Origin of the sequence: Cedecea colo, from assembly GCF_011808225.1 — a bacterium.
GTDB lineage: Bacteria > Pseudomonadota > Gammaproteobacteria > Enterobacterales > Enterobacteriaceae > Dryocola > Dryocola colo.
In genome coordinates this window covers 862840-919908 of sequence record NZ_SOYS01000001.1, presented here as the reverse complement: position 1 = coordinate 919908, position 57069 = coordinate 862840, and the positions used below count along the sequence as shown (strand labels likewise).

55 protein-coding genes, 1 other RNA gene, 2 pseudogenes and 1 other annotated feature (1 of these 59 only partly in view) are annotated in these 57069 nt (G+C 51.7%); of the genes and pseudogenes, 35 read left to right on the top strand and 23 right to left on the bottom strand.

All coding sequences use genetic code 11. The features are described from left to right. From rssA to E2L00_RS04155, 5 genes are all read left to right on the top strand, one after another. Positions 1–214 carry the 3' end of a patatin-like phospholipase RssA gene (rssA, locus tag E2L00_RS04175; protein WP_167607370.1) on the top strand. 695 nt of this gene lie to the left of the window's left edge, so 214 of the gene's 909 nt are visible here — the last part of the coding sequence; its start codon lies off the left edge, out of view; the stop codon is at positions 212–214. Between the two features lie 93 nt (positions 215–307). Next, a complete protein-coding gene (gene rssB / locus E2L00_RS04170) occupies positions 308–1321 on the top strand; it encodes a two-component system response regulator RssB (RefSeq protein ID WP_167607367.1) in 1014 nt (337 codons plus the stop codon). A 201-nt stretch (positions 1322–1522) separates the two neighbouring features. After that, on the top strand, positions 1523–2431 hold the full coding sequence (gene galU / locus E2L00_RS04165; RefSeq protein WP_167607364.1) for a UTP--glucose-1-phosphate uridylyltransferase GalU: 909 nt from the start codon (positions 1523–1525) through the stop codon (positions 2429–2431). 24 nt (positions 2432–2455) lie between these two features. Next, positions 2456–3796 carry a UDP-glucose dehydrogenase family protein gene (locus tag E2L00_RS04160; RefSeq protein ID WP_167607361.1) on the top strand — a complete coding sequence of 447 codons (1341 nt, stop codon included), beginning with the start codon at positions 2456–2458 and terminating at the stop codon, positions 3794–3796. A gap of 14 nt (positions 3797–3810) precedes the next feature. Then, positions 3811–4821: an NAD-dependent epimerase gene (locus tag E2L00_RS04155; RefSeq protein WP_167607359.1), complete on the top strand. Its 1011-nt coding sequence runs from the start codon at positions 3811–3813 to the stop codon at positions 4819–4821. A 97-nt stretch (positions 4822–4918) separates the two neighbouring features. Here E2L00_RS04155 and hns read toward each other — a convergent pair whose 3' ends face one another. After that, complete coding sequence (gene hns / locus E2L00_RS04150) at positions 4919–5329, bottom strand: histone-like nucleoid-structuring protein H-NS (RefSeq protein ID WP_121268858.1); 411 nt, start codon at positions 5327–5329, stop codon at positions 4919–4921. Positions 5330–5883: 554 nt separating this feature from the next. Here hns and tdk point away from each other — a divergent pair. Then, positions 5884–6489, top strand: coding sequence for a thymidine kinase (tdk, locus tag E2L00_RS04145; RefSeq protein ID WP_167607356.1), 606 nt, complete (start codon positions 5884–5886; stop codon positions 6487–6489). Between the two features lie 116 nt (positions 6490–6605). On the opposite strand, the pseudogene E2L00_RS21930 reads toward tdk, so the two are convergent. From E2L00_RS21930 to adhE, 3 genes and pseudogenes are all read right to left on the bottom strand, one after another. Then, positions 6606–6918 (bottom strand): annotated as a pseudogene (locus tag E2L00_RS21930) (IS4 family transposase); the annotation flags it as partial. Positions 6919–6932: 14 nt separating this feature from the next. Next, on the bottom strand, positions 6933–7274 hold the full coding sequence (locus E2L00_RS21925) for a hypothetical protein (RefSeq protein ID WP_420808827.1): 342 nt from the start codon (positions 7272–7274) through the stop codon (positions 6933–6935). Positions 7275–7716: 442 nt separating this feature from the next. Beyond that, on the bottom strand, positions 7717–10389 hold the full coding sequence (gene adhE, locus E2L00_RS04135; protein ID WP_167607354.1) for a bifunctional acetaldehyde-CoA/alcohol dehydrogenase: 2673 nt from the start codon (positions 10387–10389) through the stop codon (positions 7717–7719). Between the two features lie 476 nt (positions 10390–10865). Between adhE and E2L00_RS04130 the strand changes: the two genes are divergently transcribed. The 6 genes from E2L00_RS04130 (at position 10866) to oppF (ending at position 17904) form a co-directional block, all read left to right on the top strand. Continuing rightward, the gene (locus E2L00_RS04130) at positions 10866–11513 is read left to right on the top strand and encodes a YchE family NAAT transporter (protein WP_167607351.1); all 648 of its coding nucleotides are present in this window, start codon (positions 10866–10868) and stop codon (positions 11511–11513) included. 795 nt (positions 11514–12308) lie between these two features. Beyond that, positions 12309–13943, top strand: coding sequence for an oligopeptide ABC transporter substrate-binding protein OppA (gene oppA, locus E2L00_RS04125; RefSeq protein WP_167607349.1), 1635 nt, complete (start codon positions 12309–12311; stop codon positions 13941–13943). Positions 13944–14034: 91 nt separating this feature from the next. After that, positions 14035–14955: an oligopeptide ABC transporter permease OppB gene (oppB, locus tag E2L00_RS04120; protein ID WP_167607346.1), complete on the top strand. Its 921-nt coding sequence runs from the start codon at positions 14035–14037 to the stop codon at positions 14953–14955. A 14-nt stretch (positions 14956–14969) separates the two neighbouring features. Next, positions 14970–15878, top strand: a complete 909-nt coding sequence (gene oppC, locus E2L00_RS04115; protein WP_167607343.1) for an oligopeptide ABC transporter permease OppC — start codon at positions 14970–14972, stop codon at positions 15876–15878. 11 nt (positions 15879–15889) lie between these two features. After that, positions 15890–16903: an ABC transporter ATP-binding protein gene (oppD, locus tag E2L00_RS04110; RefSeq protein ID WP_167607340.1), complete on the top strand. Its 1014-nt coding sequence runs from the start codon at positions 15890–15892 to the stop codon at positions 16901–16903. Next, on the top strand, positions 16900–17904 hold the full coding sequence (gene oppF / locus E2L00_RS04105; RefSeq protein ID WP_167607337.1) for a murein tripeptide/oligopeptide ABC transporter ATP-binding protein OppF: 1005 nt from the start codon (positions 16900–16902) through the stop codon (positions 17902–17904). The genes oppD and oppF overlap by 4 nt, the downstream gene beginning before the upstream one ends. Positions 17905–18114: 210 nt before the next feature. On the opposite strand, the gene E2L00_RS04100 is transcribed toward oppF, so the two are convergent. Continuing rightward, on the bottom strand, positions 18115–18444 hold the full coding sequence (locus tag E2L00_RS04100) for an HI1450 family dsDNA-mimic protein (protein ID WP_034494996.1): 330 nt from the start codon (positions 18442–18444) through the stop codon (positions 18115–18117). Between the two features lie 37 nt (positions 18445–18481). Beyond that, entirely contained in the window at positions 18482–19942 is a 1461-nt protein-coding gene (gene cls / locus E2L00_RS04095; protein ID WP_167607335.1) for a cardiolipin synthase, read from the bottom strand. A 144-nt stretch (positions 19943–20086) separates the two neighbouring features. Between cls and E2L00_RS04090 the strand changes: the two genes are divergently transcribed. Further along, a complete protein-coding gene (locus E2L00_RS04090) occupies positions 20087–20266 on the top strand; it encodes a YciY family protein (protein ID WP_167607333.1) in 180 nt (59 codons plus the stop codon). Positions 20267–20322: 56 nt separating this feature from the next. On the opposite strand, the gene E2L00_RS04085 is transcribed toward E2L00_RS04090, so the two are convergent. Then, positions 20323–20619: a YciI family protein gene (locus E2L00_RS04085; RefSeq protein ID WP_167607330.1), complete on the bottom strand. Its 297-nt coding sequence runs from the start codon at positions 20617–20619 to the stop codon at positions 20323–20325. Between the two features lie 214 nt (positions 20620–20833). On the opposite strand from E2L00_RS04085, the gene tonB reads away from it, so the two are divergent. Further along, the gene (gene tonB / locus E2L00_RS04080; protein WP_167607327.1) at positions 20834–21562 is read left to right on the top strand and encodes a TonB system transport protein TonB; all 729 of its coding nucleotides are present in this window, start codon (positions 20834–20836) and stop codon (positions 21560–21562) included. Between the two features lie 28 nt (positions 21563–21590). Here tonB and yciA read toward each other — a convergent pair whose 3' ends face one another. The 3 genes from yciA to E2L00_RS04065 all read right to left on the bottom strand — a co-directional run bounded on the left by yciA (position 21591) and on the right by E2L00_RS04065 (position 23331). Beyond that, positions 21591–21986, bottom strand: coding sequence for an acyl-CoA thioester hydrolase YciA (yciA, locus tag E2L00_RS04075; RefSeq protein WP_167607325.1), 396 nt, complete (start codon positions 21984–21986; stop codon positions 21591–21593). Then, entirely contained in the window at positions 21983–22519 is a 537-nt protein-coding gene (locus tag E2L00_RS04070; RefSeq protein WP_167607322.1) for a septation protein A, read from the bottom strand. The genes yciA and E2L00_RS04070 overlap by 4 nt, the downstream gene beginning before the upstream one ends. Before the next feature lie 68 nt (positions 22520–22587). Further along, positions 22588–23331 carry a YciC family protein gene (locus E2L00_RS04065; RefSeq protein WP_167607319.1) on the bottom strand — a complete coding sequence of 248 codons (744 nt, stop codon included), beginning with the start codon at positions 23329–23331 and terminating at the stop codon, positions 22588–22590. Positions 23332–23715: 384 nt separating this feature from the next. Here E2L00_RS04065 and ompW point away from each other — a divergent pair, with 384 nt between their 5' ends. Then, the gene (gene ompW, locus E2L00_RS04060) at positions 23716–24348 is read left to right on the top strand and encodes an outer membrane protein OmpW (protein ID WP_167607316.1); all 633 of its coding nucleotides are present in this window, start codon (positions 23716–23718) and stop codon (positions 24346–24348) included. A gap of 42 nt (positions 24349–24390) precedes the next feature. On the opposite strand, the gene trpA is transcribed toward ompW, so the two are convergent. From trpA to E2L00_RS04035, 5 genes are read right to left on the bottom strand one after another with little or no spacing between them, the layout of a single operon-like run. Further along, the gene (trpA, locus tag E2L00_RS04055; RefSeq protein ID WP_167607313.1) at positions 24391–25197 is read right to left on the bottom strand and encodes a tryptophan synthase subunit alpha; all 807 of its coding nucleotides are present in this window, start codon (positions 25195–25197) and stop codon (positions 24391–24393) included. Continuing rightward, positions 25197–26390, bottom strand: coding sequence for a tryptophan synthase subunit beta (gene trpB, locus E2L00_RS04050; protein WP_167607579.1), 1194 nt, complete (start codon positions 26388–26390; stop codon positions 25197–25199). Before trpB ends, trpA begins: the two co-directional genes overlap by 1 nt. Before the next feature lie 8 nt (positions 26391–26398). After that, positions 26399–27760: a bifunctional indole-3-glycerol-phosphate synthase TrpC/phosphoribosylanthranilate isomerase TrpF gene (trpCF, locus tag E2L00_RS04045; RefSeq protein WP_167607310.1), complete on the bottom strand. Its 1362-nt coding sequence runs from the start codon at positions 27758–27760 to the stop codon at positions 26399–26401. A gap of 3 nt (positions 27761–27763) precedes the next feature. After that, the gene (gene trpD / locus E2L00_RS04040) at positions 27764–29359 is read right to left on the bottom strand and encodes a bifunctional anthranilate synthase glutamate amidotransferase component TrpG/anthranilate phosphoribosyltransferase TrpD (protein ID WP_167607307.1); all 1596 of its coding nucleotides are present in this window, start codon (positions 29357–29359) and stop codon (positions 27764–27766) included. Then, the gene (locus E2L00_RS04035) at positions 29359–30921 is read right to left on the bottom strand and encodes an anthranilate synthase component 1 (protein WP_167607304.1); all 1563 of its coding nucleotides are present in this window, start codon (positions 30919–30921) and stop codon (positions 29359–29361) included. Before E2L00_RS04035 ends, trpD begins: the two co-directional genes overlap by 1 nt. 24 nt (positions 30922–30945) lie before the next feature. Next, positions 30946–31042, bottom strand: a sequence feature (Trp leader region). A gap of 162 nt (positions 31043–31204) precedes the next feature. Here E2L00_RS04035 and rnm point away from each other — a divergent pair. The 6 genes from rnm to E2L00_RS04005 all read left to right on the top strand — a co-directional run bounded on the left by rnm (position 31205) and on the right by E2L00_RS04005 (position 35363). Then, positions 31205–32086 (top strand): RNase RNM, encoded by an 882-nt coding sequence (rnm, locus tag E2L00_RS04030; protein ID WP_167607301.1) that lies wholly within the window; start codon positions 31205–31207, stop codon positions 32084–32086. Then, positions 32083–32703 carry an L-threonylcarbamoyladenylate synthase gene (locus E2L00_RS04025; protein WP_167607298.1) on the top strand — a complete coding sequence of 207 codons (621 nt, stop codon included), beginning with the start codon at positions 32083–32085 and terminating at the stop codon, positions 32701–32703. The genes rnm and E2L00_RS04025 overlap by 4 nt, the downstream gene beginning before the upstream one ends. 377 nt (positions 32704–33080) lie before the next feature. Beyond that, positions 33081–33539 (top strand): STM2901 family protein, encoded by a 459-nt coding sequence (locus tag E2L00_RS04020; protein WP_167607295.1) that lies wholly within the window; start codon positions 33081–33083, stop codon positions 33537–33539. After that, positions 33533–33865 (top strand): DUF1493 family protein, encoded by a 333-nt coding sequence (locus tag E2L00_RS04015; RefSeq protein WP_167607292.1) that lies wholly within the window; start codon positions 33533–33535, stop codon positions 33863–33865. Before E2L00_RS04020 ends, E2L00_RS04015 begins: the two co-directional genes overlap by 7 nt. 56 nt (positions 33866–33921) lie before the next feature. Continuing rightward, positions 33922–34260: a Rap1a/Tai family immunity protein gene (locus tag E2L00_RS04010; protein WP_338031891.1), complete on the top strand. Its 339-nt coding sequence runs from the start codon at positions 33922–33924 to the stop codon at positions 34258–34260. A 452-nt stretch (positions 34261–34712) separates the two neighbouring features. Then, a complete protein-coding gene (locus E2L00_RS04005) occupies positions 34713–35363 on the top strand; it encodes a hypothetical protein (RefSeq protein ID WP_167607286.1) in 651 nt (216 codons plus the stop codon). 4 nt (positions 35364–35367) lie between these two features. Here the strand turns inward: E2L00_RS04005 and E2L00_RS04000 are convergent, their stop codons facing one another. Continuing rightward, positions 35368–35583 (bottom strand): hypothetical protein, encoded by a 216-nt coding sequence (locus E2L00_RS04000; RefSeq protein WP_167607283.1) that lies wholly within the window; start codon positions 35581–35583, stop codon positions 35368–35370. Between the two features lie 273 nt (positions 35584–35856). Between E2L00_RS04000 and E2L00_RS03995 the strand changes: the two genes are divergently transcribed. After that, the gene (locus E2L00_RS03995) at positions 35857–36252 is read left to right on the top strand and encodes a hypothetical protein (RefSeq protein ID WP_167607280.1); all 396 of its coding nucleotides are present in this window, start codon (positions 35857–35859) and stop codon (positions 36250–36252) included. A gap of 34 nt (positions 36253–36286) precedes the next feature. Here E2L00_RS03995 and E2L00_RS21530 read toward each other — a convergent pair whose 3' ends face one another. After that, a complete protein-coding gene (locus tag E2L00_RS21530) occupies positions 36287–36475 on the bottom strand; it encodes a hypothetical protein (protein ID WP_236127656.1) in 189 nt (62 codons plus the stop codon). A gap of 26 nt (positions 36476–36501) precedes the next feature. On the opposite strand from E2L00_RS21530, the pseudogene E2L00_RS21920 reads away from it, so the two are divergent. The 3 genes and pseudogenes from E2L00_RS21920 (at position 36502) to rluB (ending at position 39619) form a co-directional block, all read left to right on the top strand. Then, positions 36502–37641 (top strand): annotated as a pseudogene (locus E2L00_RS21920) (IS3 family transposase). Further along, complete coding sequence (locus tag E2L00_RS03975; RefSeq protein WP_236127655.1) at positions 37604–38527, top strand: hypothetical protein; 924 nt, start codon at positions 37604–37606, stop codon at positions 38525–38527. The pseudogene E2L00_RS21920 and the gene E2L00_RS03975 overlap by 38 nt, the downstream one beginning before the upstream one ends. A 210-nt stretch (positions 38528–38737) precedes the next feature. Beyond that, on the top strand, positions 38738–39619 hold the full coding sequence (rluB, locus tag E2L00_RS03970) for a 23S rRNA pseudouridine(2605) synthase RluB (RefSeq protein ID WP_167607277.1): 882 nt from the start codon (positions 38738–38740) through the stop codon (positions 39617–39619). Positions 39620–39855: 236 nt separating this feature from the next. On the opposite strand, the gene rprA is transcribed toward rluB, so the two are convergent. Beyond that, positions 39856–39962, bottom strand: an RNA gene (gene rprA / locus E2L00_RS03965) — antisense sRNA RprA. Between the two features lie 198 nt (positions 39963–40160). After that, complete coding sequence (ydiK, locus tag E2L00_RS03960; RefSeq protein WP_167607273.1) at positions 40161–41279, bottom strand: AI-2E family transporter YdiK; 1119 nt, start codon at positions 41277–41279, stop codon at positions 40161–40163. A 204-nt stretch (positions 41280–41483) separates the two neighbouring features. Between ydiK and ydiJ the strand changes: the two genes are divergently transcribed. From ydiJ to nudI, 3 genes are all read left to right on the top strand, one after another. Continuing rightward, entirely contained in the window at positions 41484–44540 is a 3057-nt protein-coding gene (gene ydiJ, locus E2L00_RS03955; RefSeq protein ID WP_167607270.1) for a D-2-hydroxyglutarate dehydrogenase YdiJ, read from the top strand. Beyond that, positions 44537–44947: a 1,4-dihydroxy-2-naphthoyl-CoA hydrolase gene (gene menI, locus E2L00_RS03950; RefSeq protein ID WP_167607267.1), complete on the top strand. Its 411-nt coding sequence runs from the start codon at positions 44537–44539 to the stop codon at positions 44945–44947. Before ydiJ ends, menI begins: the two co-directional genes overlap by 4 nt. Positions 44948–45366: 419 nt before the next feature. After that, complete coding sequence (gene nudI, locus E2L00_RS03945; protein ID WP_167607264.1) at positions 45367–45792, top strand: nucleoside triphosphatase NudI; 426 nt, start codon at positions 45367–45369, stop codon at positions 45790–45792. An 88-nt stretch (positions 45793–45880) separates the two neighbouring features. Here the strand turns inward: nudI and E2L00_RS03940 are convergent, their stop codons facing one another. Further along, positions 45881–47431 (bottom strand): methyl-accepting chemotaxis protein, encoded by a 1551-nt coding sequence (locus E2L00_RS03940; protein ID WP_167607261.1) that lies wholly within the window; start codon positions 47429–47431, stop codon positions 45881–45883. Positions 47432–48023: 592 nt separating this feature from the next. On the opposite strand from E2L00_RS03940, the gene sufA reads away from it, so the two are divergent. The 7 genes from sufA to ldtE all read left to right on the top strand — a co-directional run bounded on the left by sufA (position 48024) and on the right by ldtE (position 54700). Beyond that, complete coding sequence (gene sufA / locus E2L00_RS03935; protein WP_167607258.1) at positions 48024–48392, top strand: Fe-S cluster assembly scaffold SufA; 369 nt, start codon at positions 48024–48026, stop codon at positions 48390–48392. Positions 48393–48400: 8 nt separating this feature from the next. Continuing rightward, a complete protein-coding gene (gene sufB, locus E2L00_RS03930) occupies positions 48401–49885 on the top strand; it encodes a Fe-S cluster assembly protein SufB (RefSeq protein WP_167607255.1) in 1485 nt (494 codons plus the stop codon). Positions 49886–49901: 16 nt separating this feature from the next. Beyond that, positions 49902–50648: a Fe-S cluster assembly ATPase SufC gene (gene sufC, locus E2L00_RS03925; RefSeq protein WP_167607252.1), complete on the top strand. Its 747-nt coding sequence runs from the start codon at positions 49902–49904 to the stop codon at positions 50646–50648. Next, positions 50623–51903 carry a Fe-S cluster assembly protein SufD gene (sufD, locus tag E2L00_RS03920; protein ID WP_167607249.1) on the top strand — a complete coding sequence of 427 codons (1281 nt, stop codon included), beginning with the start codon at positions 50623–50625 and terminating at the stop codon, positions 51901–51903. The genes sufC and sufD overlap by 26 nt, the downstream gene beginning before the upstream one ends. Next, positions 51900–53120: a cysteine desulfurase SufS gene (gene sufS / locus E2L00_RS03915; protein WP_167607246.1), complete on the top strand. Its 1221-nt coding sequence runs from the start codon at positions 51900–51902 to the stop codon at positions 53118–53120. The genes sufD and sufS overlap by 4 nt, the downstream gene beginning before the upstream one ends. Positions 53121–53133: 13 nt before the next feature. Continuing rightward, complete coding sequence (sufE, locus tag E2L00_RS03910) at positions 53134–53550, top strand: cysteine desulfuration protein SufE (RefSeq protein ID WP_167607243.1); 417 nt, start codon at positions 53134–53136, stop codon at positions 53548–53550. Positions 53551–53650: 100 nt separating this feature from the next. Beyond that, a complete protein-coding gene (gene ldtE, locus E2L00_RS03905; protein WP_167607240.1) occupies positions 53651–54700 on the top strand; it encodes a L,D-transpeptidase LdtE in 1050 nt (349 codons plus the stop codon). Positions 54701–54774: 74 nt separating this feature from the next. Here ldtE and E2L00_RS03900 read toward each other — a convergent pair whose 3' ends face one another. From E2L00_RS03900 to ynhH, 3 genes are all read right to left on the bottom strand, one after another. Further along, positions 54775–55011 carry a major outer membrane lipoprotein gene (locus E2L00_RS03900; protein ID WP_034455915.1) on the bottom strand — a complete coding sequence of 79 codons (237 nt, stop codon included), beginning with the start codon at positions 55009–55011 and terminating at the stop codon, positions 54775–54777. Positions 55012–55318: 307 nt separating this feature from the next. Beyond that, positions 55319–56731, bottom strand: a complete 1413-nt coding sequence (pykF, locus tag E2L00_RS03895) for a pyruvate kinase PykF (RefSeq protein WP_167607237.1) — start codon at positions 56729–56731, stop codon at positions 55319–55321. Then, positions 56728–56934, bottom strand: a complete 207-nt coding sequence (ynhH, locus tag E2L00_RS21915; RefSeq protein WP_420808830.1) for a protein YnhH — start codon at positions 56932–56934, stop codon at positions 56728–56730. Before ynhH ends, pykF begins: the two co-directional genes overlap by 4 nt. Positions 56935–57069: the final 135 nt, after the last annotated feature.

Here is a 57069-nt window from a genome sequence, read left to right as displayed (position 1 = left end):
AATGGAAATCATGACCACCTCGATTCAGGTGCTGGAAAACCGTCTGAAACGTAACCGCATGGCGGGCGATCCGCCGGATATTTTACTGCAGCCGTTCTGCCCGCAAATCTCTACGCTGGATTTCCATCGTGCAGCGGAAGCCATCACTGCCGGGTCTCAGGCGGTAGAAAAAAAGATGGATGAACTGTTGCCGCTGGTTCGTACCCATGACTGAACGTTGGGATTTTATACATCTTCAGGTAATTCTGACGGGCGCTCAGAGCCATACCATGCCACTATTTATTGATTATCAGGCAGAGGAGAGAGCATGACACAGCCACTTGCGGGGAAACAGATTCTCATCGTTGAAGATGAGCCCGTTTTCCGCTCCCTTTTGGATAGCTATCTCTCCTCGCTTGGTGCCGTCACCTCTTTAGCGCGGGACGGTATTGATGCGCTGGAAAAAATGCTGGGCGTGTCGCCCGATCTGCTGATCTGCGATCTGGCTATGCCGCGCATGAACGGGTTGAAACTGGTTGAGCATATTCGTAACGAAGGCAATCAGCTTCCTATCCTGGTGATTTCCGCGACGGAAAATATGTCGGATATCGCTAAAGCGCTGCGCCTGGGCGTGCAGGACGTGCTGCTAAAACCGATAAAAGACCTCAATCGCCTGCGTGAAACCGTCTTCGCCTGCCTCTATCCAACAATGTTTAACTCTCGTGTCGAAGAAGAAGAGCGTCTCTTCCAGGACTGGGATGCGTTGGTGAGTGACCCACAGGCCGCCGCAAAACTGCTTCAGGAATTGCAGCCGCCGGTTCAGCAGGTCATGTCCCATTGCCGGGTTAACTACCGTCAGCTTGTCGCCGCCGATGAGCCAGGCCTTGTGCTTGATATCGCACCGCTCTCTGAAAACGATCTCGCGTTTTATTGTCTGGACGTCACGCGTGCCGGAGATAACGGCGTGCTGGCCGCATTATTGCTGCGTGCGCTCTTTAACGGTCTGCTTCAGGAACAGCTTTCCCATCAGCGCCAACGCTTGCCGGAATTAGGTAATTTGCTTAAACAGGTGAACCAGTTATTGCGTCAGGCAAATCTGACCGGACAATTTCCGCTCATCGTTGGCTATTATCACAGCGCATTAAAAAACCTCATTCTGGTTTCCGCCGGTCTTAATGCAACCTTAAATACCGGCGAGCATCAAATTCAGGTCAGTAATGGTGTGCCATTAGGAACTTTGGGTAATACTTATCTGAATCAAATCAGCCAGAGTTGTGATGCCTGGCAGTGTCAGGTATGGGGTGCAGGCGGTCGTTTACGCTTAATGTTGTCTGCGGAATGAGCACCTGAGCCACTGATTACATTTAGTTTTTCTCCCCCGTCTGGGCTGGTGATAATATCGCATCATACCGATTCGTATTAGTCTTAAATTACCCGCGCGGCGGGTAATCAGCGGCAGATTTAGATTTTAAGCTGATATACTCGAACGCGTTTTTAAATTGACGAACAAGTTTACCACTTGACCAGTCCAGGAGGTTTTTCAATGGCTGCCATTAATTCTAAAGTTAGAAAAGCAGTAATCCCTGTTGCGGGATTGGGAACGCGTATGTTGCCAGCTACTAAGGCAATACCGAAAGAGATGCTGCCGCTGGTAGATAAACCATTAATTCAGTATGTCGTGAACGAATGTATTGCGGCGGGAATTACTGAAATTGTTCTGGTGACGCACTCTTCGAAAAATTCCATCGAAAACCACTTCGATACCAGCTTCGAGCTGGAAGCCATGCTGGAAAAACGCGTGAAGCGTCAGCTACTGGATGAAGTTCAGGCGATTTGCCCGCCGCACGTCACTATTATGCAGGTCCGTCAGGGGCTGGCCAAAGGCCTGGGCCATGCGGTGTTGTGTGCTCATCCCGTGGTCGGCGACGAGCCCGTAGCGGTTATTCTGCCGGACGTTATCCTCGACGAATTTGAATCCGATCTTTCCCAGGATAACCTGGCAGAGATGATTAAACGTTTTGATGCTACCGGTTACAGCCAGATTATGGTTGAGCCTGTAGAAGATGTTACCGCCTATGGCGTAGTTGACTGTAAAGGCGTTGAGCTAAACGAAGGCGACAGCGTGCCGATGGTCGGTATCGTTGAGAAACCTAAAGCCAGCGTTGCCCCATCGAATCTTGCCGTGGTCGGGCGCTATGTCCTGAACGCCGACATCTGGCCGCTGCTGTCCAAAACGCCTCCGGGCGCGGGCGACGAAATTCAGCTGACCGACTCTATCGCTATGCTGATGGAAAAACAGACCGTTGAAGCCTACCACATGAAAGGCGTGAGCCATGACTGCGGTAACAAACTGGGCTACATGCAGGCGTTTGTGGAATACGGCATCCGTCACCAGACCCTCGGCGAAGATTTCAAAGCCTGGCTTGAAGAGACCGTTGGCACGAAGAAGTAATTCAATTCAACGCAGGATAGAAAGATGAAAGTTACCGTATTTGGTATCGGCTACGTTGGGCTTGTCCAGGCCGCAGTGCTTGCAGAAGTCGGCCATGAAGTTATGTGTATCGATGTCGATGTAAAGAAAGTAGAAAACCTGAAAAACGGCGAGATCCCGATCTTTGAGCCGGGTCTGACGCCGCTGGTGAAGAAAAACTACGAAGAAGGCCGTCTCTCATTCAGCACCGACGCTGAAATGGGCGTGCATCATGGCGAGATGCAGTTTATCGCCGTGGGGACACCGCCAGACGAAGACGGCTCTGCGGATCTGAAATACGTGGCCGCAGTCGCCCGCACCATCGCGCAGTACATGACTTCTCATAAAGTGGTGCTGGATAAATCTACTGTTCCCGTGGGCACGGCGGATAAAGTTCGCAGCGTAATGGAGCAAACGCTTAAAGAGCGCGGCGAAACTATCCCGTTTGACGTCGTCTCAAACCCTGAATTTCTTAAAGAGGGCGCCGCAGTTTCTGACTGTATGCGTCCTGAACGTATCGTCATTGGTACGGATAACGAAGATGTGGTGGACCTGCTGCGTGAACTCTACGAGCCGTTTAACCGCAACCACGATCGTATGATCCTGATGGATATCCGCAGCGCCGAGCTGACCAAGTATGCCGCTAACTGTATGCTGGCGACCAAAATCAGCTTTATGAACGAGATTTCAAACCTGGCGGAACGGTTAGGCGCCGACGTTGAAAAAGTGCGTCAGGGCATTGGTTCCGATCCGCGTATTGGCTATCACTTTATCTATCCTGGCTGCGGTTACGGCGGTTCTTGCTTCCCGAAAGACGTGCAGGCGCTGATTCGTACCGCCGAACAAATTGGCTACCAGCCACGCCTGCTGCAGGCGGTTGAGCAGGTTAACCATGCGCAAAAGATGAAGCTTCCTGAATTTATTCATCGTCATTTTGGTGAAGACCTGAAGGGCAAAACCTTCGCGCTGTGGGGGCTTTCTTTCAAACCTAATACCGATGATATGCGTGAGGCCTCCAGCCGCGTCCTGATGGAAGCGCTGTGGGAACGCGGGGCGCAGGTGCAGGCGTATGATCCAGAAGCTATGGATGAAACCCAGCGCATCTACGGCCACCGTAGCGATCTGAAGCTAATGGGCACGAAAGAAGCTGCGCTTCAGGACGCGGATGCGCTGGTTATTTGTACCGAATGGCAAAGCTTCCGTGTGCCGGATTTTGATGCCATCAAGAAATCCCTGAAGCAACCCGTTATCTTTGACGGCCGTAACCTGTATGATCCTGAAAGACTCAGCAAACGCGGTTTTGTTTATTACGCAATTGGCCGCGGAGCATCTATCAATATTGCATAATAAATGAGGGTTGTATGAAATTTCTGGTTACCGGCGCAGCAGGCTTTATTGGATTTCATGTTAGCGAGCGTCTGCTTGCTGCCGGTCACCAGGTTATCGGTATTGATAACCTGAATGACTATTATGATGTTAACCTCAAGCTCGCCCGTCTTGATTTACTTAAACCCCATTCCCGTTTTCAGTTCGAAAAAATTGATCTTGCCGACCGCAGCGCGATGGAGCAGCTATTTGCTATCCAGCAGTTCGATCGCGTCATTCATCTGGCCGCGCAGGCGGGTGTACGTTATTCAATCGATAACCCTCATGCTTATGCCGATTCAAACCTAACCGGGCATCTGAATGTGCTGGAAGGTTGTCGCCATAATAAAGTGGGGCATTTGCTGTATGCCTCATCCAGTTCCGTGTATGGGTTAAATCGTAAGCTGCCATTCTCAACCGATGATTCCGTCGATCATCCGGTCTCTTTATATGCCGCGACCAAAAAAGCCAACGAATTGATGTCGCACACCTATTCACATTTATATGGCTTACCGACAACGGGGCTGCGCTTTTTCACCGTTTATGGCCCGTGGGGTCGTCCGGATATGGCGTTATTTAAATTCACCCGCGCAATCGTTGAGGGTAATAGTATTGATGTATACAACCACGGGCAAATGCGCCGTGACTTTACTTACATTGATGATATTGCCGAAGCGATCGTGCGTTTGCAGGATATCGTTCCGCAAACCGATGCTTCATGGACGGTTGAACAAGGCTCGCCGGCAACCAGTTCTGCACCTTATCGCGTATATAACATTGGTAATAGCGATCCGGTGACGCTGATGGATTATATTACCGCGCTTGAAACCGCGCTGGGCAAGGTTGCGCAGAAGAATATGATGCCGATGCAGCCGGGTGACGTGCTGGAAACGAGCGCCGATACGAGCGCGTTATATGATGCCATAGACTTTAAGCCGGAAACCTCTGTCGCAGACGGCGTAGCGCGTTTTGTTGAATGGTATAAAACATTCTACAAAGTAAGCTAATCAGGAAAAAGGAAGCGGCGGCTTCCTTTTTTATTGCAGGCATAAAAAAATCCCGCCGGGGCGGGATTTAATAAGCAGCACACTTAAAGCATAAGGCTCAGGCAATCAGGAAATCTTCCAGTTTTTTGCCCTGATCTTCCATTGCTTTTTTGATTACGGCAGGAGTACGACCCTGACCAGTCCAGGTTTTGGTTTCGCCGTTTTCGTCAATGTACTGATATTTAGCCGGACGTGCAGCACGCTTAGCTTTGCCTGCTGATTTAACAGCAGCCATACTGTTCAGCAATTCGTTAGGATCGATACCGTCTGCAATCAGCATTTCACGGTATTGTTGCAGTTTACGGGTACGCTCTTCAATTTCTGCAGCCTGTGCATTTTCTTCTTCACGGCGTTCATTAACTACAACTTCTAATTTCTCCAGCATTTCTTCCAGAGTTTCGAGAGTGCATTCTCTTGCCTGTGCACGAAGAGTACGGATGTTGTTCAGAATTTTAAGTGCTTCGCTCATTTTAGTAATCTCAAACTTATATTAGGGTGGCTTGTTGGAGTAATAATAGTGCCTTAAATTAACTTCTGCAATAGGGGGAAATGTAAGGATGCCAAAATTTCAGGTTATTTACCGCTTTTATTAAACTCCGCTAACTTAAATTTGGCTTGACGTGACCCACAAAAAAAGAGGTGTAACTCACTTTTTCAACAACAGCTCCGGGAGCAACGGCAGGGGGTGAACTTAGAAAAATTGCGGTTATGTAGCATCAATGGCTAAATACCCGCCTTCGGTATTATTGCTTTAATGGCTGAATATTCTTAATGAGGTGATATTAATTAATGTTGTATTAAATTGCATGGCTGCATTAAAAAGGCTGAAAACTCTGGGCGTTAGAGGGGCTTTACGGCAGAGCCAACAGGCTTATATGATGCAGCGTTCTTTAGAAATCGCTTATATATCACCATTCGCACAGCTAACGTTCAAAGAGCGCACTGTGGCACAGGCCGGGGCTGCGGCTTATGGTATAATCCCCTTGTTAACAATATTTACACTTTAACTTAGGTTATCTGCGAATGGCGCAACTCTATTTCTACTACTCGGCGATGAATGCCGGAAAATCCACGGCGTTACTTCAGTCTTCCTGGAATTATCAGGAAAGAGGTATGCGTACACTGGTCTATACCGCAGAAATTGATAATCGGTATGGTTCAGGAAAGGTAAGTTCGCGTATCGGCTTGTCGTCGCCTGCGAAACTGTATAACCCCTCTACGTCGCTGTTTGATGAAATCCGTAATGAGCACGAAGGTGCGCCCGTACATTGCGTTCTGGTTGATGAGAGCCAGTTCCTGACGCGTGAACAGGTGCATGCTTTATCAGACGTGGTGGATGAATTAGATATTCCCGTATTATGCTACGGCCTGCGCACTGATTTCCGCGGAGAGCTGTTTAGCGGAAGTCAATATTTGCTGGCATGGTCAGATAAACTGGTAGAGCTAAAGACTATTTGCTTCTGTGGCCGTAAAGCCAGCATGGTTTTACGTCTGGACAGCGAAGGGAGGCCTTATAATCAGGGCGAGCAGGTGGTCATCGGCGGCAATGAGCGTTACGTCTCGGTTTGCCGTAAGCATTATAAAGAGGCCCTGCAAAAAGGCTCTCTGCAGGCTATCCAGCACGATTAGCTTTGCGACAGCAGAGTTGCAAAAAAAGCAGCAGAATATTAACGACCGTCTGAGCAAAATTTTTCTGAAGATATAAAAAAACCGCCGAGGCGCTGAGGAGTCCCCATAAACCAGCGCTAATAAACCAGCATCATATTTCGGTAGGTTCTGGCGAGGTGGTTAAGAATGGTGCTCAGCACCTTTCGTTTTAACATTAGCGGAGAATGTCGCAGGCCATTCTCCGCTAACCTCCGATATGAAATTATCCGCCGTGATTTAACGCCGTTGGCCTGGTATCCAGGGGTAAGCCTTTATTTTCAGCGTGATAACCAATAAGCCACAGCACTATGTATTCAGCGTTGCCAGCAGGCTCAGGACCAGCATTCTTCCCGGCGAACGACTGTAACCGGTACGCAGACCGAACCCGAAGCGTTCACTTTTCCCATCCCGGTAAAAATAATCCGTCATACCGCGCACCTGCTGCGCGCAAGCGTGCCTGGTCCTGGATAGTCCGATTTGCTGCTGGCCTGTAATGCCTGACGCCTGAAGCAGTCTTCGCCTTTGCTGTTCAGGCGCATCCGGATATTGCCTCTGATAAGGTCGATAAAATCCCATCCGGGCGATTTGATATGCCGAAAACATACGTTCTGCAAGCCTGCATCGGTACGATGATGATCCTGACCTTTGGGTTCACCGCCCCGGCAAGGGCATCCATAAAAGCCTTCTGTATCGGTGAGTTCTGCTGTTTTCCTGATGAGATAATCCAGTTGGGAACGCCCGTCACAAAGCAGGCTGGCGCGAAGCATCTACTATTCCTGAGACGGATAACCACTCCAGTCAGCAGCAATAACACAGCGATAATTTTTAGGTCAGCATAGTGATAATGCCTGTGAAAATCAGAGCAATATCACTATGAAGTGATTCATTGCCCGGCAGACGGTCAATACGTTTGATTTTATTTTTGACCCTGGCTGCACCGGTTAAATAACGCCCGATACGGGTTAGGTCAGTGATGCGCCATTGATTAAGGCGAGGGTGGCATTCAGCAAAGCATTTTGGCGGTATTTGTGAAACGGAGATAAAGCATCGCGGAAGAGATTCTGACGTACCCGGTAAGCAGGCATAGAGGTGATCTCATTGAATTGATAGCACAATCAGTAGATCACAAACGCTATGCCTGTCTTTTTTACCCGCCCATTACTGAGGATTTCTCAGCGCCGAAGCGGGTTTTTTAGCAAAGTCTGTCAATTAAGCGATTTTCTTCGCTTTTTTGTCAGCCTTAACGGCGGGAGCCGCTTCTTTAGCCGCTTCGCCTTCGGTGTACTCACGGCCGTAGTAAGTATCCATCAGAATCTGTTTCAGCTCAGAGATCAGCGGGTAACGTGGGTTTGCACCGGTACACTGGTCATCGAACGCATCTTCGGACAGCTTATCAACGTGGGCCAGGAAGTCGGCTTCCTGAACGCCAGCTTCGCGGATGGATTTAGGAATACCCAGCTCAGCCTTAATGCTATCCAGCCACGCCAGCAGTTTCTCGATCTTAGCCGCGGTACGGTCGCCCGGCGCGCTCAGACCCAGGTGGTCTGCGATTTCAGCGTAGCGACGACGCGCTTGCGGACGATCGTACTGGCTGAAAGCAGTCTGCTTGGTTGGGTTGTCGTTCGCGTTGTAGCGGATAACGTTGGAAATCAGCAGGGCGTTCGCCAGACCGTGAGGAATATGGAACTGAGAGCCCAGTTTGTGCGCCATTGAGTGACATACGCCCAGGAAGGCGTTCGCAAACGCGATACCCGCGATGGTCGCAGCATTGTGAACGCGCTCACGGGCAACCGGGTTTTTAGAGCCTTCATTATAGGACGCCGGCAGGTTTTCTTTCAGCAGTTTCAGGGCCTGCAGAGCCTGGCCGTCAGAGAACTCGCTCGCCAGTACGGAGACGTAAGCTTCCAGCGCGTGGGTTACCGCATCCAGACCGCCAAATGCGCACAGGGACTTAGGCATATCCATCACCAGGTTGGCATCAACGATCGCCATATCCGGCGTCAGCGCGTAGTCGGCCAGAGGATATTTCTGTCCTGTCGCATCGTCGGTAACAACCGCAAACGGCGTGACTTCAGAACCCGTACCTGATGTAGTGGTGACCGCAATCATTTTCGCTTTCACGCCCATTTTCGGGAACTTATAGATACGCTTACGGATATCCATAAAGCGCAGCGCCAGTTCTTCAAAATGGGTTTCTGGATGTTCGTACATCACCCACATGATTTTCGCCGCATCCATTGGGGAGCCGCCGCCCAGCGCGATGATCACGTCTGGTTTGAAGGAGTTAGCAAGCTCGGCGCCTTTACGCACTACGCTAAGCGTTGGGTCAGCCTCTACTTCAAAGAACACTTCAGTTTCAACGCCAGCCGCTTTCAGAACGGAGGTGATCTGGTCTGCGTAACCGTTGTTGAACAGGAAACGGTCGGTAACGATCATCGCACGTTTGTGACCATCGGTAATCACTTCGTCCAGCGCAATTGGCAGGGAGCCACGGCGGAAGTAGATAGATTTCGGAAGTTTATGCCACAACATGTTCTCAGCTCGCTTAGCAACGGTTTTCTTGTTGATCAGGTGCTTAGGACCAACGTTCTCAGAGATGGAGTTGCCACCCCATGAACCACAACCCAGCGTCAGGGAAGGTGCGAGTTTGAAGTTGTACAGATCGCCGATACCGCCCTGAGAAGCAGGGGTGTTAATCAGAATACGCGCGGTCTTCATTTTGTCGCCGAAGTGCTTAACGCGTTCTGGCTGGTTATCCTGGTCGGTGTACAGGCAAGAGGTATGACCGATACCGCCCATCTCAACCAGTTTTTCAGCTTTAACAACGGCATCTTCGAAGCTCTTAGCGCGATACATCGCCAGAGTTGGAGACAGTTTTTCGTGAGCGAACGGCTCAGTTTCGTCTACAACGCTGACTTCGCCAATCAGAATTTTGGTATCTGCTGGGACGGTGAAGCCTGCCAGTTCAGCAATTTTGGTCGCTGGCTGACCAACGATAGCCGCATTCAGCGCGCCGTTTTTCAGGATGATATTCTGAACCGCTTTCAGTTCCTGGCCCTGCAGCATATAGCCGCCGTGGCTGGCGAAGCGTTCGCGAACGGCATCGTAGGCGGAATCAACAACGATAACAGACTGCTCAGAAGCACAAATTACGCCGTTATCGAAGGTCTTGGACATCAGAATAGAAGCAACAACGCGTTTGATGTCGGCAGTTTCGTCAACCACCACCGGCGTGTTACCTGCGCCAACGCCGATGGCTGGCTTACCGGAGCTGTACGCTGCTTTAACCATGCCCGGCCCACCGGTTGCCAGAATCATATTGATATCCGGATGGTGCATCAGAGCATTTGACAGTTCAACAGAAGGCTGGTCGATCCAACCGATCAGATCCTTAGGCGCACCGGCAGCGATGGCCGCCTGCAGCACGATATTCGCTGCTTTATTGGTTGCTTCTTTTGCGCGTGGATGCGGAGAAAAAATAATTGCGTTACGCGTTTTCAGGCTAATGAGCGATTTAAAGATAGCCGTTGAAGTTGGGTTAGTGGTAGGAACGATACCGCAAATAATACCGATTGGCTCAGCGATCGTAATGGTCCCGAATGTGTGGTCTTCGTCCAGCACACCGCAGGTTTTCTCATCTTTATAGGCGTTATAGATATATTCGGAAGCAAAGTGGTTTTTAATCACCTTATCTTCAACGATACCCATACCGGATTCGGCAACGGCCAGTTTCGCGAGAGGGATTCGAGCATCAGCGGCGGCCAGGGCGGCGGCGCGGAAGATTTTATCAACTTGCTCTTGAGTAAAGTTGGCATATTCACGCTGGGCTTTCTTGACACGCTCTACGAGTGCGTTAAGTTCAGCGACATTAGTTACAGCCATAATGCTCTCCTGATAATGTTAAACTCTTTTAGTAAATCAGCTGCTCGATTCGACAGTATAGTCAGCGGGCAACAGCTTGCGTAAAACCGGGGTATGCCTGTGCAAAAACGTCCACTAGCCTCTCGCTGATTTACTAAAAGAGCCTTACCTGGAAAAGCGCTTCATAGGATAAGAATTGCTCTTCTGGTGTAGCCAAGAGTACTCACTTCTGAGTAGTGTTTTTGTGATCTGCATCACATAATTTCAAGGCTGACTCCTTTCAGCAGGGCTTATTTATGTGGCTGAAAAGCCTTTAAAAACTTAGTCACAGCGAAGACAAATCAAACTATCATATTTCCAACATACGAGTAACAATATTGCTTAATCCTGTAATACCTGTTAGCAGGAGCGCGCCTGGCTGTGAAATGCCGTAGCGCTGACCGTGCTTTTCCATTACATTACGCCTGCATTTGCTATGTTCACCTGCGGAGTTTCGCGTGGCTCAATCCTTATTTGATTTGCCTACCTATTTTAAGTTTTTTATTGGTCTCTTTGCTCTGGTAAACCCGGTGGGCATTATTCCCGTCTTTATCAGCATGACGAGCTACCAGACCGCAGCGGCGAGAAATAAAACCAACCTTACCGCCAACCTTTCCGTTGCCATTATCTTATGGATCTCATTATTTCTTGGCGACGGCATCCTGCAAGTATTCGGCATTTCCATTGATTCTTTCCGCATTGCCGGCGGCATCCTGGTGGTGACGATTGCGATGTCAATGATCAGCGGCAAGCTGGGCGAAGATAAGCAAAACAAGCAGGAGAAGTCAGAAAGCGCGATACGCGAAAGCGTAGGCGTGGTGCCTCTTGCGTTACCGCTTATGGCGGGGCCGGGGGCAATCAGTTCCACGATTGTCTGGGGAACGAAATATCACAGTTGGGGACACCTGTTTGGCTTTTCTGTTGCTATTGCGCTTTTTGCTCTTTGCTGCTGGATGGTGTTTCGCATTGCTCCGTGGCTGGTGCGCTTGCTGGGCCAGACCGGCATTAACGTTATTACCCGTATCATGGGGTTATTGCTGATGGCGCTGGGCATCGAATTTATCGTCACCGGTATCAAGGCTATCTTTCCGGGCCTGTTAAGTTAATTCTACTGAAACTTTCATATGAAAAAGCAGAATCGCCATTCTGCTTTCTTTTGTTATAAAAACACCAAATCCGTTTTTAAATGGAACTTATGGCGTGGGATATAAGAAAATCATCCATAAGAAATTGCTTTGGAAACCGCCTGTTACCCTTTGCAGAAGGCGCATGTTGTACAGAAAAGTGGCGGTTGCGCTGTTATTTAAGTCACACTACACAATGACGCTTGCTGCCGCTTTATTGAGATGATATTAGTAATTCGAACATTTCCGCAGAGGAATGTGCTAAAAAATAATCAATTGTTAATTTTTTGTTGGTGGCGGTGCAGGTACAGAACGTTTCAGGTTTTCAAACGATCCCTCCATTTTATATGGTTGATTTTAAATGATAAAATCAATGCGTATAGCCCGCTATAACCTTTTAGTAAATCCACGCTGCGGTTGATAAAAGAGAAACAGTTAACAAATTTGCAAATTGTATTGGCGGGGCCTGGGTGCTTTTGATACTTTCCGGTCAACACAATTCGCTGGAAAAGGCTTTATTTCCAGATGAGTTTAATTTCTGTATGAAATTATATTCTTTGAAATATGAACAAACTTAGATCCAGCCTTGTTACAGGGTGGCTGGAAAGAATCGACGGAACAGGGAGCCATAAGAGCATCCCGGAAATAAAGTCGGTGATAGCAAGAAGTAACAGCAGTTCTCCTTACAGACGCTTAACGCTCCGCGCTGTACAGGAACCCCACGGGGAAGAGGCTGGCTTTCGGGCCGGTAATTATAATGAGTGGAGTATCAACACAATGTCCATCATCACAAAAAAAAGTCTGGTAGCAGCAAGTATTTTAACCGCGCTTCTCGCGGGTAACGTCGCCCATGCGGCAGACGTCCCGGCAGGTGTACAACTGGCAGAAAAGCAAACGCTGATCCGTAACAACGGCGCTGAACCGCAGTCACTGGATCCAGACAAAATTGAAGGCGTGCCTGAATCAAACGTCAGCCGTGACCTCTTCGAAGGCCTGCTGATTACATCACCTAAAGACGGCCACCCAATTCCGGGCGTGGCAGAGTCCTGGGATAATAAAGATTTTAAAGTCTGGACCTTCCATCTGCGTAAAGATGCGAAATGGTCTAACGGTGACCCGGTTACCGCACAAGATTTCGTTTATAGCTGGCAGCGCCTGGTTGATCCTAACACTGCGTCCCCCTATGCGAGCTATCCGCAGTACGGCCATATCGTCAACGTTGATGAGATCATCGACGGCAAGAAAAAACCATCTGAGCTGGGCGTAAAAGCCATCGACGACCATACGCTGGAAGTCACTCTGAGCGAGCCTGTGCCTTACTTCTACAAGCTGCTGGTGAATCCGGCGATGTCCCCGGTGAATAAAACCGCCATCGAGAAGTTTGGCGAGAAGTGGACCCAGCCTGCGAACCTTGTTTCTAACGGTGCCTATAAACTGAAAGACTGGGTTGTTAACGAACGTATCGTGATGGAACGCAACACCAACTATTGGGATAACAAAAAAACCGTTATCGACCAGATTACCTATCTGCCGATTTCATCAGAAGTGACCGACGTTAACCGCTACCGCAGCGGTGAAATCGACATGACCTACAACAACCTGCCAATTGAACTGTTCCAGAAACTGAAAAAAGAGATCCCGGCAGAAGTTCATGTTGATCCGTATCTGTGTACGTATTACTACGAAATCAACAACCAGAAAGCACCGTTTACCGATGCGCGTGTTCGTACCGCACTGAAACTGGGCCTGGACCGCGACATTATCACCAATAAAGTTAAAGCCCAGGGCGATTTACCTGCCTATGGCTACACGCCTCCTTATACTGACGGCGCAAAACTGACCAAGCCTGAGTGGTTCTCCTGGACTCAGGAAAAACGTAACGAAGAAGCGAAGAAACTGCTGGCTGAAGCAGGCTACAGCAAAGACAAGCCGCTGACCTTCAACCTGCTGTACAACACTTCCGATCTGCATAAGAAACTGGCTATCGCTGCGGCGTCCATCTGGCAGAAAAACCTGGGTGTGAACGTTAAGCTTGTGAACCAGGAGTGGAAAACCTTCCTCGATACCCGTCACCAGGGTAATTACGATGTGGCGCGTGCCGGCTGGTGTGCGGACTACAACGAACCAACTTCGTTCCTGAACACCATGCTTTCATCAAGTTCGATGAACACCGCGCATTATAAGAGCCCGGCGTTTGATGCCATCATGGCCGAGTCCCTGAAAGCCACCGATGAAGCGCAGCGCAGCGCGGCTTACGATAAAGCCGAACAGCAACTGGGCAAAGACTCTGCGATCGTACCGGTTTATTACTATGTGAACGCCCGTCTGGTGAAACCTTGGGTTGGCGGTTATACCGGCAAAGACCCAATGGACAATATCTACACTAAAGATATGTATATCATCAAACATTAATGGCAAGTCGTGGGGCAGGGCTTAGTACAGTCCCGCCCCATCGTGTCTTATTTCATCGCACTCTAAAGGCACAGGCCAGAAGGTATGGGCAATGTTGAAATTTATTCTACGTCGTTGTCTGGAAGCAATTCCGACACTCTTTATTCTTATAACAATATCCTTCTTTATGATGCGCCTTGCGCCGGGCAGTCCATTTACCAGCGAGCGCGCGCTTCCGCCAGAAGTGATGGCGAACATTGAAGCCAAATATCATTTAAACGATCCGATAACCACCCAGTATTTCAGCTATCTGAAGCAGCTGGCGCACGGTGATTTTGGACCGTCATTCAAATACAAAGATTATTCCGTTAACGATCTGGTGGCCTCAAGCTTCCCGGTATCGGCCAAATTAGGCGCGGCCGCGTTTATTTTTGCCGTTGTGCTGGGCGTGCTGGCAGGGGTAATTGCGGCACTGAATCAAAATACCAAATGGGATTATGCCGTCATGGGGATAGCCATGACCGGGGTCGTCATCCCCAGTTTCGTGGTCGCCCCGTTACTGGTGCTGATATTTTCCATCACCCTCAGATGGTTGCCCGGAGGAGGCTGGAACGGCGGGACGTTGCAATACATGATCCTGCCGATGGTCGCTTTATCGCTAGCCTATATCGCGAGTATCGCGCGTATTACCCGTGGCTCAATGATTGAGGTATTGCACTCCAACTTTATCCGCACCGCACGTGCAAAAGGCTTGCCGATGCGTCGCATTATTTTGCGTCACGCGTTGAAGCCTGCGCTGTTGCCCGTCCTCTCTTATCTGGGGCCTGCTTTCGTTGGGATCATTACAGGCTCAATGGTTATTGAAACCATTTACGGCCTGCCGGGTATTGGCCAGCTGTTCGTAAACGGAGCGCTGAACCGCGACTATTCGCTGGTTCTTAGCCTCACCATTCTGGTGGGCGCGCTGACTATTCTTTTTAACGCGATTGTTGACGTGCTGTATGCCGTTATCGATCCGAAAATCCGTTACTGACGCTGGAGTTCGCCATGATGTTGAGTAAGAAAAACAGCGAGGCGCTGGAAAACTTCAGTGAAAAGCTTGAGGTTGAAGGCCGTAGCCTGTGGCAGGATGCGCGTCGTCGTTTTATGCATAACCGCGCGGCGGTCGCCAGCCTGATTGTGCTGGTGCTGATTGCGCTTTTTGTGACCTTTGCGCCGATGCTGTCGCAGTTCACCTACTTTGATACCGACTGGGGCATGATGTCGAGCGCGCCAGAGACGGAGTCCGGCCACTACTTCGGCACCGACTCGTCAGGCCGCGATCTGCTGGTACGCGTGGCTATCGGCGGACGCATTTCGCTGATGGTAGGCGTTGCAGCCGCGCTGGTTGCGGTAGTCGTCGGCACGCTGTACGGCTCGACGGCGGGTTATCTGGGCGGCAAAACCGACTCCGTGATGATGCGTCTACTGGAAATCCTTAACTCCTTCCCGTTTATGTTCTTCGTTATTCTGCTGGTGACCTTCTTCGGGCAGAACATCCTGTTGATCTTCGTGGCTATCGGGATGGTCTCCTGGCTGGACATGGCGCGTATCGTGCGTGGCCAGACGCTGAGCCTGAAACGTAAAGAATTTATCGAAGCGGCACAGGTGGGCGGGGTTTCTACCGTCAGTATCGTGGTTCGCCATATCGTGCCGAACGTGCTGGGCGTGGTCGTGGTTTACGCCTCGCTGCTGGTGCCGAGCATGATCCTGTTCGAATCCTTCCTGAGCTTCCTCGGTCTGGGGACCCAGGAGCCGCTGAGCAGCTGGGGCGCCCTGTTAAGCGACGGCGCTAACTCCATGGAAGTTTCTCCATGGCTGCTGCTGTTTCCCGCAGGCTTCTTGGTTATCACCCTGTTCTGTTTTAACTTTATCGGCGATGGCCTGCGTGATGCCCTCGACCCGAAAGATCGTTAAGGAGTGCCGCGATGAGCACAATTGAAAACCCTGCGGTGGTCACTCCACTGAGCCAGACTTCTGCGCTACTTGACGTAAAAGATCTGCGCGTTACCTTTGGCACGCCCGACGGTGATGTGACTGCCGTAAACGATCTGAACTTCAGCCTGCGCGCCGGTGAAACGCTGGGTATCGTCGGCGAATCAGGTTCGGGTAAATCCCAGACGGCGTTTGCGCTAATGGGCCTGCTGGCAGCCAACGGCCGCATCGGCGGCTCGGCGAAATTTAACGGCAAAGAGATCCTGAACCTGCCGGAAAATCAGCTAAACCGCCTGCGCGCGGAACAGATCTCGATGATTTTCCAGGACCCAATGACGTCCCTTAACCCTTATATGCGCGTGGGGGAGCAGCTGATGGAGGTCCTGATGCTGCACAAGAAGCTGAGCAAGGCTGAAGCGTTTGAAGAATCAGTGCGTATGCTTGATGCGGTGAAAATGCCGGAAGCGCGTAAGCGCATGCGCATGTTCCCGCATGAGTTCTCAGGCGGTATGCGCCAGCGCGTAATGATCGCCATGGCGCTGCTGTGTCGGCCAAAACTGCTGATCGCCGATGAACCAACGACCGCGCTGGATGTGACGGTGCAGGCGCAGATTATGACGCTGTTAAACGAGCTGAAACGCGAGTTCAACACCGCCATCATCATGATCACCCACGATCTGGGCGTGGTTGCCGGCATCTGCGACAAAGTGCTGGTGATGTATGCCGGGCGTACCATGGAGTACGGCAAAGCGCGCGACGTGTTCTACAGCCCCGCTCACCCATATTCTATCGGTCTGCTGAACGCGGTCCCGCGTCTGGATGCGGAAGGTGAAGCGCTGTTGACCATTCCAGGCAACCCGCCGAACCTGCTGCGTCTGCCGAAAGGCTGTCCGTTCCAGCCGCGCTGTCCGTACGCCATGGAAATTTGTAACAGCATGCCGCCGTTGGAGCCTTTTGGTGAAGGTCGCCTGCGCGCCTGCTTTAAGCCGGTGGAGGAGCTGGTATGAATGCCGTGACAGAAGAGAGAAAAGTACTGCTCGAAATTGCCGATCTTAAGGTTCATTTCGATATTAAAGACGGCAAGCAATGGTTCTGGCAGCCGTCGAAAAGCCTTAAGGCGGTGGACGGCGTTACCCTGCGGCTGTACGAAGGGGAAACTCTGGGCGTGGTAGGCGAGTCCGGCTGCGGTAAATCAACTTTTGCCCGCGCCATTATCGGCCTGGTTAAAGCAACCGACGGGCGCGTGGCCTGGCTGGGTAAAGATCTGCTGGGGATGAATCAGGACGAGTGGCGCGACGTGCGCAGCGACATCCAGATGATTTTCCAGGATCCGCTGGCTTCATTAAACCCACGTATGAACATCGGCGATATCATCGCCGAGCCGCTGCGTACTTATCATCCGAAAATGCCGCGCCAGGAAGTGCGTGACCGCGTAAAAGCGATGATGATGAAAGTAGGGCTGTTGCCTAATCTCATCAACCGCTATCCGCACGAGTTCTCTGGCGGCCAGTGTCAGCGTATTGGGATTGCGCGCGCGTTAATCCTTGAGCCGAAACTTATCATCTGTGACGAACCCGTTTCGGCGCTGGACGTGTCTATTCAGGCGCAGGTGGTCAACCTGCTGCAAAAATTACAGCGTGAGATGGGGCTGTCACTGATCTTTATTGCTCACGATCTGGCGGTAGTGAAGCATATCTCCGATCGCGTGCTGGTGATGTATCTTGGACACGCGGTGGAGTTAGGGACTTATGATGAGGTTTATCACAACCCGCTGCATCCTTATACCAAAGCGCTGATGTCAGCGGTGCCGATCCCTGACCCCGATCTGGAGAAAAACAAAGTTATCCAGCTTCTGGAAGGCGAGCTGCCTTCGCCGATCAATCCTCCGTCGGGCTGTGTGTTCCGCACACGTTGTCCGATTGCCGGGCCGGAATGCGCGAAAACCCGTCCCGTCCTGGAAGGCAGCTTCCGCCACGCGGTTTCCTGCCTGAAGGTTGACCCGCTTTAATCTCCGGTGGCATTAAAGGAAAGGGCAGCTTAGGCTGCCCTTTTGGCTGGTGACAAACTCTCAACCTGCACAGACAGAGCAGATTTCACCGGGTGAAAAAATAAGGGAAATCAATCGGTTGCTTTTCGAAGGATAATGACAAAGAAGGAAAAACCACGCTTTTTCCTTCTTTGTCAGCAATCTCAAGGGCAGCTCAGGCTGCCCTTTTGGCTACTCGCGCCAGAGAATGTGGCAGAGCTTATGGTCTTTTTCACGACACAGCAGAACGCGCGCGAAGATATCGTTAAGCTCTCCGCCGTCGGTATCGGCAAGGCCAATCACCACCTCGGCAAAGAAGTCCGGGTTCAGGTCGAAATCTACGTGCTCCTGCCAGTCTTCTGCCGGATCGAACAGTTCAGCACCGCCGCGCTCTTCGAACTGCAGATTAAACAGAATCACGTCTGCCGGATCGAGATTGTCTACCGCCAGTTCAAGAAAAATGTCGTAGGCCTGTTCCAGCGTTTCGTCTTCTGTCAGGCGGTTATTCAGATCCATTTCCATTTTTACATCCACATATGAAGTGCTGATGCGCCACGTTTTACAGCAACGGGCTAAAGAAGTAAAACAGTCGCTCAACCACGCGCTGCCACATTGGACGTTTCGCCCAAAGACGGGCGTCCAGCAGTCTTGAGCGGGAGATATAATCATCCTGCACCGCCGCCAGATCGCTTGCAAATCCGGCGTCGTCAATCACCATGGTAATCTCGAAATTAAGCCACAGGCTGCGCATGTCGAGATTCACCGTTCCCACCAGGCTTAGCTGGCCGTCGACCAGCACGCTCTTGGTATGCAGTAGCCCACCTTCGAACTGATAAATTTTAACGCCGGCGGCCAGCAGCTCGGTAAAGAAAGCACGGCTTGCCCAGCCGACCAGCAGCGAATCATTATTACGCGGAATGATAATGCTGACATCAACGCCGCGCTGCGCTGCGGTGCAGATGGCGTGCAGCAGGTCGTCGCTGGGCACGAAGTAGGGAGTGGACATGATCAGATATTCACGCGCCGCATACACGGAGGTAAGCAACGCCTGGTGAATTAAATCTTCCGGAAAGCCCGGCCCGGAAGCGATGGTATGAATGGTGTGGCCGCTGGCTTCTTCAAACGGCATGATATTGGCATCGGGCGGCGGCGGTAAAATGCGTTTGCCGGTTTCGATTTCCCAGTCGCACGAATAGACGATACCCATAGCCGTAGCCACCGGGCCCTCCATACGCGCCATTAAATCGACCCATTGACCAACGCCCGCATCCTGCTTAAAGAAACGCGGGTCAACCAGGTTCATGCTGCCGGTATAAGCGATGTAATTATCGATCATCACCATCTTGCGATGCTGGCGTAAATCCATGCGGCGCAGGAAAACGCGCATCAGGTTTACCTTCAGCGCCTCGACAACCTCAACGCCTGCGTTGCGCATCATATTTGCCCACGGGCTGCGGAAAAACGCCACGCTGCCTGCGGAATCAAGCATCAGGCGGCAATGAATGCCGCGACGAGCCGCGGCCATCAGCGATTCCGCTACCTGATCGGCCATCCCGCCCGGCTGCCAGATATAGAAAACCATCTCAATATTGTGCCGCGCGAGCTGAATATCGCGAATTAGCGCCTGCATGGTTTCATCGGACGAGGTCAGCAACTGCAGCTGGTTACCCTTTACGCCGCCGATACCCTGGCGACGCTCACAAAGCTGGAACAGGGAGGTTGCAACCTCGCTGTTTTCTTCGGCAAAAATGTGTTTGCAGCTTTTAAGGTCGGTCAGCCATTTGGCCGTGGAGGGCCACATTGCCCGCGCGCGTTCGGCGCGACGCTTGCCCAGATGCAGTTCGCCGAACGAGAGATAGGCAATAATCCCTACCAGCGGAAGAATATAAATAATCAACAGCCAGGCCATCGCGGAGGGAACCGCCCGGCGTTTCATTAAAATACGCAGCGTAACCCCGGCGATAAGCAACCAGTAGCCTAAAACGATCAGCCAACTCATCACCGTGTAGAAGGTTGTCATACCTTAAAAATCCTTTTGAAATCGTATGGTTTCGAGTTTACGCATAACCTTAACTCGTTAACAATAAAACTAGTCGTAAAACGGCTAGCCTGCTGGCAATAAGCATCTATAATGAGCCGTCTGTTTTAAAGTTGAGTCGTAAAAATGAGGCGTAGTAGAACTGAGGTCGGACGCTGGCGAATGCAGCGTCAGGCGCAACGGCGCAAAGCACGTTGGCTGGAAGGCCAGTCGCGCCGTAACATGCGCATTCATGCCATCAGAAAGTGCCAGGTTAATAAACAGCGTAATTCATTGCTGTTTGCCATCCACGATCGCTGGGCATAAAGAAAAGGGCACCGCCAGCCGGTGCCCAAAATATCTTCTAATCCGTTATTTCCGCTTCAGAAAACCTTCTTGTAGGGCTTAACCGCCACCTTTTTGTAAACCCCCGCAGCAATGTAAGGGTCCGCTTCTGCCCAGGCATGCGCCTCTTCCAGAGAGTTGAATTCTGCAATCACCGTTGAGCCGGTAAAACCAGCGGCGCCCGGATCGTTGCTGTCTACTGCCGGCATTGGACCGGCGGTTAACAGACGGCCTTCATCACGTAGTAACTGCAAACGTGCCAGGTGGGCCGGGCGTACAGCCAGACGCTTTTCAAGCGAATCGGCGTTATCTTCTGCGTAAATGACATACAGCACGGGCAGGGCTCCTTTTAAAAATGGGGATGTAAAGTACCGTAAGTGAACGGTGCACAGACTGCAATTGAAACATAAACAAGATGTTAAATCCCTGACGCAGATGCCGGAAAAAGCGTCTGCCGTGGAGAAAAAGTGCCGCCACAGGCAATGCGTTATTGAATATGATTGCTATTTGCATTTAAAATTAACGCCTGTTTAAGATATCGAAGCCATTATGACGTCAATGACCATTGATTTACCTCGCCGCTTCCCGTGGCCGACCGCACTCTCTGTCGTGCTGCATGGCGCTGTAGTGGCGGGGTTACTTTATACCTCGGTACATCAGGTTGTTGAGATGCCCGCGCCTGCACAGCCTATCAGCGTCACCATGGTTGCACCTGTCGACCTTGAGCCGCCGCAGCCAGAAGTTGTGCAGCCGCCGCCGGAACCCGTCGTTGAGCCGGAGCCGGAACCGATCCCCGAACCGCCAAAAGAGGCGCCGGTTGTTATTCATAAACCTGAGCCCAAACCGAAGCCGAAGCCAAAACCGAAGCCGGTGAAAAAGGTGGAACAGCCGAAGCGTGAGGCAAAACCGGTCGAACCGCGTCCGGCATCGCCATTCCAGAACGCTGCGCCAGTGCATCCAGCGCCTGCGGCGAAGCCTGCCCCGGCAGCGAAAGTCGCACCGGTTGCCACAGGCCCACGTGCATTAAGCCGTAATCAGCCGCAGTATCCGTCTCGTGCGTTTGCATTGCGCATGGAAGGAAACGTGCGCGTGAAGTTTGATGTCGCCGCCGACGGCAGCGTTAACAACGTAACCATCCTTTCTGCGAAGCCTGCCAATATGTTTGAACGAGAAGTGAAGCAGGCTATGAAGAAGTGGCGCTACGAAAGCGGCAAGCCGGGACAAGGTTTGATTGTGAATATCGTGTTCCGCATCAATGGCGGCGCGACGATGGAATAAGAAAAACCCTCCACGCTGGAGGGTTTTTTCAGGCTGGCTGCGGTAACTGTCGGGGCTTGCCGTCGCTGTCAACGGCAACGTAAATGAAAATAGCTTCCGTCGCCTTATAGCGTTGGCCAATAGGTTCTGATGAGACTTTCTTCACCCAGACTTCCACTTTGATAGTAATTGACGTATTGCCGCGTTTGACGCAGCTGGCGTAACAGCACACCACATCACCTACCGCAACGGGCTTAAGGAACGTCATGCCGTCTACGCGCACGGTTACGACGCGTCCGTGGGCTATCTCTTTTGCCTGAATGGCGCCGCCCATATCCATCTGCGACATCAACCAGCCGCCAAAAATATCACCGTTTGCGTTGGTATCCGCCGGCATAGCCAGCGTACGCAACACCAGTTCACCAACAGGCATGCTCTGGCTCATTTGTCTTCCTGCGGCATATGGCGATAGATGTAAATACCGCTTAACAGGGTGAACACCAGCGTGGCGGCGGTCAGGCCGAACACTTTAAAGTTAACCCAGACGTTTTGCGGCAGCCAGAAGGCGATATAGATGTTCGCAATGCCGCAGACGATAAAGAATACTGCCCAGGCGACGTTAAGTTTTGCCCAGACGTGTTCCGGCAGGGTGATTTCTTTGGCCAGCATGCGCTGGATCAGCGGCTTTTTCATTACCAGCTGGCTGACCAGCAGGGCGATAGCAAAGAGCGCGTAAATTACCGTGACTTTCCATTTGATAAATTCATCGTTATGGAAGAACAGAGTAAGACCGCCAAACACCGCCACTATCACAAAAGTGATAAGGGTCATTTTTTCCAGCTTGCGGTATTTGTACCAGCTATAAACCAGCGCCAGGGCGGTTGCGACAATCAGCGCGCCGCTGGCAGCATAGATGTCATACATCTTATAAAAAGCAAAGAAGACAATCAGGGGCAGGAAGTCGAGAAGCTGCTTCATAGTCTGTTCCGTAAAAAAATGTGAGAACGCCTGACTGACTATAACGCGCAGCCAGGAGCGAACGAAGATTACTGGCGAATAAGCATATATAAACGGAATAAATAGATGAGCAGCACGCCGGAAATAAGGTTGCTTATCGTATTGGCTATCACCGCGCCGATTTGCGGAGATAACGCCGCAAAAGAGGAGGCGAGCAGCAGCAGTGCCGTTTTAGCCATCAACCAGACGATAACAGCCGGCGCGACCAGACGCATATTGCTCCATACCAGACGAATGCTGTTACGCATCGCCTGGAAAATACCTGCTTTATCCTGCACCAGCATGACTGGCGCAAAGGCCAGCACGATGGCCAACAGCACTCCCGGCACCACAACCAGCATGATACCAATCTGCACCATAAAGGTAGTCAGGAACATCAGAATAAACATTTTCGGTAACACAGGCGCCGCCGTACCTATTGCGCGTAGCGCACTCACCCGATGCCCGGCTGAAACCATCTGCATCAGCACCAGCATGCTGCCGGCCAGAATCGCATTGCCGATAAGCCCGGAGAATGTCGATGCCGCAGAAGCTCTGAGTAACATTTGCTGTTGCTCAGGCGTCATATTTTGCACAAGGTCAAACAGGCCAACGCTTCCGGCCAGATTGTCGCCTTCGCTCAGAATGGCCATCTGTTCATCGCTGGGTGAAAGCGCATGACCGACGATGGTCGAAATAAAAGCGCAAAGTAATGCGATCAGCAGGATGGTAACAAACTGATTGCGTAGAAAATTTCCCGTGTCACGGTACACAGAACCCGCCGTGATAGACATGCACTCTCCTTTGAAATTGCCCGGTGATACCTCAGCGCGCAATTGTACCCTGGATGCAGGAACTGTGGCACCACTAAGGTCCTGCGGAAAAACAAAGCCGGGCGACGGCCTGCGGTTAAATCACACTCTGACCGGCTTTATGGATAAAAAAAGCGCACGCATTGACGTTATTTCATACAAAAACGAAACGTAAAGATTTTAAAACCCGCCTCCATACTGAAATTTGACGCCGGGCCACCATTCGAGGTTTGTAGCGATCGCCAAAAATTAATCCAGATCATTAAATGTTAAATTAGCCAACGAAGTGTGACCGATGTTAGATCACATTGTACTCATAAGTAGGTATATTCAGCCCGCTGTTAAAACCATAACAAGGGAAGGGCTATGAAAAAATTATCTTTGGCATTACTGGCGCTGGGTTGCTTATCCGGTGAAGCTTTAGCGCACGAAGCGGGCGATTTTTTTATGCGTGCCGGTACGGCAACGGTTCGTCCGACCGAAGGTTCAGAGAACGTGCTGAAAATGGGCGGTTTTAACGTCAGCAACAACACGCAACTGGGGCTGACTTTTGATTATATGGTGACCGACAATATCGGTATCGAACTGCTGGCCGCCACGCCGTTTCGCCACAAGGTTGGCCTGGGCGCGACGGGCGATTTAGCTACCGTTAAGCAGCTCCCGCCTACGCTGATGGCGCAGTGGTACTTTGGCGATGCGAAAAGCAAAGCTCGTCCTTACATCGGTGCCGGCATCAACTACACCACCTTCTTTGATACAGACTTCAATCAGACGGGCAAAGAGGCGGGTTTGAGCGATTTGAGCGTGAAAGATTCGTGGGGGGCTGCGGGTCAGGTTGGTCTGGATTATATGGTCAGCGACGACTGGCTGCTTAATATGTCGGTATGGTATATGGATATCGACACCGAAGTGAAATTTAAAGCGGGCGGCGAGCAACAAAATATCAAGACTCGTATCGATCCGTGGGTATTTATGTTCTCTGCGGGTTACCGCTTCTGATAAAAAAGGCCGGAATACTCCGGCCTTATTCTTTCAAAAAACTTAACTTCTGGTTGCGGCTTTCATCGCCTGAACAAAGGTTTTCAGCTCGCTCAGCATCGCATGCGGATTATTAAGGTTTTTCTCAATAATCTTTACGATGGCTGAACCAGAAATAGCGCCCGCAGCCCCGGCTTCAATGGCGTCACGCACCTGCGAAGGCTCGGAGATACCAAAGCCCTGCAGCGAAGGTGCGGCGTGATATTCAGTCAGTTTTTCCACCAGATGATGAAGCGGCAGCTGAGCGCGCGTTTCGGCGCCCGTAACGCCGGCACGGGAAAGCAGATACGTGTAGCCACGACCGTAAGAGGCAATCTCGCGCAGCAAATCATCATCCGCATTCGGCGGGCAGATAAAGATTGGCGCAACGTTATGGCGCATTGCGGCCTGGCGGAACGGCGCAGACTCCTCAACCGGCACATCTGCTATCAGCACCGAATCCACGCCCACTTTGGCGCACAGCGCGTAAAACTCGTCAATGCCGCGGTTATAGACCAGGTTGGCGTACATCAGCAGGCCAATGGGAATTGTCGGATGCTTCTGACGGATCGCAGCCAGCATTTCGAAACACTGCGTTGGCGTAACGCCCGCGGCGAAAGCACGTAGTGCCGCATTCTGAATGGTCGGGCCGTCTGCCAGCGGGTCGGAAAAGGGGATCCCCAGTTCCAGCGCGTCGGCACCGGCTTCAATCAGCGTATCGATAATTTTCAGCGACTGCTCCGGCGACGGGTCGCCAAGCGTAACAAAGGGAACAAAAGCGCCTTCGCAGCGTTCCTGTAATTGCTCGAATGCGTCCTGATAACGTTCCATTACATTTCCCCTCGCGCTTTTAAGATGTCGTGAACGGTGAAGATATCTTTGTCGCCGCGGCCAGAGAGGTTCACCACCAGCAGCTGTTCTTTTTCAGGATCGTCGTGCATCATTTTCAGCGCGTGAGCCAGCGCGTGGGAAGACTCCAGCGCCGGGATAATCCCTTCTTTGCGGCACAGCAGCTTAAAGGCGTCCAGCGCTTCTTCATCGGTAATCGATACGTATTCCGCGCGTCCGGTACTGTTCAGGTGCGCGTGCTGCGGCCCGACAGACGGGAAGTCCAGACCGGCGGAAATAGAATAAGACTCTTCAATCTGGCCTTCATCGGTCTGCATCATCGGCGATTTCATGCCGAAATAAATACCCACGCGCCCGTGTTTCAACGGCGCACCGTGCTCGCCGCTTTCGATACCGTGGCCCGCAGGCTCAACGCCAATCAGGCCAACTTTGGTATCGTTAATGAAATCTGCAAACATACCGATGGCGTTTGAGCCGCCGCCGACGCAGGCGATAACCGCATCCGGCAGGCGACCTTCTTTTTCGAGGATCTGCGCTTTTGTCTCCTCGCCAATCATGCGCTGGAATTCACGCACAATGGTCGGGAACGGGTGAGGACCCGCCGCCGTACCGAGCATATAGTGCGCGGTATCGTAGCTGCCAGACCAGTCGCGCAGCGCTTCGTTGCAGGCGTCTTTCAGGGTAGCTGAACCGCTGTGAACAGGAATAACCTCGGCGCCCATCAGACGCATGCGGAACACGTTTGGCGACTGGCGCTCAACATCCTTCGCGCCCATATAAATACGGCATTTCAGGCCGAGCAGAGCGCTTGCCAGAGCAGAGGCCACGCCGTGCTGACCGGCACCGGTTTCGGCGATAATTTCGGTTTTACCCATTTTTTTCGCCAGCAGGGCCTGGCCGAGCACCTGGTTCGTTTTGTGCGCGCCGCCGTGCAGCAGATCTTCACGCTTCAGATACAGCGTGGTGTTGGTGCCTTTGGTAAGGTTCTTACATTTTGTCAGCGCGGTCGGACGGCCGGCATAATTTTTCAGCAGATCGTTAAATTCCGCCTGAAATTCAGCATCGCTTTGCGCCGCCACAAAAGCTTCTTCTAACTGGCGCAGGGCGGGCATCAGGATCTGTGGCACATACATGCCACCAAACTCGCCAAAATAGGGATTAAGTAACGTCATGATTATTTTCCTTAGTAAGCCCGCAGCGTCTGAAACACGGCTGCCAGCTTGTTAGCATCTTTAATGCCCGGCGCGCTTTCGACGCCAGAATTGAAATCCAGTCCCGCGCAGCCGGCTTTAGCCGCTTCCACACAGTTATCGGCGCCCAGGCCGCCTGCCAGCAGCACATTATCCAGCTTCTGACCCGCAAGCAACGACCAGTCGAAACGCTGGCCTGTGCCGCCCTGACCGTTGTCGAAGACGTATTTATCGACGTGGTTTAAATCGCGTGCAGGTAAAGAATCTTTCACGCTTAGCGCCTTCCAGATCTGTACGTTATCCGGCAGGGCGGCGCGTAGCTCGACAATCCAGGCCCGATCTTCGTCGCCGTGCAGCTGGACCGCAGCAAGTGAAAACTGAGCCGCCTTCTGCGCCACTTCGCTAACCGTTGCATTGCGGAATACGCCGACATAACGCAGCGGAGCCGCAGCCATGACGGATAAGGCTTTCTCGTCGCTGACAAAACGAGGCGAGGACGGCACAAATATCAGCCCGCCGTAAATTGCCCCTGCTTCATGCGCGATACGGGCATCTTCCGGACGCGTCAGGCCACAGACTTTGTTTTCACCGAGCGTCACGCGGCGTACCGCTGCGTTCAGATCGTCTTCGCCCATCAGCGCGGACCCAATCAGGAAACCGTTGGCAAAATGACTTAGCTCGCGAATCTGACCGTAAGTGCTGATGCCGGATTCGCTAATCACCGTTACGCCGTGGGTCAGACGCGGCGCTAGCTGGCGCGTGCGGTTCAGATCGATTGAGAGATCGCGCAGGTCGCGGTTGTTAATGCCGACAACTTTCGCTTCCAGCGCAATGGCGCGCTCAAGCTCTTCTTCATTACTGACTTCCGTCAGCACGCCCATGTTCAGGCTGTGGGCGACGGCGGCAAGCTGACGATACTGCTCATCGTTCAGTACGGAAAGCATCAGCAGGCAGGCATCGGCCTGATAAAAGCGCGCCAGGTAAATCTGGTAAGCATCGATGATAAAATCTTTGCACAGCACCGGCTGGGTCACGATTTCGCTGACCACAGGCAGGAAATCAAAGCTGCCCTGGAAATATTTCTCGTCGGTCAGGACGGAAATTGCGGAGGCGTAGTGCTTATACACGCCGGCAATACGCGCCGGATCGAAATCATCGCGAATCACGCCCTTAGACGGAGACGCCTTTTTGCATTCAAGGATAAACGCGGTACGCGCGCCCTGCAGCGCATGGTAAAAGCTGCGTGTGGCAGGGGTGACGTCGTTCTGGAAACTTGCCAGGGGCTGCTGCTTTTTACGCGCTTCAACCCAAATCGCCTTATCCTCGACGATTTTCGTTAATACGGTGTCCTGCATTTCTTATCCTCTTGCTGCCAGTGAGGTGACGCGGTCGTAGGCTGCGCCGCTGCGCAATACGTCCAGCACTCGATGTGCGTTTGCCCTGAGATCTTCCTGGCCGTGCAGGCGCATCAGCATGGCTACGTTCGCCGCGACGGCTGACTCGTGAGCTGTCTCTCCTTTACCTTGTAGCAGGCGGGTGAGAATGTCACGGTTTTCTTCCGGCGTACCGCCTGCAAGCTGATCCTGATGATAGGCCGGCAGGCCAAAATCTTCGGCGGTTAGCTGATAACTTTTGATATCGCCATCGTTAAGCTCAGCAACCTGCGTTGGCGCGTGCAGGGAAACCTCATCCATTCCGCCGCTGTGCACGACGGCTGCGCGTCTGTAACCCAGCACGCGAAGCGTTTCGGCAATCGGCAAAACCAGTTCCGCGCTGTAAACGCCAATGAGCGCAAGCGGCGGATGGGCCGGGTTGATCAATGGGCCCAACACGTTAAACAGCGTGCGGGTTTTTAACTGCTGACGTACCGGCATGGCGTGACGGAAACCCGTGTGATATTTCGGCGCGAACAGGAAACATACGCCCAAATCATCCAGCGCCTGACGAGAAGCTTCCGCGCTCATATCCAGATTGATACCGAAGGCCGCCAGCAAATCCGAAGAGCCGGAACGGCTGGAAACGCTGCGGTTGCCGTGCTTGGCAACCTTCAAACCTACGGCTGCCGCGACAAACGCGCTGGCGGTAGAGATATTGATGCTGTTGCTGCCGTCGCCGCCGGTGCCGACGATATCAGCAAACTGATAGTCCGGGCTCGGGAATGGCGCGGCGGCTTCAAGCAGGGCTGACGCAGCACCGGCGATTTCGTTCGGATGTTCGCCGCGCACTTTCATGCTTACCAGCGCGGCAGCCAGTTGTTCCGGCTTCAGCTCGCCGCGGACGATGGCAGAGAATAGCTGGTGGCTTTCTTCGCGGCTCAGCGTCTGCGCCTGGTACAGCTTGTCCAGAATCGGCTGTAGCGTATTGGTCTGTTTTAACTTCAGCAGCGCCCAGTCGAGGGTTTGCTCCAGCAGGCGCGCGCCCTGGGTGGTCAGAATAGATTCCGGGTGGAACTGGAAGCCGCACACGCGGTCCGCATCGTGGCGCACGGCCATCACCATCCCATCAAAATGCGCGTTAATAGTTAAGCCCGCAGGAATATTGCTGCCGACCAGCGAGTGATAACGGGCGACCGGCAGCGGATTAGGCAGCCCGGCGAACATCGCTTCACCATCGTGAGAAATGACAGACGCCTTGCCATGCAGGATTTCACCAGCCTGGCCGACATAACCACCGTAGGCTTCAACGATCGCCTGATGGCCGAGGCAAATACCGATAATCGGCAGCTTGCCGCGCAGACGAGCCAGTAGCTCAGGCATGCATCCAGCTTCGCCTGGCGCGCCGGGACCAGGAGAAAGCATCAGCACCGGGTTATCCATGGTTGCCAGGCGTTCAATTAAAGTCTGTGCCGGAACGTGGTTGCGATAGATAACCACGTTGTGCCCGTTAGCGCGTAGCTGATCTGCCAGGTTATAGGTGAAGGAATCGATGTTATCGAGCAGCAGAATATCAGCCATCAGAAAATCTCCTTTGCATGGTGCGCGGTGGCAATAGCGCGCAGGACAGCGCGGGCTTTATTACGGGTTTCGTCGGCTTCAGATTGCGGTACGGAGTCCAGCACCACGCCTGCGCCTGCCTGAACGGTGGCAATGCCGTCCTCTACGTAGGCGGAGCGAATGACGATGCAGGTATCAAGATCGCCGTGAGCGGTGAAGTAACCAACGGCGCCGCCATAGCTGCCGCGACGTACGCCTTCGGCTTTGGCAATCATCTGCATGGCGCGAACTTTTGGCGCGCCGCTAAGCGTGCCCATGTTCATGCAGGCGCGGTAGGCGTGCAGCACGTCCAGATCGTTACGCAACTCGCCCACAACGCGTGAAACCAGATGCATGACGAAGGAGTATCGGTCCACTTTAGTGAGGTCAGCAACGTAGCGGCTGCCCGGCGTACAGATTCGCGCGAGGTCGTTACGTGCAAGATCCACCAGCATCAGATGCTCGGACATCTCTTTATGATCGGTGCGCATTTCCAGCTCAAAACGGCTGTCGAGATCGCGATCGAGCGAGCCATCCGCACGGCGGCCGCGAGGACGGGTTCCTGCGATGGGGTAGATTTCAATCTGGCGCGAAGCCGCATCGTATTTCAGCGAGCTTTCAGGCGATGCGCCGAACAACGTAAAATCGTTGTCCTGCATAAAGAACATATAAGGGCTTGGATTGCTTTTCTTCAGCGTCTGATAAGCCGCCAGCGGGGAAGGGCAAGGCAGCGAGAAGCGGCGAGACGGCACCACCTGGAAAATTTCCCCGGCGCGAATCGCTTTTTGCATATGACGCACCACGGCACCGTACTCTTCGTCGCTCTGATTGCATTCGCAGGTCATTTGTTCAACTTTCTGCACCGGCAGCGCGGCTGGCGTTTCCTGCAACTGGCCGCACAGTTGTTCAGCACGCTGTAGCAGGCGTGTTTTTTCCGTGGCGGATGGGGTAAAGAGGCTGGCCTGAATGCGGGTTTGCTTTTTCTGATGGTCAATTACCAGCAGGGTTTCCGCCAGGTAGAAGCAGTAGTCAGGACAGCTATTGTCCTGTTTCAGGGAAGGTAAATCCTCGAAACCGGCCACCAGATCGTAGGCGAATAAGCCGCCGAAGAACATCGCCTCGCGTTCGCTCTCCGGCACGGTGACCAGATCCTGCATCAGGCGGAACGCGTCGAACACGGAAAGCGAACACAGGCGAGCATCTTCGTCCAGCAGCTGGCTGACCGCAGGGAAATGAAGGATGCGGCCCTGCGGCAAATGTTCGTTTTGCACGCCTGCCGGTAACGACGCATCCAGCAAAGGAAGCAGGGAAGCGCCGTTAGCCGACAGCGCCTGGATAGTGACAGTGTCACCCAGTGCGGTGATGCGTAACGCGCTGTCCACCAGCAACAGGCTTTTTAAGTCGTCTTTGCTGTCGATATCAGCAGACTCAAGCAGAAGCGTGGCCGGACGAGCGCCGCACAGCTGGTGGAATACGGCGGTGGGGTTATCCCGGTACGGCGCGTCTTTGGTCAATAATTCGAGCGCTGGTTTTTGTGGTTGCATTGGTTGCTCTCAGTCATTTTGTTCAAAAAAAAGCCCGCTTCGATGGCGGACCTGGTATCCGGGCTGTTTAACAGCCAAAGCGATGACACAGCCCGTTTCAGGAAGTGCGCCACCAACTACTGTGCATGTTGTGAATCGCTTTCATTTTCAGATACCTTTCTTGCGTGAACTTGCGTACTAGTTAACTGGTTCACTGGAGTAAAGTCAATAGCAATTTTTAGTTAGCCCCGAATATCGCTATGATGGGCGGCGTTTTTCATTTTTTAACGTTACCGGAGCCATTTTGAGCGAATCTTCCCTTGCGGTGATTTACGATTTACATAGCCATACCACCGCCTCAGATGGCCTTTTAACTCCCCAGGAGCTGGTGCAGCGCGCGGTGGACAATCGCGTGGGCATTCTGGCTATTACCGATCACGATACCGTTGCCGGTCTGCCTGCGGCGCGGGCCGAAATCGCTGAAAAGCAACTGCCACTACGGTTGATCAGCGGCGTGGAAATTTCAACCGTCTGGGAAAATCACGAGATCCATATCGTTGGCCTGGGCGTTGATGAATATCACCCGGCGCTGGTGGCGCTTCTGGCGGAACAAACCGTGCGCCGGACTCAGCGTGCTGAACTGATTGCAGAAAGGCTCGACAAAGCCCATATTCCCGGCGCGCTTGAGGGCGCGCTGCGCCTTGCTGACGGTGGTGCCGTGACGCGTGGGCATTTCGCTCGTTTTCTGGTTGAGTGTGGCAAAGCCAATACGATGGCAGACGTCTTTAAGAAGTACCTCGCAAAAGGGAAAACGGGATACGTTCCGCCGCAGTGGTGTACAATAGAACAAGCTATTGAAGTGATTCATCATTCTGGCGGGCAGGCCGTACTGGCGCATCCAGGCCGTTATGACCTGACCGCAAAATGGCTGAAAAGATTGCTGGCGCAGTTTGCGCAAAGTGGTGGCGATGCCATGGAAGTTGCGCAGTGTCAGCAAGCCCCGAATGAAAGAACCGTACTTGCGGGCTATGCGCGGCAGTTTAACCTGCTTGCCTCACAGGGCTCAGATTTCCATCAGCCCTGTTCGTGGATAGAGCTGGGGCGCAAGCTATGGTTGCCAGCGGGCGTCGAGCCAGTATGGCGGGAGTGGGGAAGCAGCCTCATCGCGAAAGAGAGGACAGTATGAGCCAGTTTTTCTATATTCATCCGGATAATCCGCAGCAGCGCCTGATTAATCAGGCCGTGGAAATCGTGCGTAAAGGCGGCGTCATCGTTTATCCAACCGATTCCGGCTATGCGCTGGGCTGCAAGCTTGAAGACAAAACGGCGATGGAACGCATCTGCCGCATTCGTCATTTGCCGGACGGGCATAACTTCACGCTGATGTGCCGTGATTTATCGGAGCTTTCGACCTACGCGTTTGTTGATAACGTGGCGTTCCGCTTAATCAAAAACAATACGCCGGGTAATTACACCTTTATTCTGAAAGGCACGAAAGAAGTGCCGCGCCGCCTGCTGCAGGAAAAACGTAAAACCATCGGGCTGCGCGTGCCGTCTAACCCTATTGCGCAGGCGTTACTCGAAGTGCTCGATCAGCCGATGCTCTCTACGTCGTTGATGATGCCCGGCAGCGAGTTTACCGAGTCAGACCCGGAAGAGATCAAAGAACGCCTGGAAAAGGTAGTCGATCTCGTCATTCACGGTGGTTATCTGGGTCAACAACCTACGACGGTTATTGATTTAACGGATGACGCACCGGTTGTGGTCCGTGAAGGCGTGGGCGACGTTAAACCTTTCTTATAAATCTGGCTGTGGCTATACTGTGCGGCCTAAAATAGGGTGCAACCCCCGTTACTCCAATTCAACGCCTGGGAAGACGCACAAGTAAAATAAAACACCTTTTAAATCAATCTGTTGAATCGTTACTGCTCATAGCTGTCATCATATTGTGTGACAGCTTTAGCAGCACTTAGTATCACTGCTTTTATGCACACCTCGTTTTAGTCACTGTTCGACATACCCTGATGAAGTCGCTACGCTCCGCTTGTCTCCTTACCACTACCGGGGCTTTATGGCTTCTATTGTCTAAAAACAGACTTTTCCCGGAAAGAATCTTTCCCCTGTCTGGTTGCGTAGGTGTACGATAAGCGAGCAAATCATTAGAGATTATAGGGTTACTGATGGATACAGTAGAAGAGCTAAACGGAACGTACTTCTATGCGGGAAAATCGAATCTTACCGCCTCTGAACTCTTTTTCATGATTTTCTGCGAAACAACAGCGGATCATTTTGGGATTGATGATGTTGTGGCTGTGGTCGCCCTTTACAGTGGTGTCAATAACCAGAAAACCCGAACGAAACCCAAAGGCGCAAAAGCAGGTACTTCACGAGTATCAAAGACAATGCGGAAGTTTTTCAAGACCGCAAAATTTCTTTACGGGATAAAGTTACCAACTTGGGTTGGTGGTTATACGCCCTGGACGGCAGAGCGGCGAATGGTTGCGAAAGTGAGTACCTTTGTAGGGCGAACTATTCCCCTTGTCGGTGAAGTTATTTTATTGGCTGATGTGTCACAGATTACCTACTGCGCTATACGTGACTATAACCGCATAGCACGGGGTAACGATAAGTTATGGTAGATGACATTGAGCAACGTATTTTTGCATTGGTAAGGCGCTACAACGGCGTTTATTTGTTTAATAACGACAAAAAGCAAAAGCTGCTAACACTGGAAACTGACTTTGATACTGATATGCAGTTAGATGTTGGCGAAGCCGAAGATTTGATGGATGAATTCTTCAAGGCATTCCGGGTTGAACGAGGCCATTTTAAGATTGAAACATACTACCCTGACGAGCCTTTTTCATGGAATCCATTCAAGAAATTCCCCCCCATCCCCGTTCCAGATTTCACTATCGGTATGCTGATCGAGTCAGCAAAAGCCGGGAAATGGTTATACGACTAATTGCAAGGAGCTAAAGAAATGGCTGTACCTGTTCACCTAATTTTAAAAGATCTTTTATCACCTTATTTTTATTACTGCCTTCTATCTGTTTAGCAACTGATGGCAATGAGCTTTATGATTGGTATCAAGCAGATAAACGTATTTCAAGTGGTGTTGGAAGCCGCGATGGCATGGATGCTGCTAAGTCAGGGGCATTTTTAGGGTTTACATTAGGAGTTGCAGATCGAATGATTGATTCTGGTGAGTTATGTATACCGAACGCCAGTAATGCAACTAATGGTCAGTTTATTGACACCGTTAGACTTTACTTAGTTGCACATCCTGAAAAGAGAGCATTGTCGGCAAGCGTAGTTGTATCTGATGCTTTGTCATCGGCATTTCAATGTAAAAGATGATGCCGAATTTCATTACCAGAATCGGCTCCTCCTCCTTTTTCACTCTTCTGAATCCTCAGTGTCGAAAGTCTTTGCATAAGGACAACTCTGGGCGCTCGTAACGTAGGTGAAAACATACTGGCTGTTTTCGTACACACACAGCGTTTTCCCGTTCTCCGTCTGTTCCTCCTGTGGGTTATCGTCGGGTATTACAGCGCGCTAAGGCCGCATGACTATAACGGTGGGCTACCCCCAAACGAATCGGAAAACCGATACTGGAAAAACTCTAATGCGGTGGCCAGTTTTTGTTGACCACTTCAGCTTACGGTGGTTGATTGCATTGATTGGTAAATCAGCCCACTAACGGGACTTTATGGCTTCTATTGTGTGAAATCATGGGGTTAGATCGTAGACTGTGTGTAAAGTAGTCGTTATGATTGTATTTCACACAAAAACTATAAGGACTTTGAAGGATGGAAAGCGCAAAGGATTTGGCAAGAGAAATGCTGTCTGCTCTAAATCTGGAAGATGAAGGGATGTTGGTTGCATACGTAAAGGGTTTTGTTAACTTCCCAGTTAATCTGTATTTCCTCGGTTATGACTTCATCCATACCGAAGACAGACGGCAAAACATGGATGACAACATGAGGCTTGCGGAGTTGGTCAAGCGTGCAACATCAAAGAAGCACATCAACTTGGTTGCAAGAGCGGCGAATGTGTTCATTGATGATTTCATGAAACACGTCAACATGACCGATATCGCAAAGAAGGTGGCAGAAGACACGATAGCTTCAACGCTGGGTAGTTATACCTTCGGCGAGCTAACCGGGTTAAAAATAGGCAAACTGATTTCTTCACGGATCACCGCATCAATCGCCTTTAGCATGTCTATCAGTACGTTGTTAATGATTGGTGGCGGCGCTTCCAGGGCCATTCATGCTTCCAGATTTCTGAAAACGTCCAACTACGGTGTATACAGGAAGTTAAAAGATCTTGGGGATTTAGATCTGCTCTATTTCGTCATCCGGGATAGGGTTAAGCCATTTGAGAAAGCAACCAAACTCGCAAGGGAGAATCCCGCGCTTTTCAATCAGGCCGCAGGGTATTTTTTCAAGGGTTTGTAAGCCATTATCTTTTTGGCAGTCGATACAGAAGCCAGAAGATTAGCACCATTACAGCGGTGAATGTCCAACGCCCCAAAATGAAAATGTAAGCGTACTTGTCGCCGCTGGACTCAGGAAACGCACTGAACATCAACACTATGTTTGAAATGGCTGACGTTACCGCAAAGAGCGCTGACAACACGATCCCAACCCAAATAAAGAAAGTTAGCAGTTTTTTCATTCGTGATTTCCTTATCAATCATCTGGTTGTTTAGCTTTGCAGTGTACTTAATCGACAATGGCGAGTAAACGAGTAGATGAAATAAAGCCTTTATGTAAGTGCGGTTAAAGTTTGAGTTAAGTAACCCTAAAGAAAGGGGGCATTGCGCCCCCTCGATTATTTCAAAGCCCTGAGCCACATCATAAGCAAATGAAGCTGGCTTCCTGTCATGGCTGGCAATAAAAGAGAAAATGTGATGAAAAAATTAGCTCTACTTGTTTTTTTATAAGTTCTTTGGCATTTGCTGATGAGGTTGGAGGTACTAAAAAAACGAAGGTTGTTATCCCACCTGACTTCTTGAAGGAATTCTTCACAATAACCAGTGTGAAAATTTCAACTCTTAATGGTTATGTTCCTGGATTGGAATTGAATAAGAAAAATGTGAAACTTCCGGCACAGCGTATTGATACATTGAATTACACAGTGAGAGTGGATTCTACTGATGAAAAATTCATCAATGATGTTGCGTTTGATGATCACGGCATTAAAGGGATATTGGTTTGCAATAACCCATCAATAAGACCACTGATTATGAGTAAGAACGCTGTTGTTCTTGTTTCCGTGGAGAACAAGGAAGGGGAGCCTATGTTTGTTACGCTCTATGGCAGTGAAAGTTGCAAGAAAAAATAGTACGTTTGCGCAAGAACTTGTGATCGGCTCTCCTTCACTCTTCTGAATCCTCAGTGTTGAAGGTTTTCGCATACGGACATTTCCCCTTAGTTACGTAGGTGAAAACATACTGGCTGTTTTCGTACACACACAGCGTTTTCCCGTTCTCCGTCTGTTCCTCCTGTGGGTTGGTCATAGTTATCTGTCTGAATCGCCACGGGTTTAACAGACACCTCTGAGTCATTTAAAATGGCTTAAAAAGAGGTGGACATGAGCAGTAAGCGTTATCCTGAAGAGTTTAAAATTGAAGCAGTCAAACAGGTTATTGAGCGTGGCCATTCTGTTTCCAGCGTTGCAACACGTCTCGATATCACTACCCACAGTCTTTACGCCTGGATAAAGARGTACGGGCCGGACTCTTCCATCCACAAAGAACAGTCAGATGCTCAGGCTGAGATCCGCCGACTCCAGAAGGAACTGAAGCGGGTTACTGACGAACGGGATATATTAAAAAAAGCCGCGGCGTACTTCGCAAAGCTGTCCGACTGAGGTACGCCTTTATCCGTGACAAYATCTGTTGCTGGCCTGTTCGTCTGCTCTGTCGGGTGCTGGATGTTCATCCGGGTGGGTTTTACGCCTGGCTTCAGCAGCCGTATTCACCACGGCATCAGGCGGATTTGAGGCTAACAGGACAAATCAAACAGTTCTGGCTGGAGTCCGGTTGCGTTTATGGCTATCGCAAGATCCATCTCGRCCTGCGAGATAGCGGGCAACAATGCGGGATTAATCGGGTCTGGCGGCTGATGAAGCGTGCCGGAATAAAGGCTCAGGTCGGGTACCGAAGCCCACGGGCACGCAAAGGAGAAGCCAGTATAGTTACACCCGACAGGCTCCAGCGACAGTTCAATCCAGATGCACCGGATGAACGTTGGGTACGTACGGACACGAAAACACAGGAGTATGTCGCGAAAAGAGTCGCGGAGGGTCACTCAAAAATGGAAGCGCTGCGCTGCCTGAAGCGTTATATCGCACGCGAGGTCTTCACACTGCTTCGCAATCAAAATCGGCAGATTAACAGCACTCAAATAACGACTTGACACTTAGAAGGGCGTCCAGGGCAGTCAGTACACAAGCCACGAGTGGCAGTCGTTCCTGAAATCACATGGACTGGAGGGCAGTATGAGCCGTCGTGGTAACTGCCATGACAACGCAGTTGCAGAAAGTTTTTTCCAGCTACTGAAGCGTGAACGGATAAAGAAAAAGATCTACGGAACACGGGAAGAAGCCCGTAGTGATATTTTTGATTACATCGAAATGTTTTATAACAGCAAGCGTCGGCACGGTTCGAGTGATCAAATGCCACCGACGGAATATGAAAATCAATATTATCAACGGCTCAGAAGTGTCTAGATTATCCGTGGCGATTCAAGCAACTGTTAACGAAGGACAACGACGCGGATACTCTGACGGTGAACTGGCCCACCTTCTGAAAAACATTTTCGACGATGGCGCTCATTACCTCGACCTGTTCAAGAATAACGGCGAGCAGTTTATGTCTACGCTGAAGAAACTGGTTGATAGTGGTCAGACGCTGAACGACGAGCAGATCAAGCAAACTTACGCTTACGGCGATCTGTCCGTTGCAATGGGTAATCTGATGAATGGAGTAGACAATCAGTTGTTTACAGGCTGGATGAAGGGATTCGCCGATGGGGGCGACGATCTGGTGAACAACACCAAAGTTATCTCGGAAGCGGCTGGAAGCCTGGGAAAGGGCTTAGGCAATCTCTCGAAAGAAATCACCGGGTTTGTGGATGAGATTTCCGGCGTTGTGAGTGATATCAATGTGGGGCTTCGCTCTCGCTTCCCTCAGTGGTTTACTCAGTCTGATAAGCCAGCAGCTCAGGCGGTATACGATGGCGTAACCGGCAGTGCTGACGGTGCGGCCTCGTGGGTGCAGGAAAAAACGGGCTGGAACCCACAGAGTGTGGGGCCAGCTATCATGGATTGGTTGGGCGTTGGTGGTGGTAATGTTGGAACAGCGGCTAATCAATACGACCTATCAGGGCAATCTCTGCGTGAAAGTGCAATGTCACTCAGCAGCGGCAATGCGCCAGCTTACAATCTGAATCCTACATTCAATCTGAATCTTGAGGCATCTGTTCCGCTCACTATCGCCAGCGATTCGAGCAGACTTGCGGATTATGTCGATTTCCAGGCGAAATCCTCACAAGCCAGCTTTATGCAGAGTTTGACGCTTTCAACATTGAGCGGTCAAAGCAGCACAGGCGGGTGATATCTCAAAGGAGCTTCGGCTCCTTTTTCTTTGCTCAAAACATAATCAGCACCTACGTTTAAGGTGATGAACATGGTGTACAACAAAGTAGGTTACAACGTGGTGAACATCGCGTATAATGGCTTTCATCAAAACATGCTAACGCATTGATTTATAAAGATTTGTTAGTATCAAGTCGACGCCTGGGAAGGCGACACCCGAGGAAGCTCAATGAGCGATAAGAGCGAAAAGTTACAAAAAGTGCTGGCTCGCGCCGGCCACGGTTCACGCCGTGAAATCGAAACCATTATTTCCGCAGGCCGCGTCAGCGTCGATGGCAAAATTGCCACGCTGGGCGACCGTGTTGAAGTGAACCAGGCCCTGAAGATCCGTATCGATGGTCACCTGATCTCTATTAAAGAATCCGTAGAACAGATTTGTCGCGTGCTGGCTTACTACAAGCCGGAAGGCGAGCTCTGTACCCGCAACGACCCGGAAGGCCGTCCAACGGTGTTTGACCGCCTGCCGAAGCTGCGTGGCGCGCGCTGGATTGCCGTAGGGCGTCTGGATGTGAACACATGTGGTCTGCTGCTGTTTACTACCGACGGCGAGCTGGCTAACCGACTGATGCACCCAAGCCGTGAAGTGGAACGCGAATATGCCGTGCGCGTGTTCGGTGAGATTGATGACGATAAAGTGAAGCAGCTGGCGCGTGGCGTGCAGCTTGAAGATGGTCCGGCTGCGTTTAAAACCATCAAATTCACCGGTGGCGAAGGCATCAACCAGTGGTACAACGTGACGCTGACCGAAGGCCGTAACCGTGAAGTTCGTCGCCTCTGGGAAGCGGTTGGCGTGCAGGTTAGCCGTCTGATACGCGTACGCTACGGCGATATTCCGCTGCCAAAAGGTTTGCCGCGTGGCGGTTATACCGAACTGGATCTGGCGCAAACCAACTACCTGCGTACGCTGGTAGAGCTGCCAGCCGAAACGGCGAGTAAAGTGGCGGTAGAGAAAGATCGTCGTCGTATGAAGGCGAACCAGATTCGTCGCGCCGTTAAGCGTCACACGCAGGTTACCGGCGGTGGCCGCCGTTCCGGCGGGCGTAATAGCTAACGCTGAAAAAATTGCTATCAGGCCCCTCGTTGAGGGGCTTAGATTGCTGACAAAGAAGGATAAAGCGTGGTTTTTCCTTCTTTGTGGTTATCAGCCGAAACTCAATCCGTTGATTTTCCTTATTTTTTATTCGGCGGTATAGGTTCAACCTGTGTTGGTTGAGAGTTTGTCATCAGTCTGGGCCCCTCGTTGAGGGGCTTTTTTTTGCCCTGAAGACAGCCTGTAGAGAAAAACAGACAAAAAAAAGCCCATCGTTGAGATGGGCAAAGACTACACACAGCAATTCGTTGTTTCACTCAGGGGATTTCCATGCTTATAAATCAATGTGTTGATTCATAACCGTGTGATAATAGTAGGCATCCCGGCCGGGGGAGTCTCTCAGATTCGTCTCAATAGTTAACGCCAGGTTAACGTTTAACGTCACATTGTCGGGTTTCTAAGAAATCAGAGGCGGGAAAAAGGGATAAAAAGCCGGGGACTGATTAGATTCGCTAATCAATGTTTTGGCAACGGCTCCCTCGCAGCGCGAGGGAGCGCAGGTTTACTTCGTCGCTTGTTCTTCTTCGTGTTCCTCAAGCAGCTCAACGACTTCATCAGCGGCGTACTGCGGCGGCGGCGCTTCATGCATCCAGACTGAGATCAATCGATAAGATACCGCCAGCACCACCGGGCCGATAAACAGTCCAATCATGCCAAAGGCGATTAAGCCTCCGATAACGCCGGAGAGAATAAGGATCATTGGCAAATCTGCGCCCATACGGATAAGCACAGGGCGGATAAAGTTATCCATGGTGCCAACGACGCAGCTCCAGACCAGCAGCACGGTGCCCCAAGTGCTATCGCCGCTCCAGTAAAGCCAGATAATCGATGGAATAAGCACCAGCAGCGGGCCAATCTGCACCAGACAGCACAGCATCATGAGTACGGTAAGTAATGTCGCATTCGGAATACCGGCAACCGCCAGGCCAAAACCACCGAGTACGGACTGCACCAGCGCGGTTACCACCACGCCCAGCGCAACGGCGCGAATCGCCTGGGCTGCCAGCAGAACAGCCGCATCGCCGCGGTTGCCCGCCAGCCGGAATGCAAAATGACGTATACCGTTACCCAGCGTTTCACCTTTCGCATACAGCAGCACGCTGAACAGCAGCATCAGACCGCAGTGCATCAGGAAACGGCCGATATGCACAGCCTGCCCAAGGAACCAGGTCGTGGTGGTGCCGATATAAGGGCGAATTTTCGCCATAATCGCGCTGCCACCGCTTTCAACCAGCGTGTTCCAGCCGGAATAAAGGTTGTCACCGACCAGGGGGATAGAATACAGCCATTCGAACGTCGGCAACGCCAGATCGCCTTTTGTCGCCCAGGCAATGACCGGGCCGCTGTTATCGACCAGGCTGTTGACCAGCAGCGCCACGGGAATAACAAACAGCATCAGCAGTAAAAAGGTCATGACCAGAACGGCCAGCAATCGTTTCCCCCACAGTAAACGCTGGAATCTGAGCATTACAGGCCAGGTAGAAAGCACAACGGTACCCGCCCAGGCAAAGCCGAGAACAAAGGGCCGCACGATCCACAAACAGGCGATAATCATCACCGAGATAAACAGCACCGAAAGCAGGATTTGTAGCAGATCCTTCGGCGAACTGACTTTGACCATAGGAAAAATCACCCTAATAAAAGATAACGAGCAAATTGCCTGCGTTAAAACCGCGAACGAATAACACAATGATGATGTATTTGACCGCTTTTTGACAGCCGCAAAACAGGCGCGCTTGTCTGAAAAAAATGTGTTAAAAACAAAAGGCAGTACACGCAAACGATAACTCACAACTTAAATAACGTCAGGCAGGGTCGACAGTCAATGATCCCACAAATTTCTCAGGCGCCAGGGCTGGTTCAGCTGGTGCTCAATTTTTTGCAGGCACTGGAGCAGCAGGGTTTTACCGGCGACACCGCAACCAGCTACGCTGACCGGTTAACCATGGCCACCGATAACAGTATTTATCAGCTGTTGCCGGACGCCGTATTGTTTCCCCGTTCTACGGCAGATGTGGCTTTGCTTGCCCGTCTGGCGTGCGAAGAACGTTTCAGGTCTCTGGTCTTTACCCCCCGCGGCGGCGGCACCGGCACCAACGGCCAGGCGCTGAACAAAGGGATTGTCGTTGACATGTCCCGCTACATGAACCGCATTATTGAGATCGATCCCGAGCAGGGTTGGGTGCGCGTGGAAGCCGGGGTAATTAAAGACCAGCTTAATCAGTATCTGAAACCTTACGGCTATTTCTTTGCCCCGGAACTTTCCACCAGTAACCGCGCAACGCTTGGCGGGATGATAAATACCGACGCCTCCGGGCAGGGTTCGCTGGTGTACGGCAAAACTTCCGATCATGTGATGGGCGTACGTGCCGTGCTGCTGGGCGGCGATATCCTCGACACGCATCCTATGTCCGCAGCCCTTGCTGAAGATATGGGCCGCGATGGAAGCACCATCGGAAAAATTTACCGTACGGTTTATGACCGTTGCCGCGAACAGCGCCAGTTAATTACCGACAGGTTCCCAAAACTCAACCGTTTCCTTACCGGCTACGATCTGCGGCACGTTTTTAACGACGATCTTTCGCAGTTTGATCTCACCCGCATTCTGACAGGCTCGGAAGGCACGCTGGCGTTTATCACCGAAGCGAAGCTGGACATCACGCGCCTGCCGAAGGTGCGCAGGCTGGTGAATGTGAAGTACGACTCCTTCGATTCCGCGCTGCGCAGCGCGCCGTTTATGGTGGAAGCCCGCGCGCTTTCCGTCGAGACGGTAGATTCCAAAGTACTGAACCTGGCGCGGGAGGATATTGTCTGGCATTCGGTGAGCGAACTGATTACCGACGTGCCGGATAAAGAGATGCTCGGCCTGAATATCGTTGAATTTGCCGGTGATGATGCGGAGCTGATTGAAAGCCAGGTGACCGCTTTGTGTGAACGCCTTGATACGCTGATAGCGCAAGGCGAGGGCGGGGTTATCGGCTGGCAGATTTGTAGCGATCTTGCCGGTATCGAGCTTATCTACGGCATGCGTAAAAAAGCGGTAGGCCTGCTGGGTAACGCTAAAGGGCAGGCGAAGCCTATTCCGTTTGCTGAGGATACCTGCGTTCCACCGCAGCATCTGGCTGACTATATCGTTGAATTCCGCGCGCTGCTCGACAGCCACAATCTGAGCTATGGCATGTTCGGCCATGTGGATGCGGGCGTGCTCCACGTGCGCCCGGCGCTGGATATGTGCGACCCGCATCAGGAAATGCTGATGAAGCGTATCTCAGACGATGTGGTGGCGCTGACCGCAAAATACGGCGGCCTGCTGTGGGGCGAACACGGCAAAGGTTTCCGCGCGCAATACAGTCCGGCATTCTTCGGGGAAACGCTTTTCGAGGAGCTGCGGCGCATTAAAGCCGCGTTCGATCCGGACAACCGCCTGAATCCGGGCAAAATTTGCCCGCCGCTCGGCGTGGACGATCCGATGATGCAGGTAGATGCGGTGAAGCGCGGCACTTTCGACAGGCAAATCCCCATCGCTGTACGGACTTCCTGGCGCGGTGCGATGGAGTGTAACGGCAACGGCCTTTGTTTTAACTTCGACGTGAAGAGCCCGATGTGTCCGTCGATGAAGATTACCAGCAACCGTATCCATTCCCCGAAAGGACGTGCCACGCTAACTCGTGAATGGCTGCGTCTGCTGGCCGATCGCGGCGTTGATCCGGAAGCGCTTGAGAAGCAGTTACCGGAACAACGTGCCAGCCTGCGGGGGCTTATCGAGCGGAGCCGTAATACCTGGCATGCGCGCAAAGGCGAATACGATTTTTCACACGAAGTAAAAGAGGCGATGTCCGGCTGTCTGGCCTGTAAAGCGTGTTCCACGCAGTGTCCGATTAAAATCGACGTGCCGGAATTCCGCTCTCGTTTCCTGCAGCTTTATCACACCCGCTATCTGCGCCCGGTGCGCGATCATCTGGTGGCAACGGTTGAAAGCTATGCACCGCTAATGGCGCGCGCGCCGAAAACCTTCAACTTCTTTATGAGCCAGCCGTGGGTGCGCAATCTGTCGCAAAAACACATCGGTATGGTTGACCTGCCTGCGCTTTCCACGCCGACGCTGCAGCAGCGGCTGGTGGGGCATCATTCAGCGAATACCACGCTTGAGCAGCTTGAGAAATACAGCGCAGAGCAGCGCGCTAAAACCGTACTGGTGGTGCAGGACCCGTTTACCAGTTATTACGATGCCCAGGTTGTTGCAGATTTCGTGCGCCTGGTGGAAAAACTAGGCTTCGAACCTGTAGTGCTGCCGTTTTCACCAAACGGTAAGGCGCAGCATATTAAAGGTTTTCTGCTGAAATTCGCCCGCACGGCGCGTAAAACCTCAGAGTTCCTGAATCGCATTGCGGCATTAGGCATGCCAATGGTGGGTGTCGACCCGGCGCTGGTGCTTTGCTATCGCGATGAGTACAAGCAAACGCTGGGCGAAGATCGCGGGGATTTCCACGTGCAGCTAGTGCATGAATGGCTGCAAGGCGTGCTGGCAGATCGTGAAATCACGCCCGTCGGAGGCGAATCCTGGTATTTATTCGGCCATTGTACCGAGGTAACGGCGCTGCCAACCGCGCCAGGCCTGTGGGCTGCGATTTTTGCGCGCTTTGGGGCGAAACTGGAAAACGTCAGCGTCGGTTGCTGCGGCATGGCCGGAACCTACGGGCATGAGGTGAAAAATCACGCCAACTCGCTTGGTATTTACGAGCTTTCATGGCATCAGGCGATGCAGCGCCTGCCGCGTCAACGCTGCCTGGCAACGGGCTATTCCTGCCGCAGCCAGGTTAAACGCGTGGAGGGCAACGGCGTGCGTCATCCGTTGCAGGCCCTGCTGGAGATTCTGGGATGATCTGGCGACGAGAAACCACCCTGGAGGCGCTCAATGCGCTGAGCGCCGGTAATATGGTCGCACATGTTGGCATCGTGTTTACCCGCATTAGCGATAGCGAACTGGAAGCCACCATGCCGGTTGATAATCGCACCCGTCAACCGTTCGGCCTGCTGCACGGCGGCGCATCTGTCGTGCTGGCGGAAACGCTCGGGTCGGTGGCGGGCTATTTGTGCACCGAGGGCGAGCAAAAAATCGTTGGCCTGGAGGTGAATGCTAACCATCTGCGCTCCGCGCGTGAGGGCATCGTGCGTGGCGTGTGCAAGGCGGTCCACGTTGGACGTCGCCATCAGGTCTGGCAGATTGAAATCAGCGATGAGCAGGGAAGGCTTTGTTGTACTTCCCGGCTGACGACGGCGGTGGTTTAAATTACGGTTTCGTAAACTACAGGGCGAATAAATTTTGCGCTTATCCGCCCTTTGCATGATTCAGGTCGGCAAGCGCGTCAGTACCTGGCTGCAACCATATAAATCTTCTGAATTTGCAAACGCCTGCGAAGCGGGGAACGCTAATAAGTGAATTATTGATAATCACTCAATGCGTGCAGCGGGCAATGGCTTATCAGGAAAAACGTCGGCAGGTCATTCACCGCGTTCGGCCAGGTCGATAACATCGAGATTTTTGGCGTTAATAACTACTGGGCAGGAGAATTCATATTCATCATGTAGGCTTCCATTGGTGCAGTGTGAATAAGGCTTCGCAACGTTTTTCTCTTCGTCGCAGGCTAAGGTATCTCTCCGGCATTTCTGCTAAGGTCGATAGCGTTAAAAAGACAACAGGAGGTCATATGCGCCAGAGAATTATCGTTTGTCCCATTATTGAAAACGATGGCGAAGTTTTACTTTGTAAAATGGCGAGCGATCGCGGCGTTTTTCCGGGACAGTGGGCGCTTTCCGGCGGAGGTATGGAAGCTGGCGAACATCTCAACGAGGCGTTATTACGGGAGATCCGCGAGGAACTGGGCGATGCTTTGCAGATAACCAGCATAACGCCCTGGACGTTTTCAGATGATGTGCGTATCAAAACCTATGCGGACGGAACGAAAGAAGAAATCTATATGATTTATCTGTTGTTCAACTGCGTCAGCGCCAACCGGCAGGTGACGTTTAATGAAGAGTTTCAGGAAATAGCCTGGGTTAAGCCTGCTGAGCTTGGCAACTATGATTTAAACGAGGCGACAAAAGCCACCTTTACCAGAAGAGGGTGGTTATAGCGAGCGTTGGCAGATCGGTTTAATTATTTACGCTATTAACGCAAAAGCCCCGTGCCTTGAGCAACGGGGCTTTTCTGTCTACACAGGTTTAATACGCAGGCGATATTTCGGCACCCTCGGTCTTAAAGACGGCCACGGTACCGGAAAGCTTATGGGCTAAACGATCCATATGGCCTGTTATAGTAGCCGATTCTACCACCAGAGCAGCATTCTGCTGGGTCACGATATCCATCTCATTCACCGCTGTCGCAATCTGATTGATGCCAGCGCTTTGTTCGTCAGAAGCGACGGTGATTTCACTCATAATATTGCTCACCTGGGTAATCGAATTAACAATATCCTGCATTCTTTTCCCTGCGTCCTGAACCTGCAGCGTGCCCTGGCTTGCATTAGAGACCGACTCGCAAATCAGATCGCTGATTTCTTTCGCCGCATCGGCGCTGCTTTTGGCCAGATTTCTCACTTCGCTGGCAACCACCGCGAAACCACGCCCTTGCTCACCCGCTCGTGCAGCTTCAACCGCTGCGTTAAGGGCCAGAATATTCGTTTGGTTGGCAATGCCGGTGATCACATTATTAATATCAGCAATCAAGGTGGCGCTTTGTTCAATTTTTTGCATTGTCGCAATAACGTTGTTCATGACGACAGCACCGTTATTTGCGACTTCATTAGCGTCCAGCGCGAGCTGGCTTGCCAGACGGGCGTTATCAGCATTGTTTTTAACGGTGGTTTTAATCTCTTCCATACTGGCAGCGGTTTGCTGTAACGCGCTTGCCTGTTGCTCAGTGCGCGCGGACAGGTCCTGGTTGCCGACGGAAATTTTTGCAGAGGACTGGCTAATTTTTGATGAGGTTTCCTGTACTGAAGAAATTACCGATACCAGTTCATCCTTCATTGACCCTAAGCCGGAAAAAAGCTGGCCCAGCTCGTCTTTCGCATCGACATTCATCGTAAAGGCCAGATTGCCACGGCTAATCTCTTCAAACAGCGCTGACAGCGTATTGATGCGTTTGAGAATATTTCTTTTAAACCAGGAAGAGGTCAATACATACAATCCTAGAAATAATATGCACAGCACGGTGGAAACAATAAATAAAGTATCACGATCAAGTTTAGCTTCGCCGATATACCAGGTTTCAAGCTTTTTTGCCTCCTGAATATAAAGAGAGATCGATTGCGCCAGCGCATCATAGTCTTCTGTTTTATCGATCCACCGGTAGGTGCCGTTGCGTAATTCATTGACGGAGTTTTCAATATAATCTGTTAAAGCATAAAAGCGCGTGCTGATATCGTCTGCCATTACCTCGCCTATTTTGTTGACCCTTGGTTCATTGAGCCAGGTAGTAACGTTGCTTTTAATCCCCGCCAGGCCGTTGTTAATACGGGCAGCACGGCTTTCATCCCAGGGCTCGCCAGACATATGGCTGACTAATAGTGAATTGAGGTAATAACGCATCATAGCAAGGTTGTAATTGCTACGGTCTAGTGTAGTGACATTGGCGGATAGCGCAGCGGCGCCGTTAAAATTAACATATGATTTTTGTGCAGAAAAGAAGCTGTAGGCCTGTGCCAAAATAATGACCACTATGAGGCCTAATAAACCGCTTTTGATCTTTTTTTCCAGACTAAGGCTTAACATCGAATTCCCCGCTTATGTTTATTATAGAAATATCCTGAATTTACATTCCATATATAACTATCGGTTTTTACAGCAAATGCATAAGCCTGTCAGCGGTAATTTCTGGGGAAAAGGCTTTAAATAAGCATTAAGGAGACATATATGACTGCGCATAATAATTTATATGGTGTATTGCGCTGGCGTTTGCCGGAGGTGAAAAATGTATAGCGTTGATAGGTTTAATATCTGCATTAAGCGCGGATAAAAAGTTGTCAGGTTGCCGCCGCGTACCGGCCTGGAAACAGGGCGTTACCGTTTCGCATCGGTTTTCTTGCCTCTGTAGCCTTCTGCCTCTCACTTAAATAGATATTCCCTATACATCTTTTTCTTTCTACCGTTCATTCCGACTTTCTGAAAATAATTCCTCTTTATTTCAGCAGCTTAAATAGAATTTTTCGCCATCAGCAAGAGTTTCAGCAGGGTCTATCCTTAATAAAGACGTCCAAAAAAGCAGCATTTCTTGAATACCCCTGTTATCAGGATGTTGTATTGATAATTGTTATCATTAACATAGGGTATCGGCCTTTGGGCGGCAAAACAGAAGAGGTGAACTATGGATGTGCAAACAGGTAGCTTCGATCCTAATGAATTCGCCTGGCAGGGATTGACGCTAACCCCTGACGCGGCCACGCATATACGCAAGCTGGTAAGCCAGCAGCCGGGACTGCTCGGCGTGCGCCTTGGCATAAAGCAAACCGGATGTGCAGGCTTTGGTTACGTGCTCGATACCGTAAAAGAGCCTCATAAAGACGACCTTCTTTTTGAAACGGCGGGCGCAAAGCTATGGGTTCCGCTGTCGGCCATGCCGTTTATTGATGGTACCGAGGTCGACTATGTGCGCGAAGGCCTAAACGAAATTTTCAAATTCAACAACCCGAAAGCACAGAACGAATGTGGCTGTGGCGAAAGCTTTGGGGTGTAGGCGGGATTATGTCACGTAATACTGAAACAACCGACGACGTACAAACCTGGGCTGGCGGCCATCACTATAAAGAAGGCTTCTTCACTCAGCTCAAAACCGACGAAATGGCGCACGGCATTAACGAAGAGGTGGTGCGGGCGATTTCTGCGCGGCGCAATGAGCCAGAGTGGATGCTTGAATTTCGCCTGAGCGCTTACCGCGCCTGGCTTGAGATGGAAGAGCCGCACTGGCTGAAGGCCAACTATGAAAAGCTCAACTATCAGGATTACAGCTATTACTCCGCGCCGTCCTGCGGTAGCTGTGACGACAACTGCGCATCCCAGCCGGGTGCCGTGCAGCAGCCCGGCAGCAACGCTTATCTGACGGGCGAAGTGGAAGAGGCGTTTAAACAGCTTGGCGTACCGGTACGTGAAGGCTCAGAAGTGGCCGTGGATGCAATTTTTGACTCGGTTTCCGTGGCCACGACCTACCGTGAAAAGCTTTCAGAACAGGGCATTATCTTCTGCTCCTTCGGCGAGGCTATTCACGAATATCCTGAGCTGGTGAAAAAGTATCTCGGCACGGTAGTACCGAGTAACGATAACTTTTTTGCCGCGCTGAATGCCGCCGTGGCTTCCGACGGCACGTTTATCTACGTGCCGAAAGGCGTTCGCTGTCCGATGGAGCTTTCTACCTATTTTCGTATCAATGCCGAAAAAACCGGTCAGTTCGAGCGGACCATCCTCGTGGCAGATGAAGGCAGCTACGTGAGCTACATTGAAGGGTGTTCGGCCCCGGTTCGTGACAGCTATCAGCTTCACGCGGCGGTAGTGGAAGTCATCATCCATAAAGATGCGGAAGTGAAGTACTCCACGGTGCAGAACTGGTTCCCGGGCGACGGGAACACCGGCGGCATCCTGAACTTTGTGACCAAGCGTGCCCTGTGCGAAGGGGCAAACAGCAAGATGTCCTGGACCCAGTCAGAAACAGGTTCCGCCATTACCTGGAAATACCCAAGCGTTATTCTGCGCGGCGACAATTCCATCGGCGAATTCTTCTCCGTGGCGTTGACGGCCGGGAACCAGCAGGCCGATACGGGCACCAAAATGATCCATATTGGTAAAAACACCAAATCGACGATTATCTCGAAGGGCATCTCCGCCGGGCACAGCCAGAACAGCTATCGCGGTCTGGTGAAAATCATGCCAACCGCAATCAACGCCCGTAACTTCACCCAGTGCGACTCAATGCTTATCGGGCCGGACAGCGGCGCTCATACCTTCCCCTACGTGGAATGCCGCAACAACACCGCCCAGCTGGAGCACGAAGCGACTACTTCGCGTATTGGTGAAGATCAGTTGTTCTACTGCCTGCAACGCGGAATTGCCCAGGACGATGCCATATCGATGATCGTCAATGGATTCTGTAAAGATGTGTTCTCTGAACTGCCACTCGAATTCGCGGTGGAAGCACAAAAATTATTAGCGATAAGCCTCGAACACAGTGTCGGTTAAGCATTAAGGGAAAACTATGTTAAGCATTAAAGATTTACAGGTAAGCGTTGAAGATAAAGAAATTCTGCGTGGCTTGAGCCTGGAAGTAAAGCCTGGGGAAGTGCATGCCATTATGGGGCCGAACGGCTCCGGGAAAAGTACGCTTTCCGCCACGCTTGCCGGGCGTGACGATTACGAGGTCACCGGCGGAGAGGTTCATTTTAAAGGCAAAGACCTGCTGGAATTATCGCCGGAAGAGCGCGCAGGCGAAGGCATCTTTATGGCTTTTCAGTATCCGGTGGAGATCCCCGGCGTCAGTAATCAGTTTTTCCTGCAAACCGCCCTCAACGCGACGCGCGAATATCGCGGGCTGGAAGAGCTTGACCGGTTTGATTTTCAGGATTTGATGGAAGAGAAAATCAAGCTGCTGAAAATGCCCGAAGATTTGCTGACCCGCTCGGTAAACGTCGGTTTCTCCGGCGGTGAGAAAAAGCGTAATGATATTCTGCAAATGGCGGTGCTGGAGCCGGAGCTGTGCATTCTTGATGAAACGGACTCCGGTCTGGACATCGATGCCCTGAAAATCGTTGCCGAAGGGGTTAACGCCCTGCGTGACGGTAGCCGTTCGTTTATTATCGTGACGCACTACCAGCGTATTCTTGACTACATCAAGCCTGATTTTGTCCACGTGTTATATCAGGGACGCATCGTGAAATCGGGCGATTTTAGCCTGGTGAAACAACTGGAGGAGCAGGGCTATGGCTGGCTTAGCGAACAGCAGTAACGGCAACGCCCTGCAGCAGTGGCATCACCTCTTTGAGGCGCAGGGCAGACGACGCACAAAAGAGGCGCAGGAGCATATGCAGCAGATGCTGCGTCTGGGTCTGCCGACACGCAAGCATGAAAACTGGAAATACACGCCGCTGGAAGGGCTGTTGCAGCACCAGTTTGCGATGCCTGCGCCGAAAGCGCTGACCAAAATTCAGCTTGACGCGTTAGCTTTACCCGTTGATGCCTGGCGCTTAGTGTTTGTCGACGGGCGATTTAACGCCGAATTGAGCGACTCTCTTGCCAACAGCGGTTTTGAAGTGACGGTGGATGACCAACGCCAGACGCTGCCCGCTGCGGTCCAGGGCGAACTTTTTCTGCATCTGACAGAAAGCCTGGCTGAAACGGTTACGCATATCCGCGTGGCGCGTCATCACAGCCCGACAAAACCGCTGCTGTTGTTACACGTCAGTCGTGGCAGCGCGGGGACGGAAATGAATACCGCACATTATCGCCACCATCTGTCGCTTGACGAAGGCGCCCGGGCAACGGTGATTGAGCATTACGTCAGTTTCGATGAGCACGCGCACTTCACGGGCGCTCGTTTTACTGCGGATGTGGCGGCGAACAGCCAGCTACGCCATTATAAACTGGCCTTTGAAAATGCCCTCAGCTACCACTTCGCGCATAACGATTTAGTCCTGGGCCAGGATGCTACGGTTGAGAGTAACAGCTTCCTGCTGGGTGCGGCGGTGTTGCGCCATAACACCAGCACGCAGCTCAACGGCGAAAATACCACGTTGCGAATGAACAGCCTCGCGCTGCCGGTCAACAACGAAGTCTGCGATACCCGGACCTGGCTTGAGCACAACAAGGGCTATTGTAACAGCCGTCAGCTGCATAAAACCATCGTGCGGGATAAAGGTCGGGCGGTGTTTAACGGCATGATTAAGGTGGCGCAGCACGCGATTAAAACCGACGGGCAGATGACCAATAACAACCTGTTGCTGGGACGTCTGGCGGAAGTGGATACCAAGCCGCAGCTTGAAATCTATGCCGACGACGTGAAATGCAGCCACGGCGCAACCATCGGCCGTATCGACGATGAGCAGATGTTTTACCTGCGTTCACGCGGTATCGATGAGCAGGCGGCGCAACAGATGATTATCTACGCTTTTGCCGCTGAGCTTACGGAAAGCATCAGCGACGAGGCGTTAAAACAGCAGGTGCTGGCGAGGATCGGCCAACGCTTTGCGGGGAGCGAAGCATGAGTTTTTCCATCGAACAGGTGCGGGCGGATTTTCCGATTTTAAGCCGGGAAGTAAACGGGCAGCCGCTGGTGTATCTCGACAGCGCCGCCAGCGCGCAAAAACCGCAGATGGTCATTGACGCCGAGCTGGACTTTTACAGTCACGGCTACGCGGCGGTGCATCGCGGTATCCATACGCTGAGCGCCGAAGCGACCCAACTTATGGAGAACGTGCGTAACCAGGTGTCGCGCTTTATCAATGCGCGTACGCCAGAAGAAATCGTCTTTGTTCGCGGTACGACAGAAGGCATTAATCTGGTCGCCAACAGCTGGGGGCGCGCCAATATTCAGGCCGGGGATAACATTATTATCTCCGCCATGGAACACCATGCGAATATCGTACCCTGGCAAATCCTTTGCGAGCATACCGGCGCCACGCTGCGGGTTATTCCGCTAAACGAAGACGGCACGTTGCAGCTTGATCTCTTCCCGACGCTTATCGACGAGCATACAAAACTGCTGGCGATTACCCAGGTTTCGAACGTGCTTGGCACGGAAAATCCGCTGCAGGAGATGATTGCCACAGCGCATCAGGCTGGCGTGAAGGTGCTGGTGGATGGCGCGCAGGCAATCATGCATCACGCCGTTGACGTGCAGGCGCTGGATTGCGATTTCTATCTCTTCTCCGGACATAAGATTTACGGGCCGACAGGCATCGGCGTGCTCTATGCTCGTGAAGATATTTTGCAGAGTATGCCGCCGTGGGAAGGAGGCGGGTCGATGATCGCCACCGTAAGCCTGACGGAAGGAACGACCTATGCGGCAGCACCCTGGCGTTTTGAAGCCGGTACGCCTAATACAGCCGGGATTGTCGGGCTGGGGGCCGCGTTACGTTACGTTGAGGGCCTCAACCTGGCCGAGGTGAACGAGTACGAGCATTCGCTTATGCGCTACGCTCAGCAGGCGTTGCAGGCCGTTCCTGACCTGACCGTATATGGCCCGCAAGATCGTCTGGGCGTAATTGCGTTTAACCTGGGCAAACATCACGCTTACGACGTGGGGAGCTTTCTTGATAATTACGGGATTGCTGTGCGCACAGGTCACCACTGTGCTATGCCGCTGATGGCATTCTACAAGGTTCCGGCAATGTGTCGCGCCTCGTTTGCTATGTACAATACCGAAGAAGAGGTGGACCGGCTGGCAGCAGGTTTGCAGCGCATCCACCGTCTTCTGGGCTAACAGGGAGAAGGTTATGGCCACGTTGCCAGATAAAGAAAAATTACTGAAAAATTTCAACCGTTGCGCCAGCTGGGAAGAGAAATATCTTTACATTATTGAGCTCGGCGGGCGGCTGCCTGAATTACCCGAGGCGGAGCATAAGCCGGAAAATACTATCCAGGGCTGTCAGAGTAAGGTATGGATTGTGATGCACCAGCAGCCGGATGGCGTGATTACGCTTGAGGGCGACAGCGATGCCGCCATTGTCAAAGGACTTATTGCGGTGGTTTTTATCCTTTACCAACGGATGACCGCACAGGATATTGTCGCCTTTGACGTACGTCCCTGGTTTGAGAAGCTTGCGCTGGCTCAGCACCTTACGCCTTCGCGCTCGCAGGGGCTCGAAGCAATGATCCGCGCTATCCGCACCAAAGCCGCCAATCTTAGCTAAACTAAAAGAACAGCTTTCATCCTGTTAACGCGAGGTAATTTTATTACCTCGCCGGGCTTTCAGCATTCCGACGTTATGTCGGTGAATACAGGAATACAATATGAAATGCGCGTTCAATAAAATAACACTTCTTTTTATCGGTGCGCTGGCTGTAAGCCAGTCGGCGTGGGCAGTTGACTATTTATTACCGCCACCGGGCAGCCGGATAATTGGCGAAAATAAAACGTATATTGTCCCGAATGACGGTAAAAACCTTGAAGCGGTAGCCGCTAAATACAATACCGGCGTGCTTTTACTGCTGGAGGCGAACAATACCGTCGATCCTTTTTTACCAAAACCGGGCAGCGAATTAATTATCCCCTCACAAATGATCCTGCCGGATACGCCGCATGAGGGAATTGTTATCAACCTGGCCGAGCTGCGGCTGTATTACTATCCGCCGGGGCAAAATCGTGTGGAAGTCTATCCGTTAGGTATCGGGCAACTGGGGCGTGAAACTCCCGTGATGGTAACGCGTATCAGTCAGAAAATCCCCAACCCAAGCTGGACGCCAACCGCAAATATTCGTGCCCGTTCTGCGGCTCAGGGTATTAATTTGCCGGCCGTTGTTCCCGCCGGGCCAAATAACCCGCTGGGACGTTACGCGCTGCGTCTGGAGAAAGGCGGCGGCGAGTATTTAATTCACGGCACGAACGCGCGTAACAGTATCGGGCTGCGCGTCAGTTCCGGTTGTATGAGGATGCGCGCGCCGGATATCAAAGCGTTATTTAGCCAGGCTGCATGGGGAACCCGGGTTGAAATTATCAATGAGCCCGTGAAGTATACCGTTGAGCCGGATGGAAAACGTTATGTTGAAGTGCATCAGCCGCTGTCACGTAATGACTGGGAGAACCCGCAAACCGTGCCAATTGCTATTTCCGCTGCGTTTGGTTCGTTTATCGATGACCCGTTGAGTGATAAAACGCAGGTTGACCGGGCCATTACGCGTCGCGCGGGATATCCGGTGCTCATTAACGAGCCACAGAGCGTACCTTTGCAGTCGCTAACTAATAACCCTCTACAGAGCGTCAGAGCGGCTCCAGAAGCTGCGCCAGTATCCGAGGCGACCGGAACACTGGTTAGCGGACAAAATAGCGTAGTGATGCGTTAGGGAAGGATTCAGCGGGGTTTTTAATTCAGGCAAAAAAATGGCGCACATTGTGCGCCATTTTATTCCAGTTACTCTTACTTACGGTAAGAGTGAGCCTGGTTGTCCAGACGCTGGTTAGCGCGAGCTGCGTCATCTTTAGCAGCCTGAACGTCAGAACGCATTGCGTTCACATCGTTGCTCAGCTGATCAACTTTAGCGTTCAGAGTCTGAACGTCAGAAGACAGTTGATCAATTTTAGCGTTAGAAGAACAACCTGCCAGCATAGTAGAAGCCAGGATTACCGCGCCCAGTACCAGTTTAGTACGATTCATTATTAATACCCTCTAGATTGAGTTAATCTCCATGTAGCGCTACAAGTATTACACAAAGTTTTTTGAGTTGAGAATAAATTTTTGATGGGAATGCACTTAAATTTGATCGTTCGCTCAAAGAAACACCGAACCGGGGCGAGAAGTTAAAAAAAACTGAGAAAACAGGGCGCTTTCATCGGATTCATCTTAATTAAATTTCGCTTAAATAGTTTAAGCCGATTTGCTTTTTTATTAATACGGTCTATTAAAGCAATAAAAAAAGCGCCCGCAGGCGCTTTTTAACAAAATATTCGTTCGCAATGTAAAATTACAGAACGTGAACGGATGCAGTATTGGTTGTACCGCTTGGAACCAGGGCGCCGGAAACCATCACAACGATGTCGCCTTTGCGGGCCAGACCGCTTTCCAGAGCGACATCTTTACCCAGACGGTAGAAATCGTCGGTAGAGGCGATTTCTTTCACCAGCTGCGGAACCACGCCTTTGCTCAGCACGAGCTGACGAGCAGTGACTTCGTTAGTAGTCAGCGCCAGAATGGTAGCGTTCGGGAAGTATTTACGTACGGCTTTAGCAGATTTACCGCCCTGGGTTGCCACAACGATCAGCGGCGCTTCCAGTTTCTCGGCAGTTTCCACCGCACCGCGGCAAACCGCTTCGGTGATGCGCAGCTTACGGCTGTCGTGGTTGTTATCCAGACGGCTGGTCATTACGCGGTCGGTACGTTCGCAGATGGTTGCCATGATGGTCACCGCTTCCAGCGGGTATTTACCCTTCGCGGATTCGCCAGAGAGCATAACGGCATCGGTGCCGTCGATGATGGCGTTAGCCACGTCGCCTGCTTCAGCGCGGGTAGGACGCGGGTTTTTAATCATCGAGTCGAGCATCTGCGTCGCGGTGATCACCACTTTACGAGCGCGAACGCATTTCTCGATCATCATTTTCTGCGCGAAGATCACTTCTTCTACAGGGATTTCCACGCCCAGGTCACCACGAGCAACCATAATGCCGTCGGAAGCTTCGAGGATTTCGTCGAAGTTATTCAGGCCTTCCTGGTTTTCGATTTTGGAGATGATCTGGATATTCTCGCCGCCGTGGGCTTTTAGGTGCTCACGGATTTCAACCACGTCTGAACGCTTACGGATGAAGGATGCAGCAACGAAATCAACGCCTTGCTCGCAGCCAAAGATCAGGTCCTGTTTGTCTTTCTCAGCAAGCGCAGGCAGAGCGATGGAAACGCCCGGCAGGTTAACGCCTTTGTTCTCGCCCAGGTCGCCGTTGTTCAGCACTTTACAAACAACGTTCTTGCCTTCGATAGCAGTGACTTCCATACCGATCAGACCATCGTCAACCAGCACGGTGTTACCCACGCTCAGATCGCTGGTAAAGCCTTCATAGGTCACAGCAACGATGTCGCTGTTGCCCACGACGGTTTTGTCGGTCGTGAAGGTGAAAGACTGGCCTGCTTTCAGAGAGACGTCGTTGCCGCCTTCCAGTTTGATGGTACGAATTTCAGGGCCTTTGGTATCCAGCAAAATGGCAGCTTTCTTGCCGGTTTTGCTGACCACGTTGCGCAGATTTTTGATGCGCTGGCCGTGCTCTTCATAGTCACCATGAGAAAAGTTCAGACGCATAACGTTCATGCCCGCGTCGAGCATTTTGGTCAGCATCTCTTCGGATTCGGTTTTCGGACCGATGGTGCAAACAATTTTAGTCTTTTTCATGACAGTCTTATCTGTAAGTTGAGAAGGATCGTTAAAACTCGGTTCCGGCTGATACGGTCGCCGGAGCGGAAACCAAAGCTGGTATTGTAAAAGTGACACCTGGTAAGGATAGGTGACGGAGATAAAGCGTGCAGAGGAAAGTATGCTTGCGGTTCAGCCAGCCGGGGAAAAGGGCATAATTGTCTATTATAAAGGCAGTCCAATGCGCTGAAACCATTCAAGTTAGGAACGCGCGTATTATAAGGGCAAGTTGCCGGGAAAGGAATTAAAAACGGCGTTTCAGCAAGGGGGGTGTACAGATTTACAGCGGCTGTTATCGACGCGTCAGAATAATGTTA

What these genes read in the sequence shown, in the direction of transcription:
- E2L00_RS04005 (WP_167607286.1), top strand. Translation starts at nt 34,713, where the DNA reads ATGGAAAGCGCAAAGGATTTGGCAAGAGAAATGCTGTCTGCTCTAAAT.
- E2L00_RS04025 (WP_167607298.1), top strand. Translation starts at nt 32,083, where the DNA reads ATGAGCCAGTTTTTCTATATTCATCCGGATAATCCGCAGCAGCGCCTG.
- adhE (WP_167607354.1), bottom strand. Translation starts at nt 10,389, where the DNA reads ATGGCTGTAACTAATGTCGCTGAACTTAACGCACTCGTAGAGCGTGTC.
- sufE (WP_167607243.1), top strand. Translation starts at nt 53,134, where the DNA reads ATGGCCACGTTGCCAGATAAAGAAAAATTACTGAAAAATTTCAACCGT.
- oppF (WP_167607337.1), top strand. Translation starts at nt 16,900, where the DNA reads ATGAATGCCGTGACAGAAGAGAGAAAAGTACTGCTCGAAATTGCCGAT.
- E2L00_RS21530 (WP_236127656.1), bottom strand. Translation starts at nt 36,475, where the DNA reads ATGACTCAGAGGTGTCTGTTAAACCCGTGGCGATTCAGACAGATAACT.
- E2L00_RS04070 (WP_167607322.1), bottom strand. Translation starts at nt 22,519, where the DNA reads ATGAAGCAGCTTCTCGACTTCCTGCCCCTGATTGTCTTCTTTGCTTTT.
- oppB (WP_167607346.1), top strand. Translation starts at nt 14,035, where the DNA reads ATGTTGAAATTTATTCTACGTCGTTGTCTGGAAGCAATTCCGACACTC.
- ompW (WP_167607316.1), top strand. Translation starts at nt 23,716, where the DNA reads ATGAAAAAATTATCTTTGGCATTACTGGCGCTGGGTTGCTTATCCGGT.
- galU (WP_167607364.1), top strand. Translation starts at nt 1,523, where the DNA reads ATGGCTGCCATTAATTCTAAAGTTAGAAAAGCAGTAATCCCTGTTGCG.
- trpA (WP_167607313.1), bottom strand. Translation starts at nt 25,197, where the DNA reads ATGGAACGTTATCAGGACGCATTCGAGCAATTACAGGAACGCTGCGAA.
- E2L00_RS04035 (WP_167607304.1), bottom strand. Translation starts at nt 30,921, where the DNA reads ATGCAACCACAAAAACCAGCGCTCGAATTATTGACCAAAGACGCGCCG.
- ydiJ (WP_167607270.1), top strand. Translation starts at nt 41,484, where the DNA reads ATGATCCCACAAATTTCTCAGGCGCCAGGGCTGGTTCAGCTGGTGCTC.
- E2L00_RS04160 (WP_167607361.1), top strand. Translation starts at nt 2,456, where the DNA reads ATGAAAGTTACCGTATTTGGTATCGGCTACGTTGGGCTTGTCCAGGCC.
- ydiK (WP_167607273.1), bottom strand. Translation starts at nt 41,279, where the DNA reads ATGGTCAAAGTCAGTTCGCCGAAGGATCTGCTACAAATCCTGCTTTCG.
- E2L00_RS04090 (WP_167607333.1), top strand. Translation starts at nt 20,087, where the DNA reads ATGAGGCGTAGTAGAACTGAGGTCGGACGCTGGCGAATGCAGCGTCAG.
- E2L00_RS03940 (WP_167607261.1), bottom strand. Translation starts at nt 47,431, where the DNA reads ATGTTAAGCCTTAGTCTGGAAAAAAAGATCAAAAGCGGTTTATTAGGC.
- E2L00_RS21925 (WP_420808827.1), bottom strand. Translation starts at nt 7,274, where the DNA reads ATGCTTCGCGCCAGCCTGCTTTGTGACGGGCGTTCCCAACTGGATTAT.
- E2L00_RS04015 (WP_167607292.1), top strand. Translation starts at nt 33,533, where the DNA reads ATGGTAGATGACATTGAGCAACGTATTTTTGCATTGGTAAGGCGCTAC.
- menI (WP_167607267.1), top strand. Translation starts at nt 44,537, where the DNA reads ATGATCTGGCGACGAGAAACCACCCTGGAGGCGCTCAATGCGCTGAGC.
- nudI (WP_167607264.1), top strand. Translation starts at nt 45,367, where the DNA reads ATGCGCCAGAGAATTATCGTTTGTCCCATTATTGAAAACGATGGCGAA.
- trpD (WP_167607307.1), bottom strand. Translation starts at nt 29,359, where the DNA reads ATGGCTGATATTCTGCTGCTCGATAACATCGATTCCTTCACCTATAAC.
- rluB (WP_167607277.1), top strand. Translation starts at nt 38,738, where the DNA reads ATGAGCGATAAGAGCGAAAAGTTACAAAAAGTGCTGGCTCGCGCCGGC.
- sufD (WP_167607249.1), top strand. Translation starts at nt 50,623, where the DNA reads ATGGCTGGCTTAGCGAACAGCAGTAACGGCAACGCCCTGCAGCAGTGG.
- oppD (WP_167607340.1), top strand. Translation starts at nt 15,890, where the DNA reads ATGAGCACAATTGAAAACCCTGCGGTGGTCACTCCACTGAGCCAGACT.
- oppC (WP_167607343.1), top strand. Translation starts at nt 14,970, where the DNA reads ATGATGTTGAGTAAGAAAAACAGCGAGGCGCTGGAAAACTTCAGTGAA.
- ldtE (WP_167607240.1), top strand. Translation starts at nt 53,651, where the DNA reads ATGAAATGCGCGTTCAATAAAATAACACTTCTTTTTATCGGTGCGCTG.
- E2L00_RS04000 (WP_167607283.1), bottom strand. Translation starts at nt 35,583, where the DNA reads ATGAAAAAACTGCTAACTTTCTTTATTTGGGTTGGGATCGTGTTGTCA.
- rssB (WP_167607367.1), top strand. Translation starts at nt 308, where the DNA reads ATGACACAGCCACTTGCGGGGAAACAGATTCTCATCGTTGAAGATGAG.
- sufS (WP_167607246.1), top strand. Translation starts at nt 51,900, where the DNA reads ATGAGTTTTTCCATCGAACAGGTGCGGGCGGATTTTCCGATTTTAAGC.
- E2L00_RS03975 (WP_236127655.1), top strand. Translation starts at nt 37,604, where the DNA reads ATGAAAATCAATATTATCAACGGCTCAGAAGTGTCTAGATTATCCGTG.
- sufB (WP_167607255.1), top strand. Translation starts at nt 48,401, where the DNA reads ATGTCACGTAATACTGAAACAACCGACGACGTACAAACCTGGGCTGGC.
- sufA (WP_167607258.1), top strand. Translation starts at nt 48,024, where the DNA reads ATGGATGTGCAAACAGGTAGCTTCGATCCTAATGAATTCGCCTGGCAG.
- hns (WP_121268858.1), bottom strand. Translation starts at nt 5,329, where the DNA reads ATGAGCGAAGCACTTAAAATTCTGAACAACATCCGTACTCTTCGTGCA.
- E2L00_RS04155 (WP_167607359.1), top strand. Translation starts at nt 3,811, where the DNA reads ATGAAATTTCTGGTTACCGGCGCAGCAGGCTTTATTGGATTTCATGTT.
- E2L00_RS03900 (WP_034455915.1), bottom strand. Translation starts at nt 55,011, where the DNA reads ATGAATCGTACTAAACTGGTACTGGGCGCGGTAATCCTGGCTTCTACT.
- yciA (WP_167607325.1), bottom strand. Translation starts at nt 21,986, where the DNA reads ATGAGCCAGAGCATGCCTGTTGGTGAACTGGTGTTGCGTACGCTGGCT.
- E2L00_RS04065 (WP_167607319.1), bottom strand. Translation starts at nt 23,331, where the DNA reads ATGTCTATCACGGCGGGTTCTGTGTACCGTGACACGGGAAATTTTCTA.
- cls (WP_167607335.1), bottom strand. Translation starts at nt 19,942, where the DNA reads ATGACAACCTTCTACACGGTGATGAGTTGGCTGATCGTTTTAGGCTAC.
- tonB (WP_167607327.1), top strand. Translation starts at nt 20,834, where the DNA reads ATGACGTCAATGACCATTGATTTACCTCGCCGCTTCCCGTGGCCGACC.
- sufC (WP_167607252.1), top strand. Translation starts at nt 49,902, where the DNA reads ATGTTAAGCATTAAAGATTTACAGGTAAGCGTTGAAGATAAAGAAATT.
- E2L00_RS04100 (WP_034494996.1), bottom strand. Translation starts at nt 18,444, where the DNA reads ATGGAAATGGATCTGAATAACCGCCTGACAGAAGACGAAACGCTGGAA.
- oppA (WP_167607349.1), top strand. Translation starts at nt 12,309, where the DNA reads ATGTCCATCATCACAAAAAAAAGTCTGGTAGCAGCAAGTATTTTAACC.
- tdk (WP_167607356.1), top strand. Translation starts at nt 5,884, where the DNA reads ATGGCGCAACTCTATTTCTACTACTCGGCGATGAATGCCGGAAAATCC.
- pykF (WP_167607237.1), bottom strand. Translation starts at nt 56,731, where the DNA reads ATGAAAAAGACTAAAATTGTTTGCACCATCGGTCCGAAAACCGAATCC.
- E2L00_RS04020 (WP_167607295.1), top strand. Translation starts at nt 33,081, where the DNA reads ATGGATACAGTAGAAGAGCTAAACGGAACGTACTTCTATGCGGGAAAA.
- trpCF (WP_167607310.1), bottom strand. Translation starts at nt 27,760, where the DNA reads ATGCAGGACACCGTATTAACGAAAATCGTCGAGGATAAGGCGATTTGG.